Source organism: Metabacillus sp. YM-086 (genome assembly GCF_048059995.1).
Taxonomy (GTDB): domain Bacteria; phylum Bacillota; class Bacilli; order Bacillales; family Bacillaceae; genus Metabacillus; species Metabacillus litoralis_B.
In genome coordinates this window covers 1-49,607 of record NZ_JBLUOI010000038.1, presented here as the reverse complement: position 1 = coordinate 49,607, position 49,607 = coordinate 1, and the positions used below count along the sequence as shown (strand labels likewise).

41 protein-coding genes and 1 riboswitch are annotated in these 49,607 nt (G+C 36.1%); of the genes, 7 read left to right on the top strand and 34 right to left on the bottom strand.

The window, feature by feature from the left end; genetic code table 11:
* From ACEWK1_RS16275 to ppc, 14 genes are all read right to left on the bottom strand, one after another.
* A partial coding sequence (locus ACEWK1_RS16275; RefSeq protein ID WP_416636472.1) for an ABC transporter ATP-binding protein occupies positions 1-759 on the bottom strand: 759 nt, incomplete at its 3' end.
* A gap of 1 nt (position 760) precedes the next feature.
* Positions 761-1,579, bottom strand: coding sequence for an ABC transporter permease (locus ACEWK1_RS16270; protein ID WP_416636471.1), 819 nt, complete (start codon positions 1,577-1,579; stop codon positions 761-763).
* Positions 1,580-1,600: 21 nt separating this feature from the next.
* The gene (locus ACEWK1_RS16265) at positions 1,601-2,605 is read right to left on the bottom strand and encodes an ABC transporter substrate-binding protein (RefSeq protein ID WP_416636470.1); all 1,005 of its coding nucleotides are present in this window, start codon (positions 2,603-2,605) and stop codon (positions 1,601-1,603) included.
* Between the two features lie 130 nt (positions 2,606-2,735).
* Positions 2,736-2,840: riboswitch (guanidine-I (ykkC/yxkD leader) on the bottom strand.
* A gap of 255 nt (positions 2,841-3,095) precedes the next feature.
* A complete protein-coding gene (locus tag ACEWK1_RS16260; protein WP_121660934.1) occupies positions 3,096-4,457 on the bottom strand; it encodes an aspartate aminotransferase family protein in 1,362 nt (453 codons plus the stop codon).
* Between the two features lie 116 nt (positions 4,458-4,573).
* Positions 4,574-6,037 carry a CoA-acylating methylmalonate-semialdehyde dehydrogenase gene (locus tag ACEWK1_RS16255; RefSeq protein WP_121660933.1) on the bottom strand — a complete coding sequence of 488 codons (1,464 nt, stop codon included), beginning with the start codon at positions 6,035-6,037 and terminating at the stop codon, positions 4,574-4,576.
* Positions 6,038-6,221: 184 nt separating this feature from the next.
* Positions 6,222-6,857, bottom strand: a complete 636-nt coding sequence (locus ACEWK1_RS16250) for an FMN-dependent NADH-azoreductase (RefSeq protein WP_121660932.1) — start codon at positions 6,855-6,857, stop codon at positions 6,222-6,224.
* Positions 6,858-7,013: 156 nt separating this feature from the next.
* A complete protein-coding gene (locus ACEWK1_RS16245; RefSeq protein WP_162987264.1) occupies positions 7,014-7,163 on the bottom strand; it encodes a hypothetical protein in 150 nt (49 codons plus the stop codon).
* Between the two features lie 94 nt (positions 7,164-7,257).
* Positions 7,258-8,874, bottom strand: coding sequence for a PucR family transcriptional regulator (locus tag ACEWK1_RS16240; RefSeq protein ID WP_212137251.1), 1,617 nt, complete (start codon positions 8,872-8,874; stop codon positions 7,258-7,260).
* Between the two features lie 129 nt (positions 8,875-9,003).
* The gene (locus ACEWK1_RS16235; protein WP_212137249.1) at positions 9,004-9,222 is read right to left on the bottom strand and encodes a hypothetical protein; all 219 of its coding nucleotides are present in this window, start codon (positions 9,220-9,222) and stop codon (positions 9,004-9,006) included.
* Between the two features lie 19 nt (positions 9,223-9,241).
* Positions 9,242-10,720 carry an NCS1 family transporter gene (locus tag ACEWK1_RS16230; RefSeq protein WP_121660929.1) on the bottom strand — a complete coding sequence of 493 codons (1,479 nt, stop codon included), beginning with the start codon at positions 10,718-10,720 and terminating at the stop codon, positions 9,242-9,244.
* Positions 10,721-10,853: 133 nt separating this feature from the next.
* Positions 10,854-12,272 (bottom strand): dihydropyrimidinase, encoded by a 1,419-nt coding sequence (gene hydA, locus ACEWK1_RS16225; RefSeq protein WP_212137247.1) that lies wholly within the window; start codon positions 12,270-12,272, stop codon positions 10,854-10,856.
* Positions 12,273-12,286: 14 nt separating this feature from the next.
* On the bottom strand, positions 12,287-13,573 hold the full coding sequence (gene preA, locus ACEWK1_RS16220) for an NAD-dependent dihydropyrimidine dehydrogenase subunit PreA (protein WP_212137245.1): 1,287 nt from the start codon (positions 13,571-13,573) through the stop codon (positions 12,287-12,289).
* A 34-nt stretch (positions 13,574-13,607) separates the two neighbouring features.
* Positions 13,608-14,978, bottom strand: a complete 1,371-nt coding sequence (locus tag ACEWK1_RS16215) for an NAD(P)-dependent oxidoreductase (protein WP_232273565.1) — start codon at positions 14,976-14,978, stop codon at positions 13,608-13,610.
* Between the two features lie 388 nt (positions 14,979-15,366).
* Entirely contained in the window at positions 15,367-18,129 is a 2,763-nt protein-coding gene (gene ppc, locus ACEWK1_RS16210; RefSeq protein WP_121660926.1) for a phosphoenolpyruvate carboxylase, read from the bottom strand.
* 297 nt (positions 18,130-18,426) lie between these two features.
* Between ppc and ACEWK1_RS16205 the strand changes: the two genes are divergently transcribed.
* Positions 18,427-20,148, top strand: a complete 1,722-nt coding sequence (locus ACEWK1_RS16205) for a methyl-accepting chemotaxis protein (RefSeq protein WP_121660925.1) — start codon at positions 18,427-18,429, stop codon at positions 20,146-20,148.
* A 24-nt stretch (positions 20,149-20,172) separates the two neighbouring features.
* Here the strand turns inward: ACEWK1_RS16205 and ACEWK1_RS16200 are convergent, their stop codons facing one another.
* From ACEWK1_RS16200 to ACEWK1_RS16160, 9 genes are all read right to left on the bottom strand, one after another.
* Positions 20,173-20,949 (bottom strand): alpha/beta fold hydrolase, encoded by a 777-nt coding sequence (locus ACEWK1_RS16200; RefSeq protein ID WP_121660924.1) that lies wholly within the window; start codon positions 20,947-20,949, stop codon positions 20,173-20,175.
* A gap of 135 nt (positions 20,950-21,084) precedes the next feature.
* Positions 21,085-23,289 carry a sensor histidine kinase gene (locus tag ACEWK1_RS16195; protein WP_416636469.1) on the bottom strand — a complete coding sequence of 735 codons (2,205 nt, stop codon included), beginning with the start codon at positions 23,287-23,289 and terminating at the stop codon, positions 21,085-21,087.
* A complete protein-coding gene (locus tag ACEWK1_RS16190; protein ID WP_121660922.1) occupies positions 23,267-23,959 on the bottom strand; it encodes a response regulator transcription factor in 693 nt (230 codons plus the stop codon). Before ACEWK1_RS16190 ends, ACEWK1_RS16195 begins: the two co-directional genes overlap by 23 nt.
* 205 nt (positions 23,960-24,164) lie before the next feature.
* On the bottom strand, positions 24,165-25,205 hold the full coding sequence (locus ACEWK1_RS16185; protein ID WP_212137241.1) for a Gfo/Idh/MocA family protein: 1,041 nt from the start codon (positions 25,203-25,205) through the stop codon (positions 24,165-24,167).
* 26 nt (positions 25,206-25,231) lie between these two features.
* Complete coding sequence (locus ACEWK1_RS16180; protein WP_121660920.1) at positions 25,232-26,053, bottom strand: carbohydrate ABC transporter permease; 822 nt, start codon at positions 26,051-26,053, stop codon at positions 25,232-25,234.
* A complete protein-coding gene (locus ACEWK1_RS16175) occupies positions 26,050-26,994 on the bottom strand; it encodes a carbohydrate ABC transporter permease (protein ID WP_121660919.1) in 945 nt (314 codons plus the stop codon). The genes ACEWK1_RS16180 and ACEWK1_RS16175 overlap by 4 nt, the downstream gene beginning before the upstream one ends.
* A 49-nt stretch (positions 26,995-27,043) precedes the next feature.
* Positions 27,044-28,345, bottom strand: coding sequence for an ABC transporter substrate-binding protein (locus ACEWK1_RS16170; protein ID WP_121660918.1), 1,302 nt, complete (start codon positions 28,343-28,345; stop codon positions 27,044-27,046).
* A 31-nt stretch (positions 28,346-28,376) separates the two neighbouring features.
* Positions 28,377-29,141: a sugar phosphate isomerase/epimerase family protein gene (locus tag ACEWK1_RS16165; protein ID WP_121660917.1), complete on the bottom strand. Its 765-nt coding sequence runs from the start codon at positions 29,139-29,141 to the stop codon at positions 28,377-28,379.
* Between the two features lie 107 nt (positions 29,142-29,248).
* Complete coding sequence (locus ACEWK1_RS16160) at positions 29,249-30,280, bottom strand: LacI family DNA-binding transcriptional regulator (RefSeq protein WP_121660916.1); 1,032 nt, start codon at positions 30,278-30,280, stop codon at positions 29,249-29,251.
* A 345-nt stretch (positions 30,281-30,625) separates the two neighbouring features.
* Between ACEWK1_RS16160 and ACEWK1_RS16155 the strand changes: the two genes are divergently transcribed.
* The 4 genes from ACEWK1_RS16155 to ACEWK1_RS16140 all read left to right on the top strand — a co-directional run bounded on the left by ACEWK1_RS16155 (position 30,626) and on the right by ACEWK1_RS16140 (position 34,778).
* Positions 30,626-31,648, top strand: a complete 1,023-nt coding sequence (locus ACEWK1_RS16155; protein WP_121660915.1) for a LacI family DNA-binding transcriptional regulator — start codon at positions 30,626-30,628, stop codon at positions 31,646-31,648.
* A 107-nt stretch (positions 31,649-31,755) separates the two neighbouring features.
* Complete coding sequence (locus ACEWK1_RS16150) at positions 31,756-32,916, top strand: Gfo/Idh/MocA family protein (RefSeq protein ID WP_121660914.1); 1,161 nt, start codon at positions 31,756-31,758, stop codon at positions 32,914-32,916.
* An 18-nt stretch (positions 32,917-32,934) separates the two neighbouring features.
* Positions 32,935-33,672 carry a ThuA domain-containing protein gene (locus tag ACEWK1_RS16145; protein ID WP_212137237.1) on the top strand — a complete coding sequence of 246 codons (738 nt, stop codon included), beginning with the start codon at positions 32,935-32,937 and terminating at the stop codon, positions 33,670-33,672.
* A 26-nt stretch (positions 33,673-33,698) separates the two neighbouring features.
* On the top strand, positions 33,699-34,778 hold the full coding sequence (locus tag ACEWK1_RS16140; RefSeq protein WP_251393664.1) for a Gfo/Idh/MocA family protein: 1,080 nt from the start codon (positions 33,699-33,701) through the stop codon (positions 34,776-34,778).
* 1,054 nt (positions 34,779-35,832) lie between these two features.
* Here the strand turns inward: ACEWK1_RS16140 and ACEWK1_RS16135 are convergent.
* The 5 genes from ACEWK1_RS16135 to ACEWK1_RS16115 all read right to left on the bottom strand — a co-directional run bounded on the left by ACEWK1_RS16135 (position 35,833) and on the right by ACEWK1_RS16115 (position 42,177).
* Positions 35,833-36,867, bottom strand: a complete 1,035-nt coding sequence (locus tag ACEWK1_RS16135; RefSeq protein WP_251393663.1) for a SepM family pheromone-processing serine protease — start codon at positions 36,865-36,867, stop codon at positions 35,833-35,835.
* 190 nt (positions 36,868-37,057) lie between these two features.
* Positions 37,058-39,802 (bottom strand): GTPase domain-containing protein, encoded by a 2,745-nt coding sequence (locus tag ACEWK1_RS16130; protein ID WP_416636468.1) that lies wholly within the window; start codon positions 39,800-39,802, stop codon positions 37,058-37,060.
* Between the two features lie 374 nt (positions 39,803-40,176).
* Positions 40,177-40,581 carry a DUF350 domain-containing protein gene (locus ACEWK1_RS16125; RefSeq protein WP_121660909.1) on the bottom strand — a complete coding sequence of 135 codons (405 nt, stop codon included), beginning with the start codon at positions 40,579-40,581 and terminating at the stop codon, positions 40,177-40,179.
* A gap of 4 nt (positions 40,582-40,585) precedes the next feature.
* Complete coding sequence (locus ACEWK1_RS16120) at positions 40,586-41,848, bottom strand: glutathionylspermidine synthase family protein (RefSeq protein WP_416636467.1); 1,263 nt, start codon at positions 41,846-41,848, stop codon at positions 40,586-40,588.
* The gene (locus ACEWK1_RS16115) at positions 41,848-42,177 is read right to left on the bottom strand and encodes an aminotransferase yhxA (RefSeq protein WP_121660907.1); all 330 of its coding nucleotides are present in this window, start codon (positions 42,175-42,177) and stop codon (positions 41,848-41,850) included. The genes ACEWK1_RS16120 and ACEWK1_RS16115 overlap by 1 nt, the downstream gene beginning before the upstream one ends.
* A 127-nt stretch (positions 42,178-42,304) precedes the next feature.
* Here ACEWK1_RS16115 and ACEWK1_RS16110 point away from each other — a divergent pair, with 127 nt between their 5' ends.
* The gene (locus tag ACEWK1_RS16110; protein WP_212137225.1) at positions 42,305-42,748 is read left to right on the top strand and encodes a hypothetical protein; all 444 of its coding nucleotides are present in this window, start codon (positions 42,305-42,307) and stop codon (positions 42,746-42,748) included.
* A 66-nt stretch (positions 42,749-42,814) separates the two neighbouring features.
* Here the strand turns inward: ACEWK1_RS16110 and ACEWK1_RS16105 are convergent, their stop codons facing one another.
* The 5 genes from ACEWK1_RS16105 to ACEWK1_RS16085 all read right to left on the bottom strand — a co-directional run bounded on the left by ACEWK1_RS16105 (position 42,815) and on the right by ACEWK1_RS16085 (position 47,106).
* A complete protein-coding gene (locus tag ACEWK1_RS16105; protein WP_212137223.1) occupies positions 42,815-44,173 on the bottom strand; it encodes a cadherin-like beta sandwich domain-containing protein in 1,359 nt (452 codons plus the stop codon).
* Positions 44,174-44,255: 82 nt separating this feature from the next.
* The gene (locus ACEWK1_RS16100; protein WP_306821524.1) at positions 44,256-45,434 is read right to left on the bottom strand and encodes an ABC transporter permease; all 1,179 of its coding nucleotides are present in this window, start codon (positions 45,432-45,434) and stop codon (positions 44,256-44,258) included.
* Positions 45,373-46,113: an ABC transporter ATP-binding protein gene (locus ACEWK1_RS16095; RefSeq protein WP_212137221.1), complete on the bottom strand. Its 741-nt coding sequence runs from the start codon at positions 46,111-46,113 to the stop codon at positions 45,373-45,375. The genes ACEWK1_RS16100 and ACEWK1_RS16095 overlap by 62 nt, the downstream gene beginning before the upstream one ends.
* The gene (locus ACEWK1_RS16090; RefSeq protein ID WP_416636466.1) at positions 46,113-46,829 is read right to left on the bottom strand and encodes an efflux RND transporter periplasmic adaptor subunit; all 717 of its coding nucleotides are present in this window, start codon (positions 46,827-46,829) and stop codon (positions 46,113-46,115) included. The genes ACEWK1_RS16095 and ACEWK1_RS16090 overlap by 1 nt, the downstream gene beginning before the upstream one ends.
* Positions 46,765-47,106: a hypothetical protein gene (locus tag ACEWK1_RS16085; RefSeq protein ID WP_232273570.1), complete on the bottom strand. Its 342-nt coding sequence runs from the start codon at positions 47,104-47,106 to the stop codon at positions 46,765-46,767. The genes ACEWK1_RS16090 and ACEWK1_RS16085 overlap by 65 nt, the downstream gene beginning before the upstream one ends.
* 332 nt (positions 47,107-47,438) lie before the next feature.
* On the opposite strand from ACEWK1_RS16085, the gene guaC reads away from it, so the two are divergent.
* Positions 47,439-48,422: a GMP reductase gene (gene guaC, locus ACEWK1_RS16080; RefSeq protein ID WP_121660901.1), complete on the top strand. Its 984-nt coding sequence runs from the start codon at positions 47,439-47,441 to the stop codon at positions 48,420-48,422.
* Between the two features lie 146 nt (positions 48,423-48,568).
* On the opposite strand, the gene ACEWK1_RS16075 is transcribed toward guaC, so the two are convergent.
* On the bottom strand, positions 48,569-49,396 hold the full coding sequence (locus ACEWK1_RS16075) for a DUF2935 domain-containing protein (protein WP_162987263.1): 828 nt from the start codon (positions 49,394-49,396) through the stop codon (positions 48,569-48,571).
* Positions 49,397-49,607: the final 211 nt, after the last annotated feature.

Genomic DNA, 49,607 nt, shown 5'->3' with positions numbered 1-49,607 from the left:
CTTCATAAATTGATCAACTTCCACCAAGTCACCATCTTGAAACAGGTGAAGGTCTGCGTCAATTTCCTCGATAATTTTCCCTGGTCTTGCTTGCATTACGTAAATTCGTTGCGATAAGAAAATAGCTTCATCAATATCATGTGTAATAAAAACAATTGTGGTCTTTTCCTTTTTCCAAATATCAAGCAATAACTGCTGCATCGATTGCTTTGTTTGTGCGTCGAGTGCACCAAACGGCTCATCCATTAACAAAACCTCTGGATTATTAGCTAATGATCTAGCAATTGCCACCCTTTGCTTCATACCTCCCGAAAGTTCTTTTCCATATGATTCAGCAAACCGCTCAAGACCTACTAATTCCAAATACCGATCAGAAATTTCCTTTCGTTCTTTTGAACCCATTCCCTTTAGTTTTAGACCAAATTCAATATTGTCACGAACATTTAACCATGGAAATAGTGTGTAAGATTGAAACACCATACCCCTGTTTACACTAGGTCCTACTACTTCTTGATCTGAAACCTTTACACTTCCACTCGTAGAATCTTCTAATCCTGCTAATATCCGTAGAATTGTAGATTTACCACAACCAGAAGGACCTAGTATGGAAACAAACTCCTCATTTTTCACATACATTGACACATCTTCTAGTGCTTGAAAGCTTCCTGCTTTTGTTTGATACACCTTTGATAGTCCGTTTATACTAATCTCTAATTCCGATTGTAGAAGTGGCTCTGCTTGTTTTACTGCATTTAACATTCTATTGTCCTCCTTCTGCCCAAGGGAATAATTTTTTCGTTAAAAGTGCAAAGCAACGATCAATAACTAAACCTAATAATCCAATAACAATAATTCCAACAAAAATTAACTCTGTATCTAAAAAACGCTGTGCCTTCATAATCGTATATCCAAGGCCACTGTTTGCTGCTACAAGCTCTGCTACAACTAAGTACGTCCAAGCCCATCCCATAATAAGACGCATTGTTACCATTAACTTTGGTAAAATCACTGGTATGATCACTTTCGAAATGACCTGACCTCGTTTTGCTCCTAATGTGTAAGATGCGGATAACAAATCTTTATTCACTCTGCTAGTGTCTTCGGCTACCATTAGCAACAATTGGAAGAAACATCCTATAAAAATAACAAGAATTTTTGCAGTTTCACCGATCCCAGCCCATACCATAATAAGTGGAATAAATGCTGCTGCCGGCATATACCGGATAAATTCAGACATAGGTACAACAATCGATTCTGCGATTTTAAACGTCCCAGCAAAAATTCCTAGTGGAATACCTATGATACAAGCTAATAAAAATCCCATAAAAACACGGTAAACACTAATGCCTATTTGATTCCAAAAATCAGAATCAGCAAGGGACGTAAAGAGTGATTCAATCACGACAAATGGTGAAGGTAAAAACACTTCCTTTACAACCCCCATTATGCTCAATAGATACCAAATTAGAAAAAGTCCTATAAATGCGGATCCTATTCCGACTAAATACCAAGACTTCGGAATTTCCTCATGAATTTGAAATAATGTTCTCAAGTAACCTTTCTTTTTTGCAGCCTCCATGTTTGTCACCTCTTTCCGGTTCTACTCATGACTATTTTCAATAAAACTAGAGTCAAGTAATAATGTCATATCTGGAATCTCTTTTATAAACTCTAATTTTTGAAGAAATTTTGCATTTTCCTCGGCCGTATATTCAATAGATTTATAGCTATCTGACTTTTCAAAAGCAGCAACGTTTTGCTCAGGTGTGAATAATTCAAACCCTTCCATTCCAATAGCAAGTTCATCAACCGTAATACCGGCGGCTTCAGCAATAATTTCAAGTGATTCTTCTTCATTTTCTGAATAATAGTTTACTGCTTCAAACCAAGCAGCAGTTATTTTTTCAAGATCTTCTTGACGGTTTTCTGCGATTTCCTTGCGAACTACAAAGAGATCTGCAATAAGACCCGGGAATTCTGCTGAGGTAATTAATTTATGTCCATTTCCTTCTGATTCAGCAGTACTAAGGAATGGCTCCCATAATCCAGCTGCATCTAAATTTCCAGCAATAAATGTTGTCCCTGCATCTTGAACAGTAAGGTTAGTAAAATTCACATCAGATTCCTTTAAGCCAGCCATTTCAAGTGCTGTTAACATAAAGAAATGCTCAATCGTACCAATTTCTGTTCCAACTTTCTTACCTTTTAAATCTTCAACAGATTGAATATCCTTTGTTGCTACTAGGCCATCTCCACCGTTTGAGTTATCTGTTATAAAAACTGATTTAAGTTCAATACCGTTTTCAAGTGGGGCAATAGTGTCAATAAGCGCTTGGCTGTTTCCATCAATTTCTCCAGTGTTTAAGGCAGATAAGGAATCAGCATAAACCGGAAAATAAACTAATTCAACCTCAACTCCATGTTTTTCAAAGAATCCTTTTTCTTCGACTAGATGCCATAAGTACCAGCTAGGTAATGCACTGAACCCAATTTTTATTGGTTCACTTTTAGAGCTACTTCCACTTGCCTCTTCACTTGAATTTCCGCAAGCTGCTAATAAAAAGACAAACAATACTGACAAAAGTATGTTAAATTGTTTTTTCATGCTTCTCACTCCTGTTCTTTTTATTTTGGTAGAGCTATAAATACTTCAGATCTCCTTTCCTATTAATTTATTAAATATTGGGAATTTTCAAATTATAATAAGAGGAAAAATAAAAAGCCTTGGAGAGGTCGTCTCCCAGGCTTTTGTCCTTCCGTGTATATAGAAACAGGTTATTTCTATACGCTCCCTCTCGGACCAGCTTGGTAAATCCAACGGAACCCTAGGCAGCTTTTTCGTTCTCAAATTCATAGAGAACCTTTATGGAGTTGAAAAATTGAATGCTTTTGTTATAACAAAGTATAAATGGGATAAAAGGTTCATGCAATGACCGTGTTATATAATCTAACACGGTTTCTTCGCCTAAAACGATCTGTAAAATTTCTGATAAGGTCTAGTTTTTTACTAATAGCAATAACCTAATCTTGCAAATCATTTATCTTAAAATAAAAAAAGACAGACTACTATTACCGAGTCTGTCCTCCTTCATATTTTATACGTGCAATTTATTTATTTCCTCAACAATTGTTTCAATCATAAATTGAACATCCTCTAATTCTATACTTAGTGGTGGAGACAAGGTTAGAACATTATTATAGCCAGCTACGGTTGCTCCATTTTTACCTACGATAAGTCCTTTTTCTTTACATCCTGAGATTACCTGATTCACATAAGAAACTTCAAGCGGTGTTTTAGTGCTTTTATCAGAAATAAGCTCTATCCCAATTAATAATCCTTTCCCTCTTATATCTCCTACTAGTGGATGGTGTTGCAGTTTTGTCTTCAAAGCGCTTAACGTATTTGTTCCTATTTCCTTTGAACGGGAAAAAAGCTTTTCTCTTTCCATAATTTCGAGATTTTTTAATGCTAATGCGCAAGCGGCTGGGTTCCCCCCAAATGTATTTACGTGCCGAAGATAATCATATTCATCCGTTCCTCTAAATGCTTCGTAAATCTCTTTTTTAACAGCCGTTGCAGATAAAGGTAGATAAGCACTGGTGATTCCCTTTGCCATGGTGATGATATCAGGCTGTACACCATAGTTCTGAAATCCAAAAGCCTCACCCGTTCGGCCAAAACCACAAATAACTTCATCAACAATTAAGAGGGCACCACTTTCTTCACATACCTCTTTTACACCTCTCATGTACTGTTCAGGAGGCATTAAAATGCCACCTCCAGTAATAACTGGTTCCATAATGACCGCTGCAACCGTTTCATTCAATTCCCATGTCATCACCTGTTCAATGGTTTGTACGGAAGGTAACTCCCGAGGGGGACACGATGGGTCCTCTGGTTTTCTATAGGAATCAGGTGGTGGAACATGAATAAAACCAGGGGCCAATGGTTCGTATCGATACTTACGTTGTGCCTGACCAGTTGCAGCTAATGCCCCCGCAGTGTTTCCATGATATGCTCGATATCTTGAAATGATCTTGAAACGATTATGTTCTCCTGTTTGTTGATGATATTGTCGAGCAATTTTGAAGGCTACTTCATTTGCTTCAGATCCACTATTCGAAAAGAAGATAACATAATCCCCGCCAAGCAATGAATTTAATTTTTCAGAAAGTTCAATAGCTGGAGTATGACTATGCGTTAGCGGAAAATATGCTAATTTTTTTAATTGCTCATATGCAGCTTCTGCTAATTCCTCTCTCCCATGACCGATATTTACACACCATAAGCCTGCCATTGCATCTAAATATTTTTTTCCATTGATATCTGTAATCCACGCACCATTTGCTTCTTTTACAATCATTGTTGCATCAGGCTGATATGGCTTCATTGAGTGCCAAACATATTTTTCATCTTTTGATTTAAGATCATCTTTTGCCATGTTAATGGAATTCATATACACTCCTCCTACTATTCTTGAAGGCTATCTTTTCTGTTGGCCTTCATTTACGCGACCCTTAATATGCTTAGCCTTAACTAAATGGCTAACAGCATCACTTGAGTTAAGTAGCTTTAAAAATCAAATCGCGATGTTATCATCTTTTTTCGTGTATAAAAATTTACTCCATCCTTCCCATTAACATGAAGGTCACCATAAAAAGAATCTTTCCAACCAGAAAAAGGAAAGAATGCCATTGTTGCCGGAACACCAACATTAATTCCTAACATACCTGCGTCAGCTTCCTCTCGAAATTGCCGAATTGCCTTTGCATCCTTTGTATAAATCGTTGCGCCATTACCATATCTCGATTGCCGTAAGTACTCTAAGGCTTCATCTAAGCTTTCCGCATGAAGTAAACTTAATACAGGTGCAAAAATTTCTTCTTTTGCGATGGTCATATCAGGTGTCACCCCATCAAAAATAGTAGCACCTAAGAAATAGCCTTCTTTTTTGTTATCTATTTCCGTTCTTCCATCTCGTATTAATTTCGCTCCCTCTTCAATGCTTAATTCAATATACGAAAGAACCTTTTCACGATGCGAAGCTCTAATAATTGGTGTTAAAAGAACTTCTTCATCCAGTCCATTACCAAGGATTAATTCATCAGCCTTTTGTTTTAGTTTTGATACAAACTCTTGCCCTTCTCCAATAATGACAACTGCACTACATGCCATACAACGTTGTCCCGCACTTCCGAAGGCGGATCCAATAATGTGTTGTACTGCTTTGTCTATGTTTGCATCACTCATAACAATATGATGATTTTTCGCACCAGATAAGGCTTGAACTCTTTTCCCATTCATAGCAGCTTGTTCGTAAACATATTTCGCAACAGGCTGTGACCCTACAAATGATATAGCCGAAATATCTGGATGTTGTAGCATTCCATTTACGACCTCATGAGAACCATGAACGATATTTAATACTCCAGGAGGAGCACCAGCTTCTGTAAACAGCTCTACTAACCTATTTGCTAACAAAGGTGTTCTCTCTGAAGGTTTTAAAACAAAAGTGTTTCCACATGCTATCGCTAGAGGAAACATCCAAAGTGGGACCATCATCGGAAAGTTAAATGGTGAAATTCCTCCAACAACTCCAAGAGGATACCGAAACATCTCTGAGTCTATTTCTTCTGCTATGTTAGAAAGTGATTCCCCCATTATAAGACTTGGAGCACCTGTTGCGAATTCAACACATTCAATTCCACGTTGCACCTCACCATATGCTTCATTAAATGCTTTTCCGTTCTCTAAAACAATTAATTTTGCTAATTCCTTATGATTTTCCATTAACAGATGGTGGTATTTAAATAAAAGCCTGGCACGTTTAGGTACAGGAACATTTTTCCATGTTTGAAATGCTACCTTTGCAGACTTCACTGCTTGATCAACATCTTCTTTTGTCGAAAGAGGCACAGTCGCAATTTTTTCGCTATTTGCTGGGTTATGTACCTCGGCTACATTTTTCCCTTTAGCAGAAACCCATTTACCATTAACAAAATTTTTTATAGGTGATGTTGCATTTACAATTGTCATTGTATACTCCTCCCTTTAGACTCATGTTATAAACCTATTATCAATCATTAAAAAGACTCGTTCATTAGACATTTTGTAAAGCAACACGTCTCCATTATGCTACATTTTGGTGGATACAAAAAAGAAGATACCTCAAATGGTATCCTCTTAAATCATTGGGCCCTTTTCAACTTAAAAGGTTTAATTAAAATGTTTTCGCTAAATCCTTTGCACGGGCAATCCCATTCTGTTTAATTTCTTCCGCTTTATCTGGCATTGCTGCATGACCTTCAATAAATAACCCATCAAAAGAAGGTACGCCAAAGAAATTCATAATAACGGTAAGGTAACGATGTCCCATTTCAACTTCTGCTGCCGGACCTTCTGAATAAATGCCACCTCTTGCTTGAATGTGAAGAGCTTTTTTATCTGTTAGTAACCCAACAGGTCCTTGCTCCGTATATTTAAAAGTTTTTCCTGCTACTGCAACAGAATCAATATATGCTTTCATTACAGGAGGAAATGAGAAATTCCAAAATGGTGTGACAAATACATATTTATCTCCATTTATAAATTGCTCACATAATTCATTAAGACGACTGACTTTTGCTTTTTCATCCTCAGATAATTCTTCAAATCCTTTACCTGTTTGAAGTTTTCCCCAACCACTAAATACATCAACATCAATGTGAGGTATATGCTCTTTGTATAAATCAATATGCACGATCTCATCATTTGGATTTGATTCTTTATAAGAATCAATAAATGCCTTACCTGCTGCCATACTGAATGAGACTTTATCATCATGAGGATGAGCAGTAATATACAATACTTTTGCCATATTTAATCTACCTTTCTTTATGTAGTCATTTTAGTTTGAACGAAATCATAAAAAATAATCCAAGATTGTCCTAATTTTTAAAAAGTCTCGTTGTAAGGCGAAAAAAAAAGCAATTTAAAAGGATTTGTTTCAGTTAGAAAACAAATCCTTTCAAGTTTATTCCGTTTCGTTAAACGTATAAGGATTTGCTCCAATGTTTTTTCTTACTTCATCTGTCATTTCATAAGCTTCTGTTAAGTTTGTTTCATTTGTTGTTTCATAGGTAAAAGGAATACTACCATCGTAATGTAAAGGCTTTTGATTCATGTTAACACCTCCATATTTTAGTTGAAAATTTCATTTTACAAATATTAGTATTTACACTATGATACAATTTATTTATATTAATCAATTGTTAAAACTATAATCTTACCGGAGATTTCAAATGCATTTCTTTTTTATGAGTTGTTAAGTAATCATATGCAACTAACATAAACTCAAGTTCAAGTCTCTTCTTTGAATTCATAAAGTTTCCACCTAGGATTGCCTCTAATTTTTCAATACGATGATAAAGTGTTTGTCTTACAATAAATAATCGTTTTGATGTTTCTTGCTTTGATCCATTACATTCCATATATACCTTTAAAGTCGATAATAGTTCACAATTATACTTTCTATCATATTCAATAACTGGTTCCAAATACTCGTAAACAGTTTCTTCTAAATTCCCCTGATTTTTAAGAAGTGTTAACATCCGATATAAATGTAGATCCTGATAAAACATGCTTTTGTTTTCAACAGCTACAAACTCTTGAAGTTCAAGAGTTTCTTTAGCTGAATGATAGCTTTTGGTTATATTCATGAGGTTTTTCTTTACGTATTGCCCTACACCGACTGGAATTTCCTGTATAGTATTTTTATTATATGAGTCATGTTGCTGAATTCTTTGAAAAGCTTTTATCATCCTTTGCTTCCAGCTATCTGATTTACGTTTATCCAATGAAATAACAACAATATGTTGTTTTGTTTCAACGAAATACAGATGAAAACCGAATTGTTCAAACACTGTTCTTGTCATTAATTTAAAATAGGTGAATTCCTTGTTAACAGTTCTTACTGTTAAATCTTTTACTTTACAAACCCAAACAACGGCACCTGTAAACGGAGTAGATCGTTCTGTCTTCGATAATTGCTCGACTAATACATCTTCCCTTAGCTCCCCTTCTATCCAATCTGTCAGCCAATCTTTTTCACTATCCATTCTTTTTTCATTCACATATAAATCTCTTAACCAAAATTGCCCTAGAACAGTTGTTGTTCGATCTAAGATTAATGAATCGAAATCATTAAGTCTGCGACCAGTAGAAACAATCGTGATCTCTGCATATGTATCACCAAGTATTTGGACAGGTTTAGTTATTGATCTTTCATTATTCTCAGCCTTTTTTCTATTCAACACCTGTTGCTTTAGTTTTTCTGTCATGTTAGGAAAACTTTCAATTTTTCCAGAATGGAATACTGCAAAAACCTGCACTTCTAAATATTTCTGAAGAAATGATAAAACATCTCTGTGTTGGTCTATTTCTATAATCATTTTATTTAATATTTGAGAATATTGCTCTAAATCAGAGAGGAGTTGATATTGATTATTGATAATGAGGGAATGAATATCGTGAGTAATTTCTACAAATAGCACTTCTTTATGGAATAATATAATTGGAAATTGATAAGAATCTGCCAATTCTATTACGTTTTGTGGAATATCTTTAATATAAGTATTCATTTCTATACATAGACCTGCAGCATGACAATCAATTAATTGTTTGACAAAAGAAAAAAGTTGCTCAGGCTTTTCTTTCCAACCAAGGCCAGTAGATAAAATAAGTTCGCTTCCCTTTAATAAATTATTTATTTGGATAGACTCTACAACATGAACCCATTTTATTTGATGCCCTAATCCTTTTTCACCAGCAACAATTTCAGCTTCTTCAAAGTGCTTTCTCTCTAATATATTTTTAATTGAGATGTATGATTTCATTGGCCAACCACCTTTTCTATCATAATAACAAGTATTATAAATAGAAATATATGGAACAACCATGAAGTTGTAATATTTACTTACAATAGAAAAACAGGACCTTGATTTATCGTCCTGTTTCCTAAAAGATTATGTTGATTCTTTTATCCATAAAAGAGTTGAAAAATATTTTCTTGCCTCTGCCATTTTAAGTTGAATTTGTCTTACTTCCTTTTCACCGTCATCTCCTTTTTCAAAAGTAACAAACGCTCCACTCACATTTTCTATAACACCTACAATCTGAAACCCTTGATCTAATAAGCTATCTATTTTTTCTTTTTCCAGTAGAAATTCCTTATACTCAGACATAATTCTCTATTCCTCCTGTCTACACTTTCTCTGCAGTTGGATTTGGTGAGATAGCAACATCAATTTCAACCTCTTGCTCGACTTCAATTTTCCAATTTCTGCCGACAGAGATTCCTAAATATTTCTCATCGCTAGGATCTGTTAACTCTGCTTGTTTATATTTCTCAAACCACCAATACTTCCCTAAAAGAAAATAACTAATTGCTCCAACTGCAAATCCCACAATAAACGAGTAATTTGCGAAGATGACGGCAGCTCCTCCTCCAAGAATCCATGAAATTAAACCTGCCCAGTTTATTCCGTTTGCATAATGGTATTGTCCATCACTTTCATATAAATCAGGTACATTTACCCGACGCTTACGAATCAAATAATAATCAGCAATTAAGATTCCTACAATTGCTGAAAGTACTCCCCCAACAATTAATAAAATTTGTGTAATGATTCCAAACAAACTCCAAGGTTGAACGATGACACCTACAATTCCTGCAACGACAACACCTGCCCAAAATGGAATTTTCGGTCCTCCAACATTTGAAAATATTGTTGCTGCAGGTATTAAGTTAGCTGTTATATTTGTTGACCATTGAGCAAACACAATCATTAATAAAAGAATACCTAAAATAAGTCCGCTAGCTGATTGCTGTAAAGCTACAACAGGATCATAGTTTGACACAGCCACATAAGAAACGGCACCAATCATTACCATAAATGTTTGAACGATAGGATAAGCAATTAAATTTCCTGCAATTTGTGCTTTATTACGCTTAAACCAATTCCTCTCATGTAAGGGTGCCTTTACAAAACGAGATAATGAAGGCATATCGGCTGTTAGTGTTCCCCAAAACCCCATATTAGACATAATAACAACGATAAATGCAGTAACTGCAGCCCCTCCTGTTACAGGACTTTCAATCCAAGACCATACTTCACGGCCCTGTTGTAATGCTTGATCTGATAAGGTGAAATACATCCATCCTGAAATAATAATGATGATAGGTGCTGCTAAGTCAGCAAAACGTTCAACAGCTTTTATCCCTAACGCTGTATTAGCCACTTGGAGAGCACCAAAAATAATGAAGCATACAAACCAATTATCAAATCCAACCATTGTTGCCAAGATCGCGTTCATAGCAGTTGATCCAAAATATGTGTTAACTCCAAACCAGCAAGATGCCACAAAACCACGAACGATCGACGGTATATGTGTTCCCACTGTCCCAAAAGGTGCCCTCATATAAACTGGAAACGATAAACCATGTTCAACCCCAATGTCACCTGTCATTGTCATTAGAAAACCAAGTGCCAAAGAGGCAATAATAGTAGCAATAACAACCCAGCCTAAGGATAAACTTTGTACACCCGCTCCACCAATGGCGAAAGCTGCTAATACAACAGCCATCCCAACCCAGATAAATGAAAAGCCAACGGCTCCGATTTTCTTTTTATCATGAGATATCGGTAATAGATCTGGAGACTTCAAATAATTTTTTGCCATATTAATAACCTCCTAGATTTATACTTTCTTCTTGAAATACAGTTGATAGACATTAAGGAAAAGAAACAAGAGGTGAAATGTAGATTGAAAGCAATCAGCAAGAAAACCGATTGCCTTCTGAGTAAGATGTTTTTTACAATGGTACCTTTATTTCCTGATCTCGGATGGAGTATTGTCCATACTTAGCTCTCTTTATAAACTTACCTTTTCCAGCTTTACCTACAAAAAATTTGTCACGAACAACAAATTCCCCTTTAGATAAAACAGAAACAGGTTCCCCCGTTACTTTCATACCTTCAAAAGCATTATAATCAACGGCCATATGATGGGTTTCTACAGAAATTGTCCTTTCTACATTCGGATCAAAAATAACAATGTCAGCATCTGAACCTACTGCTATTGTTCCCTTTTGTGGAAATAAGCCAAATAACTTTGCAGCTCGTGTTGAGGTAATATCAACGAATTGATTCAAGGTAATTCGATCTTTTTTCACCCCTTCAGAGAATAGAATACTCATTCGATCCTCAATCATTGGACCTCCATTTGGAATCTTTGTAAAATCATTTTTCCCTAAGGATTTTTGCCCATTAAAGTCAAACGAACATTGATCTGAACCTAATGTTTGAAGTTCACCGCTTTTTAAAGCATTCCAAAGAACATCTTGATGATGTTTCTCCCTAAGTGGTGGTGACCATACATATTTTGCCCCTTCAAAATTTGGTTTTTCTAAGTACGTTTTATCGAGAACTAAATACTGTGGACATGTTTCCCCCCACACATCTATCCCTTTACTTCTTGCTTCGGCAATTTTTTCTACGGCATCCTGACAAGAAACATGGACCACATATAGTTGTGAATTCGTTAACTCTGTTAATTTTGCTGCCCTGCCTGTTGCTTCACCTTCTATTTCTGGTGGTCTTGTCAGTGCATGATAGATTGGTTCAGTCTTTCCTTCCGCCAATGCCTTCTTCGTCAAATAATCGATTACATCACCATTTTCAGCATGGACCATAACTAGCGCACCAAGCTCTTTTGCTGCTTCTAATGTACGGTATAATGTTCCATCATCAGCTTGAAACACATCTTTGTATGCCATAAACACTTTGAATGACGTAATTCCTTCATCGTTTATTACACTAGTAAGTTCCCCTAGCACTTCTTCATTAATTTCTCCAATCATTAGATGAAAGCTATAATCAATAACGGCTTTATCTTCTGATTTATCATGCCATGTTTTGATTGCCTTTTTTAATGGTTCTCCTTTGTTTGTTAAACAAAAATCAATAACAGTCGTAGTTCCACCAAATGCCGCTGCAATCGTGCCTGTCTCAAAATCATCCTTCGTCACTGTACCTCCAAAAGGCATGTCAAGATGTGTGTGGGGGTCTATTCCTCCAGGAAATAGATATGTCCCTTTTGCGTCAATGACTTCATCTACTTCTATATGAAGATTACTTCCAATTGCGATAATCTTCTCGTTTTCTATTACTATATCTGCCTGGTACGTGTCTACTGCAGTTACAATCGTTCCATTTGTAATTAACTTTTTCAAGAGAAACACCCCGTTTATTTTACTAGGTTAACGCTACTATTAGTCATAGTCGCTAATACAGATTGTCGCTCATTCCAGCTCATTGGCGGAAGCTCACTTTTCACCTCTACCATATTGATCGCCCCGTCTACAGGACATACAATAGAACATAAATTACAACCTACACAATCTTCTTCTCTTACCTTTAATGAAGTCTTTCCTATTGGATCTCTTAGCAAGTCAATACATTGGTGTGATGTATCTTCACACGCAATATGGCACTTATTACAATTAATGCAAACATCATTGTTAATTCGAGCAACTACTTTATAGTTTAAATCCAAATTTCCCCATTCAGAATAATTGGTTACAGACTTTCCGACAATCTCCATGATAGAATTAAGCCCTTTATCATCTAGATAGTTTGATAGACCCTCAATCATATCTTCAACAATTCTAAAGCCATGGTGCATAGCAGCTGTACATACTTGAACTCCAGTTGCACCCATTAATAAAAATTCAACTGCATCCTGCCAGCTGGAAATGCCACCTATCCCAGAAATAGGTACATTAACTTTTGAATTTCTTGCACATTCTGCTACCATGTTGAGTGCAATTGGTTTTACTGCTGGCCCACAGTAGCCACCGTGCGCTCCTTTCCCACCAACATGTGGAATTGTTTTCCATGAATGAATATCCACCCCCGCTAAACTATTTATTGTGTTAATCATACTAATGGCGTCCGCTCCCCCCTGTACAGCCGCTTCAGCAGTTACAGTTATATCTGTAATATTAGGAGTGAGCTTTACAATAACTGGGGATGTGGCAACCTCCTTTACCCAAGATGTTTGCTTTTCTACTAATTCAGGGACCTGACCTGAAGCTGCCCCCATCCCCCGTTCAGCCATACCATGGGGACATCCAAAGTTTAGTTCAAATCCATCTACACCAACATCCTCTACCCTTTTAATAATTTCATGCCATTTTTCCTGTTTCGGTTCAACCATTACTGAAGCAATAATTGCATGATGGGGAAATTTCTTCTTTGTTTCGTATATTTCTTTTAAGTTGACCTCAAGTGGTCGATCAGTAATAAGCTCAATATTATTAAAACCTGCTACTCTTTGGCCATTAAAACTAACTGCTGCAAAGCGTGAAGAAGTATTAATTATCGGTTCACCTAAAGTCTTCCAAACAGCACCACCCCAACCAGCTTCAAACGCTCGTTGTACTTGGTATCCGGAATTTGTGGGAGGAGCAGAGGCCAACCAAAACGGATTGGGTGATTTTATTCCGGCAAGATCAATATGTAAATCAGCCATACTTAAACCTCCTTATTATCGAATTCATACTTTACTATGCTGTTTCAACAGCTTCACTACCTAGCTTTTGATGAAGTTCATAGGCAGCTAATTTTCCTTGTTGTGCTGCCGACACAACCATGGCCTCACCTTGACCTTTCCCAAAAATAACATCACCACAAGCGAACACTTTTGGATTAGATGTTTGCTGTGAACCATTTGCAAGAATAACTACTCCAGCCTGATGTTCAACTTCTAGCTTTTCCAGCAATTGATTATGCCTCGATTGTCCGATTGCACGTATTACTGCGTCTACTTCCATAACATACTCAGACCCTTTAATCTCAACTGGATGTCTTCTGCCATCCTCACCTTTTTCAGATAACTCCATTTTGATACACTCTAGACCAATGACTTTTCCTGTTTCATCAGAAATAATTTTTTTTGGAGCAGTTAACCAACTAAATTCAACTCCATCCTGTTTAGCAAATTCAAACTCAAAATCATAGGCTGTCATTTCCTTTAAGGTACGACGATAAATAATTTTGACGTTTGCTGCACCTAACCTTACAGAACAGGTCGCTGCATCAATGGCCGTGTTACCAGCCCCAATAACTGCGACCTTCTTTCCAATCAGGTTCGTCGGTATCTCTGTTGATTTTGTTTCTTTCACAAAATTAATCGCATCGTAAACTCCAGTAGCCTCTTCTCCTTCTATATTTAATTTCGGAACCTGTGCCATTCCTGCTGCTAGAATGATAGAATCGTAAGTCCTGAGAAGCGCTTCTACAGAAACATCCGTACCGACCCTAGTGTTTGTTTTGATTTCTACATTCAGCTTTTTCACCTGATCAACTTCCCAATACGTAACATTTTGAGGTAGACGAAATGATACAATGCCATACGTGTTTAACCCTCCAGCCTTTTCCTCTGCCTCAAAAATGGTGACTTCATAGCCTAATCGAGCTAGCTCTCTAGCTGCTGATAGCCCTGCTGGACCACTTCCTATAATCGCTACACGTTTGCCATTTTTCTCCCCTTCTTGGAAAAGAATCTGTTCATTATGAATGGCCCAATCTGTTGCATACCTTTGTAGATTCCCTATCATGATTGGCTTAGTAGAATAATTCAGGACACATGCTCCCTCACATAGTTCCTCTGTTGGGCATACCCGAGCACAACTAGCGCCAACTGGATTTGATTGCATAATTGTCTTGGCAGAGCCTTTTAGATTCCCACTTGAGATTTTTTTAATAAAGGAAGGAATATCAATTTCCGTAGGACATGCCTTGATACAAGGAGCGTCATAACAGTATAAACATCGATTCGCTTCTTCCAAGGCTTCTCGATTTGAAAGTCCTTTTTCCACTTCTTCGAAATTTTGTTTTAGGTCAGTTAGCGAAATTTCTTTCCTTTCTCGATTCACCTATAGTCCCCCTTATCCACCACTTTTTCTATTATTAAGGAAACTTTTCTTTACACCATATTTAACGTAAAAAATATTAGTTACTCCTCACTCCTTTCTCTTTTCGTATTCATCATATATTGATTGTACTTTCTTAAATTTCGTTCGCCATCTTACAAAATGTTAAAACGTCCTATCTGTTTCTTTTGCATTTTGTAAGATTATTTTTCTTATCATCTTACTAGGTAACTAGAAACCATCAGTTTTTTGTAAGATTTTATAACAACTTAATATTTTTTTACGAAAATTGGCTTTATAGTATATATAGAATAAGAAGTTTTCAATAAAATTCTCCACAAAAAAAGACCGCCGATCTAATAAAGATCGACAGCCTTTTTTTAACAGTAAATCAACCTGTATTACGTAATCCAGCTGCAATTCCGCTGATTGTTAATAATACTTCTGTTAATAACTCTTCATTTGGTTGTTCTTGTTTACGAAGTTCCTTAATAAGCTCTACTTGTAAGAAGTTCAAAGGATCTACATATGGATTTCTGCGGTGTACAGATTCTTTAATATTTGGTGTATGATCTAATAACTCATCATCACCTGTAATTTGAAGAAGAATCGTTTTCGTTTTTTCATATTCTTCCACGATATTACCGAAAATACGATCAGCAATTTCCTGATCATTAACTAAAGATGTATATTCTTTAGCTGTTGTGATATCTGCTTTCATTAGAGCCATTTGCAGATTATCAATTGTAGAACGGAAGAAAGTCCATTCCTTGTACATACGTTGCAGAAGCTTTAAGTTATCTTCACTTTCTGAAGCAAAGCTTTCTAAACCTGTACCTGCCGCATACCATGCTGGTAGTAATTGACGACTTTGTGTCCATGCAAAAACCCATGGAATTGCACGTAAGTCTTCAAAACGATTACGGTCTTTACGCTTCATAGGACGTGAACCTATATTCAATTCAGCTAATTCGTTTAATGGTGTTGCTTCAATAAAATACGTTAGGAAATCTGGATCTTGGAACACAAGTGATTGATACTTTTTAAGAGAAACATTTGAAATCTCTTCCATTGCATCTTCCCAAACCTTTTCACGTAAATGTTGTTGCTCTGAATTCTTTGAAAGATTAACAGATGCTTCAAGCAATGTAGATGTTGCTTGTTCTAAGCTTCGGTAAGCAATATCCTCAATAAGATAGCGAGAAGAAAGCACTTCACCTTGTTCAGTTATCTTTACACCATCTCCTAATGTTTCAGCAGGCTGAGAAAGAATGCTTCGATTTAACGGACCGCCGCCACGACCTAGTGATCCACCACGTCCATGGAAGAATTTTAAACCAATATTATAAGTCTTTGCCATATCATGAATTTCTAGCTGAGCTTTGTAAAGCTTCCAGTTTGCTGTTACCGTTCCACCATCTTTACTTCCATCGGAATAACCAAGCATGATTTCTTGGGAATCTCCATGAATTTTCAGATGATTACGGTAAACATCCATGTTAAATAATGTTTCCATGATCTTCGGACCCGCAATTAAGTCATCTACTGTTTCAAGAAGTGGAGCAACATTTAAATGACTTTCCACTGACCCATCAGCATGAAGACGATATATACCTGCTTCTTTTGCAAGCACCAACACTTCAAGCAAATCACTTGCAGATTGAGTCATACTAATAAGATAAACAAGAATTGATTTTTTCCCAAATGTATCATGTGCCTTCTTGATCATTGTGAAAACTTTGATCATTTCTTGCGTTTCTTTTGAGTAATCTTCATTTAATAATAAAACAGGACGAGGATCTTTTAAAACACTCTCTAATGTTTTGATTTTTTCTTCCTCACTAAGAGCCGAATAATCCTCTGTTACTTTTACTTTACGCAATATTTCTGTAATGGCTGCTTCGTGCTCTCCACTATGGTTACGAATATCAAGTGTAGCTAAATGGAAGCCAAACAGTTGTACTTGACGAATAAACTTTTTCAACATCTTTAACTCACGTTTTGCAGGCTGATGTGTATCTACACTACGTTGAATAAGATATAAATCCTCTAGAAGTTCTTCAGATGCTTTGTATCCGATATCTGATTTTCCTACTTCTTCAAGGCGCGCTAATATAATAGCAATTTTTCGACGATATACTTCTGTTTCAACAGGCCACTTTTTATCATTTGTTAAGTATGTTTGTTCTTCTTTCTCTACATTTGATAGAAGTTCTTCACTAACTTGAACGCGTGTACTTGAGTGACTAAAGCGCTTCATTACTTCTACTAATGATTCTTTATATTTCTTTAGAACTAATTCACGATGACTTTCTAATGTTTCCCACGTTACTTCAGGTGTTACATTCGGGTTACCATCACGGTCTCCACCGATCCATGATCCAAAGCGAAGGAAGTTCGGTACATCCCAGTTATGTCCTGGGAATTGTTCAGACAGACCTTCTTCTAAGTCTTGATGAATCTCAGGAAGTACATCAAAAAATGTTTGTTCAAAATAATATAGGCCGTTGCGTACTTCATCCATTACTGTTGGTTTACGATGACGAAGTTCGTCTGTTTGCCATAGAATCGTTACTTCATTTAATAAGCTATCCTCAAGCTGTTTACGTTCTTTATTAGTCAGCATATTATTATCTAAGCTTTTCAATATATTACCGATTCGCTTTTGAATTTCGATAACTGAGCGCTTTGTTGCTTCTGTTGGATGCGCTGTAATGATTAACTCTAATGATAACGTGTTCAATACATTTTGAATGGTATTCTCATCAATTTCATTATCCTTTAATGATAGGATGGCACTTTCAATTGATGCTGGTTGAACAACATGATCATCTTGGAGCTGATATTCACGACGGCGACGAATTCGGTGATTAGATTCTGCGGCATTAATTAGATGGAAATAAATTGAAAAGGCGCGAATAACTTGTTTTCGCATTGGTGTATCTAGGTTTAAAATTTCTTCTTTTAGTTCCTTATATGTTTGCTCGTCAAAGTTATTTCGAAGTGATTTCGCCATCATCCTTAGCTTTTCAACTTTATCAAGTAGCTCCGTTCCTCCATGATGAACGATAATTTCTCCCAGAATATGTCCTAATGATTTCACATCACGACGCAACGGAAGACTGCTGTCATTTATTTCAGTTCTTGCTGTCATTATGTCACCTTCCCTTAGAATTTATTATTCTATTAAATTTTAAGATAATTCTATCATATCATCTTTCGCATGAAATTTCATTAAAAATGTTCGGAATCGATATCTATATGAGATTAATCATATGATTTTAATCTTATTTACATATCATTTTTAGAAAGAAAGCGCCTTCTATTAGTATATGTCATTTTTTGTCGATTGATAAGGATGTTTTTTTTTTCCAAAAAACGGTATGATCCTTTTGTTAGGTCTTTTTTCCTGATAGCTATTGAATAATATACTATTTTGCGAGGTTCAAACATGTTGAAAAGTATAAAAATCAAAATATTACTTATTTTTTCACTAATCTTAATTTTATCATCGGTTTTAATTGGCTTTATCACCTTTAGTTCTACTTCCGAAATTGTGTCTGAGGTCATTACAAGTCAAGCATCTGGTATCGCAAACCAAGCTGTTGAAATAATTGATCTAAATAAATACGAGCAATTAGTAAGTAGTAACAAAGAAACAGATTATTATTATGAGCTTAGAGAGCAATTAAATGAAATCCGCGAAGCAAATGGAGTTGAATACTTATATACGATTAATCGTGTAAAAAACGATAAAGGGTATGACTATGTATACATTGCTGATGGCATGCCAGTTGGTCATGAAGATGAGTCACAATTTTTAGAAGTTGAAGAAGACATAAGTGAGTTTCCAAGTACAATGAAAGTGTTTGAATCAGGTAAGACCGAAATAGAAATGGGTGTATCAGAAGAATACGGCGCACTTGCAACAGCCTATATCCCAATTAAAAACAGTAATGGAGAAATAATCAGTGTGTTAGGTGTAGATCTTGATGTTTCGAACTTTTATGATTCTCTTGCAACTGAAAAAAGAAACACATTAATGATCTCAGCTATTATCTTATTCATTAGTTTAGCTATACTGTATTTTTTTACATCTTCTATAACAAAGCCTATAAAAAAATTAACATTACAAGTTAAGCAAATGGGAAATGGAGATTTTTCAAACCGTTTTGTTAGTAAACGAAAGGATGAAATCGGTATTCTTTCTAGTGCTCTTCAGCAAATGTCTGAGGACATTCGAAGTGTAATTGAGAGTATCCATCGAAATTCTGTTCAGCTAGCAAAATCAAGTACGACTCTTCAATCAATAACGAATGAAACAAAACAAGCTAGTGACCAAATTGCCTTAACGATGGAAACTGTATCTGATAAGTCTACATCTCAATTTCATAGTTTAAATGAAAGTGCAAAGGTTATTGAAGAATTAGCTGTTGGTGTGACACAAATTGCTGAAGCTGCATCAAAGACTTCAGACCTATCTTATAAAACAGTAAATGATGTTGAGAACGGAAAGAATTCAATTAATAGCTTAACTACACAAATGAATACAATCGAGAAATCGGTTCATCATTCGGCTGGTTTAATCGAAACCTTAAAAAATCACTCTGATGAAATTACTTCTATTATTACTCTTATAAAAGAAATTTCTGCACAAACGAATTTGCTTGCTTTAAATGCAGCAATTGAAGCTGCAAGAGCAGGTGAAGCAGGAAAAGGGTTTGCTGTTGTTGCAAATGAGGTACGAAAATTAGCTGAACAAACAGAGCACTCTACAAGTGGAATTCAACAGATTTTAGATAAAATTGATAAAGATACAACAGAAACAGTTGTAGCCATGGACACCGTTATCCATGATGTAAAAAACGGATTACAGTCTGTAGACATAGCAAGCAATGTTTTCTCCGACATTCTTTCTTCTGTTAATGGAATGTCTCAGCAGGTGATTGAAGTCACAACAACTGCTGAACAAATGACCGCATCAACTGAAGAAGTGAGTGCATCAGCGTTAGAAGCCTCAAACATAGCTGAAGGAACGGCAGTTAGCACACAAGAAACAGTACAGCTAACGACCAAACAACAAGAGCTTATGACAGATGTTTCTGCAACAATTGAAAGTATTAGCTCTATGTCTAATGAATTAAACAATTTAGTTACTAAATTTAAACTTTAATAAAAACAAAAATGCTTAACATGTTCATACGATGTTAAGCATTTTTTGTTGCCTCATTTTTTCCATTGTATGATGAACTAAAAAGTTCTCGTATATATCCCTAAAACAATTTGGCCTGAACAAGTTTGCAGCATGACCAGCATGCTTTATTTCCTTATAAATTACGTGAGGAATAATACTTTTCAGGTCAGTTAACGTGGATTTATACAAGCTATCATACTCACCCATCACCCATAACACCGGAGTCGTTACTCTCTCTAAATGGCTTCTCAAATCATAATTCAGCCGATGCCAGATAGCATTCTTTAAAATTTGTTCATCAAGCTTTAACCCGAACTTATAGTAGATTCTTTTAGAAATAGCCGAATAAAGATCGAGTATGCTTTCTGTAGGATAAATATCATTAGAATATTTTTTCAGCCATGTATCGTAATCTTCATCACGAGTATCCCAATAAAATCTAAGAACATCTAATAGCTTGGAAGGTGCATTATAATGTCCGCCTATGAAGCACAAGCTTTTCACTCGCTCTTTCCATTTGTTTGCGAATATAGCACTTGGATAACAACTATAGCTCAAGGAACAAATATGGGCTTCCTTTATGCCATTTGCATCATAAAACGCTTCTAATTGCTTTACTAAATTATCCAGAGTAAAGTGAACATGTTTACCTATATGTTCTCCATGACCAAGTAAATCATATGTATATGTATGATAATCCTGATTGAAGTACTCTATTTGTTTCTTAAAAGCGCGCTTTGAGCCAGTTAAGCCATGTATAAAGATGATACTTTCCTTCATATAGCACCTCCAAAACACATTTAGAAAAAAGTGGGTACTTAAATTTTAATATGTGAATGTAAAGAAAATGTAAGTGACCAGTTAAAGTATTGTAAGGAAAAATAATAGTCAGCCCCCTTTGGAGCTGACTTTTCACTATTCTATGTTTTCTAAAACAATGGTAACTTTAAACAAATCACCATCAACGTCAATATCTAAATGTCCTTCATGTAAATCAATAATCGATTTGGCAATCGCAAGTCCTAATCCTGATCCATCTGTATGACGTGAAGTATCTCCTCGCTTAAAACGTTCAAATAACTCATCCACATCATCACTAAGCTCATATTTTGAGATGTTTTTAAAGCTAATAATGATTTGACTATTGTCCACTTTAATAGCTATATAAGCACGAGTATGCTCTAATGAATATTTAATAATGTTACCAATTAAATTATCAAATACCCTCCAAAGCTTTTGTCCGTCGATTAAAGCATAAACAGGTGAATCTGGATTTGTAATTCGAAATTGGATTGTAGAAGCTTGAATCGTTTCATTATATTCTGCCAGTGATTGTTGAAGAAGTTGAACAATATCCACCTTCGTTTTTGATAGTTCAATATTGCCGCTTGCCATTTTCGATGCTTCAAATAAATCGTCAATTAACACTTTTAATCTTTTAGATTTTCGATCAATGATTTCAATATATGTGCTGCGTTCATCTTCAGTTAACTCAGGGTTTTTCAACAACTCTGAATACGTAATAATGGAAGTTAAAGGTGTTCTTAAATCATGACTAACATTTGTAATGAGTTCAGTTTTTAGCCTCTCACTTTTCGCTTGCGCTTTTTGTGAGGTTTTTACTCCATGCTTCATTGTATTAATATCTTCCGCTAGTTTTGCAAGTACGGATTTCCCAACTACTTTTAAATCAGGTTCAAATTGACCAGAGGCGAGAGCATGTGCATTGCGGGTAATTTTATTAAAGTATCCAACTTTTCTTACGATCAATATAAAAACAGGAATACCAATAATGAAAAATGCAGGAACATATGCAATCATAAATTCAGGTTCAATAAAGATTGGACCTGCTCCAAGACCAAACAGATAAACAAACCCTAAAATGAGTAATACTTGAGTTCCAACGCGACGGTTATAAAAAGCTTCTCTTATGATTTTTAAGAATCGCGCAGTCATTGTTTTTCTTAGGATTTCTCTGTTTTTAGATAAATCTTTTACAATTGGATATAAGAAAATCAATTGAATTATTGTTAATCCAAGAAATACACTCATGATAAAGAGTTGATTTAATACATCTCTAAACGTGTAATAATTGTATAAATTAGGAAAGTCCGTAATGAATACTAGAGAGATTAATAATGTAATTCCAGTGAGAGTAACTGCTAGATCAAGTGGAAGTTTATTATAAATTTCCCGTGATTTATGAGAGCTTATTTTATTTAAAATTTGAATTTTTCTACCTATGAATAAACTAGCAAAAAGTGCCACAATTGCCCCAATTGTATAGATCCAAAATAACTTTCTTTGCTGATCATACTGCTTATATGAAACCATTATGGCATTAGAACTTGAAACTCCTTCTCGCAGACCAATTTTCCCTTCATATAAAGAATTTGCTTGATCATGAGAGATAAGATCTTCGTATCCATATATAAAGGAAAGCTCAGCTATATCTAAATAGCCGTTATTCTTTGAAGGATATTGATCAATATGAAGCATTTTATCTGATGAAATGTACTTATCTACTTCTGCTTGATCCTTTGTAGGTAGATTTGTAAAAACCTCACCAGTGGATGTGTTTACTAGAAAATAAGAAAAAGCCTCATCATAAACGCGAAAATCCTGCCGGTATGTAGCCAGCTCTTTATAGTACTCATCTACTCTTTGTTCTTTTTCTTTTCTAATTTTTTCTTCAACGTACTCATCACTTTCAAAATTTTTCGTAATGTCCGCTATTTTTGCATCTCTTTCTTTAATATACAAATTTGCTTGATCTTGATTATTATTAGCCTGTGCTTCTTGAATCCTTGATACATATTGTTCCTCTATGCTACTAATCTGTTCGGACAATTCACCATACATGAAACGATACTCATCTATCTCTTCCTTTGATACGGTAATAGCCTCTTTCATATCTTCTTTTGATTGATAATCCATTTCAAACGCATGTAGATAGCTGGCATAAGCGCCCACCGTATCTCTATATTGCGAGGTTTTAAAATAGCTTGTTTTCATATAGTCTTGATCATTTAATAGTGCTGTTAAAACACCACTTACTCCAAAAGTAAATAAAACAAGCCATAAGATTAGAATGATCCTATTTTTCCATTTTGTATCCAATGCCCCATACCACCTTTAAATATCTAGGATTTTTAGGGTCGATTTCAATTTTTTCTCTAATTTTACGAATATGCACAGCCACGGTATTTTCCGCATTATAGCAAGGCTCCTGCCATACCTTTTCATAAATTTCAGAAATAGAAAACACTCGACCAGCGTTTACCATTAATAGTTCGACAATTTTATATTCAATTGGAGTCAGTTTTACCGCTTCTCCATTTACAGTCACTTCTTTTGCTTCTTGATCGATCATTAAACCATTAAGATCAATTAATTGATTTCTTCCTTCAAAATGACCTAGTTTTACATATCTTCTAAGCTGTGACTTCACTCTTGCGATAAGCTCGAGAGGGTTAAACGGCTTTGTTACATAGTCGTCAGCCCCTACCTGTAATCCTAAGATTTTGTCAGTGTCCTCACTTTTAGCACTTAAAATAATAATCGGGATATTTTTCTTTTCACGAATTTTAAACGTTGCAGAAATTCCGTCCATTCTTGGCATCATAATGTCTAAAACAATTAAATGAACTTCGTTTTCCTCTAAACACTCAATCGCCTCAACGCCATCCTTTGCCAATAACACAGTCATGCCTTCATTTCTCAAATATATTTCAATTGCCTCACGTATTTCTTTATCATCATCTACTACTAAAACGGTATAATTATTCATCCTTCTATCCTCCTTTCCAAAGTATACCATGTGTTATCTGCTAGGGATGTACTCAGTATAAGCAAAAGTTCTTAACATTAAGGTGGGGAAAATATGAAGAAATTCTTAAGAATTAGATATAGTTAATTTTAGGTAGCTTTTTACGAAGGGCTCTAAACAAAAAATAAGTGAGTCATATAGAATAGACTCACTTAACAACGGCTGCTTATACTACAGGTATTTTATTTATCATCACTACTTTTTTTGTTTCATTAGCTTCAAGTGCTGCTAAAATTACCTCAAGTGACTTTTTCCCTTCTTCCCCATTTATAAGGGGGGCTTTTTTATTCAGGATAGAGTCTATAAAGTGATCAATAACATGTGTATTCGTTTGACCACCTTCATCATTCGTTTGTATTTTATCTAGTTGATGCTTCACAACTTCACCATTATTATATTGAACAATTAGTGAATGATCTGGATCATCCTCTAATCTTAAAACAGCATTTTCAGCGTAAATGACTGTAGAATTGTCTCCACCAGCTACATATGACCAGCTAGCTGTTAATGTTCCAATAACACCAGATTCCATTTTCAAAATAGCTATCGCATTATCATCTACCAGTGTATCTTCTTTTGCAGATGTTTCAACAAATGCACTTACCTCCGCAACATCTCCTAATAAATAGCGAATTAAATCTGATTTATGGACACCCAAATCTCCTAGTGCACCAATGAATGCCCGTTCTTTATCAAAAAACCAACTATTCCTTCCATCAATACTCCATCTCTCCGGTCCCGGATGTCCAAAAGTTGTTCGAAAACTATAAATTTTTCCAAGCTCACCACTTTCTATTATTTGTCTTGCTTTTTGGTGAGAAGATACAAAGCGTTGATTATGTGCAATCATTAATGTTTTGTTATTCTTCTCTGCAGCTTCTATCATTTCTTCTGCTTCTTTTCTGGACGTTGCCATAGGTTTTTCACAAAGAACATTTTTTCCAGCATTTAAAGCAGCAATTGAAACAGGAGCGTGTAGATCATTTGGTAAACAAACACTTATCACATCTACCTCCGCAAGTTGAACGACTTTCTCATATTGTGTAAAAGCCTGTGCTTCATATTTTTCAGCCATCTCTACTGCTCGCGATTCCACAATGTCACACACTGCTATGATTTCGACATTATCATTATTTGCATACTCAACTAAATGACGTCTTCTTGCAATACTTCCACAACCAATTACAGCTACTTTTATCTTTGACATGGTTTTTCATCCCCCAATAATTTGTTTTATCCTTTCACTGCCCCACCTGCTAATCCTTTTACAACTTTCTCTTGTGAGAAAAGGTAAACAACAAGAATTGGTAAGCTTGCTAGTGTTAAGGCGGCCATAAGACCAGGTATATTTACTGAGAATTCTCCTCTAAAGTCTTGTAAGCCTAATGGTAATGTCATGTTTTCTGGGCTTGAAATTAGAACGAGGGCAAAAATAAACTCATTCCATAAGTGGATAAAGTTATAGATTAACACTGTCATTAACGCAGGTGTTAACATCGGCAAGATTACTCTCCAGAAGATTCCAAAATGGTTACAGCCATCCATCTTCGCAGCTTCCTCTAATGACTTGGGAATTTCTTGCATAAACTGAGTCAAAATGAAAATTGAGATTGGGAGACTAAAAGCGATATATGGTCCTAATAAAGCCCATACTGTATCAAAAACCCCCATGCTTTGTGTGAGCTTAAAAATTGGAATAAGAGTAGCATGAATAGGCAGCATCATACCTGATATAAATAGTAGGAATAATACTTTGTTCAACTTAAATTTCATTCTACTTAAAGGATAACTCGCTAACGCTGCTACTAGCATTACCACAAAAACAGCTACTACAGACACCAAAATACTATTTAAAAAATATCGTGTTAACCCCATTTCAAAAACGGATCGAAAGTTTTCAAAATTAAATGATGAAAATAGCGCAAATGGCTCCTCAAAGAATTGACTTCGTGACTTGAGTGAAGTTGAAATCATATAGATGAAAGGAAAACCAGTGAAGACTAACAACATAATGGCAATGATATAGAGAGGTACTTTTTTTAATCCCATTGTCATATTCCGTAGGCTCCTTTCTTTTTACGTAAATGATCCATTACCTGAATAATAATCGTAACGAATAAGGCTAAGAAGAACATAATAAAGGCAATAGCACTAGCATAGCCCATATTGAAGTTGATAAAAGCCTGTTTAAACATATACGTTCCTAATAGTTCCGTTCCGTGGTTAGGCCCTCCACCTGTCATAATATAGAAGATATCAAATGCTTTTAACGAACCTACAATTGCTAGAATTGAAGAGCTTACAATTGTTGGCATCAGGAGAGGTAATGTAATCTGAAAAAACTTTTGGAAAGAACTTGCACCATCAATTTCAGCAGCTTCATATAATTCATCCGGTATTCCAACAATGGCTGCTTTAAAAAGAATCATATAAAACGGAGAGAATTGCCAAACAATAACCAATAATACAGCAAATAATGCTGTATTTGTTTCACTTAGCCATGAAACATTTTCAAATCCAAATACATTAATGATACTATTGATTATCCCATTTATTGGATCAAACATTAAAACCCATAACAAACCGATTGCTACTGTTGACATAAGAAATGGAAAGAAATAAACACTGCTAAAGAATTTAATTCCTTTTATTGGTGCAAATAACATAAGTGCCATAATTAACCCAAGAGGAATTTGAGCAAATACCGAGGTTAACACTACCCATGTATTATTTGTGAGGGCTCTCCAAAAAATTGCGTCTTTAAAAAGGTCAACATAATTTTGTAATCCTATAAATACTCCTACTCCCATTCCGTCCCATTTATAAAAACTGTACATGAGGGTAGACATAATAGGGAACAAAACATAGACTGCATAAATAATAATGGCAGGGGCGACAAACGCACTAATAGTTAAGGCGCTTTTTATTTTCTTTTGTGTACGTGATACTTTTTTGACTACCGTCCTATTTTCAGCCACTTTTATATGTGTATCCATTTCAGCCACTCCTTTTTTACAATAAGAGGGGAAATCCCCCCTTACCGCACTACTCTAAAAGCTCTTTTGCTTTTTCTTCCATTTTCTTTGCAGCATCTTCAGGTGTCATATCTAGCCCAAATACAGCTTGAGTCGTGTCTTTGTGTAATTCTGCTAATTCAGGTGGAAGAGTTTGATCATACGGCATTTGTAAATGAGTTGCTTGTTCTACCACTTCATAAAAACGTTTTGTAAATTCATCAGCTGGAACAACATCTTTCACACCTGTTAATGAGCCAGTGCGATCTGTGTAATTTTGCGCTGTTTCTTTGCTTGTTAGTTCATTAACTAACTCAGCAGCTAAGTCAGGGTTTTCACTGTTTTGTGCAACTGACCAAACAGGTCCGGTTGCTGCCCCAACATGTGTTTCGTTCCCTTTACCTCCAGGAATAGTTGGGAATAAGAAAAAGTCTAACTTTTCCTCGAATTCAGGAGCCTCTTGTCTTACGTTATTTAAGAATGAGATTGTCATATCCATCATCGCTGCTTGACCAGTATACATTAACTGACGCCCTTGACCTTCATCATACGGTACACCGTTAAATCCTGGATTAAACGCGTCTCTTTCTACCAATTCTTGAATATACTTTCCTGCCTCAACATAAGCTGGGTCATCAAAGCCTCTACCCTCTCTATTAAAAGCACTCTCAAACAGTTCAGGCCCAGCAATTCTACTTGCAAAGTTCATTAAATAATAAGCTCCGGGCCATTTTGTTTGGTTTGTTAATGCAATAGGAATAATTTCGTTTTCTTTTAGTGTATCGATCACATTTAACCATTCATCATAAGTTTTTGGTGCTTTTAGACCGTACTTATCAAATAACTCTTTATTATAGAAAACAACATCAATTGAAAGACTTAATGGCTGACCGTAAACCTTGCCGTCAAATGTAGCATTGTTCAAAGCCAGTTCATTAAAGTGAGATTTATCTGTTGTTTCTGTGATATCATATACCTTCCCCTGGTCCACAAAGTTCTTCAGCCATCCTCCACCCCAACTATGGAATACATCTGGTGCGTCATTTCCAGACATAGCAACAGATAACTTTTGCTTGTATGCATCATTTGGAATTTGAAGAACCTTTACATCTACGTCAGGATGCTTTTCCTTGAATCGTTCAACTGCTTCTTCATAAACTGCCTCTTTTTCCCCTGTATCAATATGCCAGAATTCAAGTGTCTTTTTCCCTCCGTTAGACTTACTCTCACCAGAATCAGATGTTGCCTGTTCTGTAGAGCCACCACCATTAAGTCCACATGCAGTTAGAAACAAAACAGTCATTATCGTTAAAACAGAAAGTAATTTTTTCATTCTTCCATCCCCTTTGTTTTCGTTTTCAACTTTAAACTGTTATTAATTGTTTTTCTTTCAAAAAATCCATACTGATTTCGATGCTCTCAAAAGGTGTTCTTCTTGATCTGTCCTGCTCAACAACAAACCACTCCACACCTGAACTCATCCCCTGATTAAGTACCCCTTCTACATTAACCCCACCAGTTCCTAATTCCGCAAAAAACTTCTCCCCATCTGTCGTCATGTCCTTAAGATGAACAAGTGGTGTTCTTCCTTCATAACGTTTTAACCAATGAACTGGGTCTTCACCAGCTTTTGTTAACCAGTAGACATCAAACTCAGCCTTTACCCATTCAGGATTTGTTTCATCTAGAAGTATTTCTAAAGGCTTTTTACCATTATCTAGGTCAACTAATTCAAAATCATGATTATGATAAGAAAGTGTAATTCCTTCCTCGTGACATTTTCGACCAATTTCATTTAAAATTGGAATAAGTTCATAGTAAGCTTCTTTTGTTCTTCTTTCAGCTGGAAGGACAGGGCACGCTACGTGTCGACTACCTATTGTTTGTTGAAATTCAATGACCCTAGCTAATTCATTTTCTAGAACAGATAATTGAACATGACTAGAACTTGCTTTTAACCCTAAGCGATCAAGTTCCTGTCTCAATTGCTTTGACGTTAATCCTCCATATCCAGCAAACTCTACCCCTTGATATCCAAGCTTTGCAACTTTCTCTAATGTTCCAATAAAATCTTTTTCAGTTTCTTCACGCAGTGTGAATAATTGTAAGCTAAATAGAGTATTTGACATAGAAAAGTCCTCCTTTTTCAACCACAAATGTAACCGGTTACAAATATCCATTCAATCTTCATGTAACTTAAGCTATTCACCTCCCTTAATTTGTAATCGGTTACATTTTATGTGCTGATTTTTTCATTTATTACCTTTTCTTTACCTTTTCCACCACAAGAATCTCTCACAATTAATTCACAATCTAATATATATTGTGACTTAATAATCGGCTTTCCTTGAATTTGCTGTAATAGTAATTTCATAGACTTTTGTCCCATTTCAAAAAGGGGTTGTGCAACTGTCGTTATAGCTGGATCAAATTTTGATGAAAATGCTATATTATCGAATCCCACAATAGCGATATCTCTAGGAACATTAAGTCCAAATTCTTTTACTGCTTTTACTGCCCCCATAGCCATTTCATCATTTGCAGCAAAAATAGCTGTAGGTGTTTTCTCAATTGCCATGAACTTCAACATTTGATTATAGCCAGATTCAAAAGTGAAATCTCCCTCTTGAACTAGCATATTCCGAACTTCTAAATTATTTTGCATCAGCGCTTGTTTATAACCTTTATATCGACCTTTAGAAATTCCAAATTGCAAGGGCCCTGTTATATGAGCAATTTCTTTATGACCTAGTCTAATGAGATGTTCAACAGCTTCGCGACTACTACTAACATTGTCGATTGATACAGATGGTACCTTTAACCCCTCAATATATGCTGTAGCTAGAACAAGAGGATATTCTTCACTCAAAGACTTTATATCGTTTGAATCCATCCTTTCTGATAATAAAATCATACCGTCTGTTTGCCTTTTCTTTAGTAGTTCAACTAAGTCATATTCGTTTTCAACTTTTCTATTTGTATTCCCTAGTAAAACCCGATATCCATGTCTTGAGGCTTCGTATTCTATTCCCTCAATAATACCTGAAAAAACAGTATTCATAATACTTGGTACAACTACTAGAATAATATTTGTTTCATTTCTACGAAACTGGCGAGCTAGCATATTTGGTTTATAATTTAACTCATCAATTACACTCAGTACTTTCTTTCTCGTTGCTTCTTTTACAGTTTCTGGATTATGCAGGACCCTAGAAACTGTTGCGACTGACACATTTGCTAATTTTGCTACATCACGCATTTTTACCATGTACCATTCTCCCTGGAGATGACTTTTCATGTTCGATCGGCATTTTTTGTAACCGATTACATTTCCAAGTATAAAACCTACCGCTCTATATTTCAACACCAATTACCAAAATAGGTAATAAAACCCATAAACGAAGAAAAAACCTCCATACAAAGTATGAAGGCTCCTCAAGTTTTTCATATAGAAAGTATCAGGGGGGATACTGTCTTTTGCTATTTACCCCAATTAAAACATGTTAAACCTAATATTCAAATTTTTTTCATTTTATTTTTTATCTCTTGGTTTTCATTGACATTTTCCTTAAAAACAGAGAAAATGAACGCGTGTACATAATATTTACGGGGGGTGAATAAATTAGCTAATAGAAAAGATGTTGCAAGATTAGCAGGTGTTTCTGAAGCCACTGTTTCACGGGTCTTTAACAACATAGCTCCATTGAAAGAAGAAACGAAGAAAAAAGTGCTGAAAGCTGCAAAAGAGCTTCACTACCACCCTAATGTTATTGCACAAAATTTTGCAAAAGGAAAAAGCAACAATATAGGAGTAATTGTTCCTTATTTACCTAAGGTTAACTTAATGTCCACCCACTATTTTTCAGAGTTAGTTAGTGGAATTGGGGCAAAACTAGGAGAATCTGGTTATGGCTTACTCTTATTATTTCAAACTCCTGAACAACCAAAAGATTACATTCAGCTTTTTCAATCTCAACGAGTAGACGGCTGCATTATTCTAGGGGCTAAAAATACTCCAAATGATATTACAGCTCTTAATAATCTACATGAACATCATTTGCCATATTGTTTAATTAATCAAACTTTTTCAGAACAACCCTTTCACTTTATTGATGGAGATCATGTAGATGGAAGTTATCAAGCAACAACTTCTTTACTCAACAAAGGATTTGAAAGAGTTATCTTTTTAAATGGTTCAAAAGAGTTTTCAAATAGTCTTGATCGACTTGAAGGCTATAGGAAAGCATTACGAGATAAAGACATACCATTTAATAAGGACCTTATTTTTGAAGGAAATTATAGTCGTAAAAGTGGCTATAAGCTTGCTGAGCAAATTTACCCTATCCTGCAAACATCAAAGGCAATCTTTGCAGCAAATGATCGTATGGCTATTGGACTAATGCAGGGCTTGAATGAACGAGGTTTACTAGCTTCAAAGGATTATTTTATTATCGGCTACGATAACTCAGAAATTTCGAGAATGACCTCTCCCCCATTAAGTACCGTAAATGTACCTTTATATGAAATGGGGCAACTGGCTGCAGAAAAGGTACTAAACTGTATTTTGCATGGTGACAATGAAAAAACAAGTTTGAAGCTGCCTGTCACTTTAATTGAAAGAGAATCCTCACTATAACACTAGTGTCATATAAACATATTCTCCTCCATTCACCACGGAAATGACACTAATCGTGATCAACGTAATAACTTGTTTTCTACCAAACTTTGAAAAGGGGAAATGTTATGAAGACAGTAAAAGTTGGGATGATTGGTTACAAGTTTATGGGGAAGGCACATAGTCATGCTTATCGTGATCTTCCTCTTTTCTTTCCAAATAGAATCCAGCCAGAAATGAAGGTAATCTGTGGACGCAATCCTGAAGGTATCGCTCAAGCAGCAAAACAATTCGGCTGGGAGGAATATACAACAGACTGGAAAACACTAATTGAACGAAGCGATCTTGATTTAATAGATATTAATGCACCTAGTGATGTACATAAAGAAATAACCATTGCTGCAGCTAAAGCAGGAAAACATGTTTTCTGCGAAAAACCGTTAGCGCTTACATTAAAAGATTCTCGTGAAATGCTTGAGGTTGTTGAAGCAGAAGGTGTTAAGCATATGGTCGGCTTTAACTATCGTTTTGCTCCAGCTGTTATGCTTGCAAAAAAATTAATAGATGAAGGCAAATTAGGTGATATCTATCATTATCGTGCTTGGTTTTTACAAGATTGGCTGGTTGATCCTACCTTCCCTCTTGCCTGGAGACTTCAAAAAGATATAGCCGGCTCAGGTTCACATGGAGATTTAGGAGCACACTTAATTGATTTAGCTCACTACCTAATTGGTGACATGACAGAAGTAATCGGAATGAGTGAAACATTTATTAAAGAAAGACCTCTCCCGACAAATACATCTGGCCTATCCTCAAAAGGTGAAACTCAGACTGAAAAAGGAAAGGTCACGGTTGATGATGCAACCTTGTTTATGACACGTTTTGCAAATGGGGCATTAGGCAGCTTTGAAGCGACTCGTTACGGCACAGGTCATCGTTGTACAAATTCCTTTGAAATCAACGGAAGCAAAGGCAGTGTTATCTTTGATTTTGAACGAATGAATGAATTACAAGTCTACTTCACTGAAGACAGAGATGATGTACAGGGGTTCCGACGTGTGTTAGCAACAGATCCTCCCCATGCTTATGCAGAGAACTGGTGGCCACCTGGACATACAATTGGTTATGAACATACATTTATCCATGAAATAGTAGAGCTAATGGATGCAATTAAGGAAGACCGTCAGCCTGTTCCAAATTTTCATGACGGTGTGAAATGTCAACAAGTTCTAGAGGCTGTTGATTTATCAATTGAAAAACGACAATGGATAACCGTTTCGGAAGTTTAATAGAGAGGAGAAAAAAGAATGAGTGAAAAAAACGCTTTAATTGTTTGGGGAGGCTGGGATGGACATGAACCTGAGCAAGTTGCTCAAATTTTTAAAACCATTCTCGAAGAAGAAAACTTCTCGGTAGAAGTATCTTCCTCCCTTGAATCTTACGCAGATCCAGAAAAATTAAAATCCTTCGACTTAATTGTTCCACACTGGACAATGGGTGAAATAGATAAGAAATATGTTCTCAATATTTCAGATGCTGTTATTAGCGGTGTTGGCTTAGCCGGTTGTCATGGTGGAATGTGTGATTCTTTTCGCAATAATGTTGACTGGCAGTTTATGACAGGTGGAAATTGGGTTGCACACCCAGGTAATGATGGTGTTGAATATATGGTCAACATTAAGCATTCAACAAGTCCTCTTTTAGAAGGCCTTTCTGATTTTAAAGTAGTAAGTGAACAGTATTATCTTCATGTAGACCCTGCTGTTGAAGTACTAGCTACAACACGTTTTCCAGTTGTTGATGGTCCCCACGCAACAAACAAAGCAGTAGATATGCCAGTTGTTTGGACAAAACGTTGGGGACAAGGAAATGTGTTTTATAATTCATTAGGCCATAAAGCTAATATAGTCTCCATGCCAGAGGTTACTCATATCATGAGAAAAGGTTTCTTATGGGCTGCTGATGGTAAACAACGTGCTGAAGAGTTGGTTTTGTCTAGCAATGGAATTAGTCGTAAATACACTGGAATGGGTGACAGTCAATAGTCTTAATAACTCTGGAGGGTGTCTATATGAAAAAGCTAAAAATCGGAATAATCGGCTGTGGTAATATCAGCTCCATTTATCTGGAAAACTGTCAAAAGTTTGAGCATCTTGACCTTATCGCTTGTGCAGATTTAGATCAGGAGCGTGCCAAATCACAAGCAGCAAAATTCGGGATTCCTCATGCTTATTCTGTTGAAGAGTTACTGAATGACCCTGAGATCCAATTAGTGATAAATTTAACGATCCCGAAAGCTCATGCCTCAGTCTGTATGAAAGTACTCGAGGCTGGTAAGCATGTGTATACAGAAAAACCACTTAGCATAACTCGTGAAGAAGGTAAGCAAATTTTAGAAACAGCAAAGAAAAACAATCTCTTAGTTGGAAGTGCTCCTGATACCTTTTTAGGAGGAGGCATTCAAACAAGCATCTCTCTTATTGAAAAAGGAGAAATCGGCACTCCGATTGGAGCCTCTGCCTTTATGATTAGCCGTGGCCACGAACATTGGCATCCAGATCCTGGATTTTACTATGATGTTGGAGGTGGCCCAATGTTTGACATGGGGCCGTACTATTTAACTACACTAGTATCTCTGTTGGGACCGATTAAGCGAATTTCTGGATCAGCCCGAATTAGCTATTCCGAACGAATCATAACAAGTGAACCAAAATCTGGTGAAAAGCTGACAGTTAAAACACCAACTCATATTTCCGGTGTTTTAGATTTTGCATCTGGTGCTGTTGCAACTCTTACGACAAGTTTCGATGCGATGGGTGGCACCTCCCTTCCCCCAATTGAAATATACGGGAGTGAAGGTACCCTGCTTGTTCCTGATCCAAATACATTTGGCGGGCCAGTGCGCATTAGAAAACGTGGTGAAAAAGAATTCGTTGATATACCTGTAACATCTGATTATATCGATAACAGCCGAGGGTTAGGTGTAGCTGACATGGCAAAAGCCATTTTACATGGAGGTAAGTTCCGCGCCAATGGAGATTTAGCTTATCATGTGTTAGAAGCTATGCATGGATTCCACGATTCATCTAGCAACAGTACTCATTATATAATGGAAAGCACTTGTGAGCGGCCTGAATTGTTGCATCTTTAGTGTTATAGTTGTAAGTTGTACTGAACGAGGACGCTCTGACAATAGTTAGAGCGTTTTCTTCTGTTTATAGGCAGAGGATTTGACGAACCTACTCGTAAGCGACGCGACCTTCACGCATTTTGACTTGACCTCTGGTCTTTTTGACGTGACTTTTTGCGCTTTTGACTTAACCAAACGTATTTTTGACGTGACAATTCGTAAGTGACGTGACTAACAAGCATTTTGACGCGACAACTAGTCTTTTTGACGGGACTTGTTGCGATTTTGACTTAACCACATGTATTTTTGACGCGACAACTCGAACGTGACGTGATTAACACGCAATTTGACTTGACTTCTGGTCTTTTTGACGGGACTTGTTGAGGTTTTGACTTAACCACAGGCATTTTTGACGCGACCACTCGTAAGCGACGCGACCTTCACGCATTTTGACTTGACCTCTGGTCTTTTTGACGTGACTTGTTGCGGTTTTGACTTAACCAAATGTATTTTTGACGCTACAACTCGTACGTGACGTGATCAACACGCAATTTGACTTGACTTCCGGTCTTTTTGACGTGACTTTTTGCGGTTTTGACTTAACCAAACGTATTTTTGACGCGACCACTCGTAAGCGACGCGACCGACACGCATTTTGACTTGACCTCTGGTCTTTTTGACGTGACTTTTTACGGATTTGACTTAACCATACGTATTTTTGACGCGACTACTCGTAAGCGACGCGACCGACACGCATTTTGACTTGACCTCTGGTCTTTTTGACATGACTTTTTGCAATTTTGACTTAACCTCTTGTCTTTTCGACGGGACTTTTTACGGATTTGACTTAACCATACGTATTTTTGACGCGACAACTCGTAACTGACGCGACCTTCACGCAATTTGACTTAACCTCTAGTCTTTTTGACATGACTTTTTGCGGTTTTGACTTAACCAAATCCCTTTTTGACGCGACAACTCGTAACTGACGCGACCAACACGCAATTCGACTTGTACTCTAATTTTAAAAACTAAAAGAAAGAAGCCCAAACCAGGCTTCTTCCACAAAACATATTTAACTCTTCTCCTCTAGTCCCTCTAAATATTCAACAGCTTCAGACAAGGTTGCTACTGGCACAACTTCTACCTCATAGTCATTCTTCTCGACTTCTGCTATAACCTCTTTTTCATTTTGATCATAAGAAGTGATGTCTTTCGGTGCAAAGAAGATGTCAGCTCCGTCTTCATAGGCTGCTGTAATTTTATGAGAAATCCCGCCTATTTGTCCTACGTTTCCGTTATGATCAATTGTCCCAGTTCCGGCAATTTTATAACCTTTAGTTAAGTCTTCAGCTATTAGCTGATTGAGGATTTCCAAGGAAAACATTAGACCTGCTGAAGGACCGCCAATATCATCACTTTCAATTTTAACCTCTCTAGGGACGGTTGCTGTAAAATCTTCCTCTGGGGCAATACCAATTCCCACTTTATTAGTTGATGGGTCCAGTTTCACCATTTCTACTGTTTTCTTTATTTCTTCTCCTCCGCGAGTGATTGTTAGTGTAGCTTGATCACCCTCTTTTTTATTTTGTTCTATATACGAAATAAATTCAGTTGCCTCATACATTTTTTTACCATCGATACTTGTGATGACATCTCCTACTTGAAGAACATTTTTTGCTGGAGAGTCTGCCAAAATTGCACTAACAAAAATTCCATGATAATCAATCTCAACCTCTTCTCCAGCTTGTTTAAAACCAGCAACTAGCGCATTTTGCTTAGAATTCTTCATCATAAATTCGAGTAATCTATTATACTCCTGATCTGTTAAATCCCCTTTAACATCCTCTTCCTTTACAATATCAGTATGCGGAGCTACTAGCCCATAAGCCAATATGTATGGATTCATTGCCTTGATCGACAAAATTGTCGTTAAATGAAAGCTTCCATCTTCCTTAGTGTACCCATCCTCTACCTTAATTTTTGGCTGCAACGCTTCGATCGAACCTGGTTGGTAAAGGTAGTAAGGCGTTGGAATAAAAGCCACAATAATTAATAAAAGCATAAGTAGAAGGGGGATTTTTAAATTAAACTTTTTATGTTTTACCATATATGTACTCTCCTCAGGTAGTTATGACTTACGTGCCTTGTTGGTTATGAATTCATGTTACCTTCATTATATTCTTTTCTCAATTAACTTGCATAAAAAAGAGACCTTTCCTAATGATGTGCACCCAAAAGTTAGGCGAACCAATTCTAACTTTTAGGGTTCAGCACATAAGGAATAGTCTCTTCTACTTTCAACCTGTTCGACTGTAATCTTTCTTAGCTTGTAGGCTAAATTCCTGCTGAAGTAGGTTTACCTCAAATAATTTTAAAGGATCATAAAAGACCTCAGGATTTGTTCTCATGTTATCCAAGCTTTCTTTTCCATCCTGGATAATGGTTTCTGTTTCAGCAATCGTTTCCTTCACCTCTTGAATGGCACCTTGGAAAAAGGATGTAACATCTTGACTTAAGCCCTTTTCAAATAATTCAAATGGCAAAAATAGTTTATTCGCAATAGAGGCTGTTACTTCTTCATATGTTTCATTTTCAACATATTTCTTGTATTGATTATAGAGCATATTGTTGCTTTGATTCATTGTACCCAATAGCCTACCAGCACCTTTTAATAATAACTGAGCAGGTTTTTTCTTTAACATAATGTTTTCTTTTTCATATTGAATTCGACCTGTCATTCTGTCTAAATCTCGGCGCCAATCATCTAAAAGCGCAAAATCACATTGTAAAGAAAGCTTTTTCTCTTGATAAATATCATTGAACGTTTCACTCATCTCCACTAAGAAAGATTGACTTTCAAGGAATTCATCGTGAGAAGCTGATACCCAGGTATCCAGCTGATGATAAACGGTAGGAAGTAGTGTTTCTTCAATATACGATTGTATTTTTTCATTCATCTTCTCATTTAAGTTTAAGTGAATTTCTTTAAAATCACTATCTTCCTTAATATATTCTGAGCTTTCTTTTAACAGCCTTGGAATGGTTTCCATTAACTCTGTTTTACTTTCTTTTAGTAAGGTTCTGTATGCAGCAATAATAGTCTCCACTTTTTCATGTTGAAGATCTTTTAATTTTAGACTCAAGCCTTTTAATCTTCCTAAAATGTCTTCATTCCATTGAATGGAATAGATAAAGCCTTTCTCCATTTCTTCTCTTTTATGAAGCAAATCAGTTAGAACATGTCGAATTAACGTTAGCACATTAGCTGTTCTTTTGTTTGGCTTTTCTTTCATATCAAAAGGATAATGTGTGTTTACAAACGTGTTAAGCTTGCTCGATTGCTGACTAAATGGATGTAAAGAAGAATATGGCAGAATATCTGCCTCTGGATAAATATTTACAACTTTTCTTTTTATATCATTAATGGTTGCTTGTGTATTTACGTCACTCGCAATTAAATCTACCTTATTTAAAATAAAATGAACATTTATATCTGGAGCAAATTTTTTCATTTGACATAATACATTATACTCTTCATCTGAAAGAGGATCAGCTCCGTCCAAAACAAAAAATACTCCATCTGCTAACAATAATGTGTCAAAAAATTCATTTCTAAAACTACCGTTTAAGGAAGGTGTGTCAATAATGGCACATTGATTTTCATGTAAAAAGATACATGGTTGCTTTACTTGGAATAAAGAAGTTTCCTCCATATGCTCAAGCATTTCACGTTGGTTTTCAAGAAAACGATGTCCCGTACTTGTGATCTGACTGAATGACAGTTCATCATCATCGTGGAAAATGACCATAGAAGCTGTTGTACCTTTATACGGTTTTTCACCTAGGAGTGAGTGCATAAATGTTGTTTTTCCACTACCTTCGAATCCTGCAAGTAAGAAATGCTGCTTAATATTCGAATTAAGTAATTCCTCCAACCACCATACCGTTTTATAATCAACAGCAAGAGAATGTCCTTCCGCCCACTTTTTCACTGTTTTAAATAATTGTAGAGCCTGCTGCAATCCACTTTGGTTGTTCTCCACTTCAAAAATAATTGCTTCTGCACGATATATACTATCGTGAATAATGTGACCAGAAAAAATTTCATTCCAGGCTAAAACAGTGGCAGCTGGCGTTAACCCATTTTCTCTTGTTGAGAGCTTTAACCAGCAAGATAATAGATTAGGCATCACTACTTGAAGGTCTTGTAGAAAGTAGCGTCCATCTGTTAATTCAATAAATGTTTCTTCATAAAGTTGAACGATTTGATTCCACTCAAACTCCTCTTCATGTTGAACAATCATAAACAACTCGTTAATCGTATTGATCCATTGAAGATATGACTCTTCATTTCTATAACTATTCCATAATGCATGAGTAAAAGAGATGAAGGATTGTTTATTAACGTCATGAATGGTAAGTAAAGCATCTGCAAAAAAGTCTGGTAAAAAGCTTTTGGTGTTGCCTGCTTTTACATATGAGGTAATAACTGAAAACCATTCTTCTTTTTCAGTACGAATAAGCTCATCAACAGCCAGTTTAACAGCATTCTCATCATCTTCATTTTCTTCGTAAAAATCGCGTGCAACTCGTGTTACATTTGGATAATCCGGATCCAATAAAACCGCTTTTTTTATTGTTTCATAAGCATGTTCCATTTTTCCTCTTTCCTTATAAAGAAAAAAGAGCTTTAAAGCAACCTCACTTTTTAATGTATCCTCACTTGTCTCAATTGAATTATACATATCCTCTGCTGCAGATAACAATCCAAGCTGAGAGTAGGCATCACCTATATTCATCTTCGCCCAAGGCTCCAACTCATTTTTAATATTTTCCCATTTAAAAATAGCAGCCTCATAATCCAAATCATGAAAATAGATTTCTCCTTGAGCAAAGCGAATATATGACAAATCAAAGCTTTCTTCTCGATTTTGTTCCTCAAAATAGGCCTGACCAAGGATCCGTGATGGACGCCTGTTATCACCATCAGATAAAAATGTTTCATAAAATGATTTTTCAATTAGTTGATCTTCTCTTGTCATATTTTCCTCCTGCAATCCTTTTAAATTTAAACTGAAGTAAAATTCGTATAAATTCGAAAAGATTAGAAAAATGTATACGAGTAATAACCTCATTATGTAAGAGGCTTATTGGTTTATTTTAACAGAAAATGTTGTAAAAGAGCGAAACGACTGTTGTACCTTTCCCTCAATTTTTTATAGTAAAACACTTACCCTAACTCGCTTCCTAGTACTAATACGAATAAAAAAACCAATCCCTTCACATAACAATACGCTTAGGAGCTTGGTTTTATTAGGGTATTTTTTTGACAATAAAGTGTCAGTTTAAGACAATTTTAAAATACTAGCTAAATGACAAAAAAGCGGTAAAACCTTAGTTCCCCCGCTTTTTTCTATTAATATGTTAATGATGCAGCAATGATAAGTCCGATTGATATCGACAAAAATAATAAAAATAATCCAACAGCTTGGTTATCATCGTCGATTGCTTTTGTAATATTAAACTTTGGTGTTAAAAGCTCTGCTAAATAGAAAATAATAATCTGCATCACAATCGCAATGCTTCCCCAAATCACCATATCAAAGATATTAACAGAATTAGAGATTGATGAATAAAGAACAATAGCAAGCCCTAAAATTCTACCACCAAACGCATAAACAGCTGCTTTATTCCCGTTTTTGATTAGTTCAAATTCTTTGTTCTTTGTTGTTATTTCAAACAAAATAATCCCAATGATCAACAAAACAATAGCCAATCCAATATAAGAAACCGTTGATAAAAATAAGTCTAAAAATGTCATCTTCTCATTCCCTTCCTTTTTGTATTCCTAAAGGTAAAAAGTAGGCATTATTGTCTGTAATTTGCTTGCCTGCTCTTAGTCCTATTCCACTTGCTTTTCCGTTAATAAGGAAACTTCCTATTAATACTTTTCCTTCAAGAATACCATTCATCGTTTTGATCTGTTGAGAGGGAAGGTCCACATATTTTTGATAAACTGGTAGAGATTTCTCATACGTTTTATGTTTGTCCTCAAATAGTTTTTCAGTCCCTTGAAACACAGAAACTGTATCTCCTTCTCTACCAAAACTTGGTTTTTTCACATACTTCATTCCATTTTTAATAAAAATATCTTCCTCAAGGTATGTTGGTAAAAAATATTGATAAATCCATTGTTTTTCTGTTTCCGTAAAATAAGGCGAATCAAGCTCCTTCATCCCCCAAATTGCTGCCTGAACAGCTTTTGATTGAAGGAGAAATGCTGAAATTGGGTTTAACATAATCAACTTATTGGAACAAACAAGTTGAAGTAATTGCTCACCAATCGGATCTCCGGACTCTTCACTCACATCTTCAATTAAATGCTCCAACGGATAGGTCTGACGATACAATACATCAATTCTGTTTCCTTCATCATCATATAGCCCTTCACCCTTTTGAATCCTTAATTTATGTAAGGGAACATAATTAGCTCCTACATTTGCCAGATCTTTTAGAAAGATCGTTGTGAACTTATCTTCCTCATGTTCTTCATGGGAGGTAAAAACAATATACGGAGGTTCATTATGTTTGCTGCGATGTAGGGCTTCAGCTATCGCTTTTCTCATTTCACTTCCAAGCTTTTCGGATAGCCCCTCATTTGGGTCATCAACTCCAAATTCTTGGCATAAAAAGCGGTTCACATCAAAGACTTCTTTTTCAAATGTGGGTGTATCGCTATTTAACTCAAGTACCTTTAGCCCTTCACTTGTTTTAACTAAATCAACCCTTGATATGACTGTATCAATTGGTAGAGCACGGTGTCGGATGAACGGAAGCATATTCTTTGGAATATCAAGCTGAAGCAAAGATTCATCAGGAGAGCTTCTAAGTAAATTCCCCATTTTCAAAAAAATATGGCCAATGCGATTTGTGGCTAGGCGTATTTCCTCGATTTCTTCACTAGTCATTAGGGCTATATCATATAATGCATATTCACTTTCATAAAGGTCGTGCCAGAAGGAATCGAGTTTTTGATACATTCTTTTTCGGTTGTGTTGATGTTCTGTTAGGTTAAATGGTTGAGACATTACCCACCAAATCCTCCACTAGATCCCTTTCCAAAGCCCGAACTAGAGCCCCCTCCTTTAAAAGAACTGCTAGACTGATAGCTTTTATAAGCAGAGCTCGATTTAAGGCTGCTTTTCGTCGAATAATATTTTCCCCCATAATAATAGTGGCCGTAATGTGATGAATAGTCGTCATCACATTCCCAAACGCCTTCATCCGCTTCCCACTCCCAATCGCCACATTCTGAATCTTCTGGGACGGGCGGTAATGATTGATTATTCCCACAACCTGCTGCCGTAATCATCGAAGCTGAAATAATGCCAGTTAATAGCTTACTTGTTTTACTCAAGAAAACACCCCTCCTTAAAAAGCATAAGAATTGTATCAATAAATTTTGACAAGTTTTTGGAAAATTCCCCCGTCATGAACTACCCTTTTATAGTATAGTAAAAACAATCACAAATTTGGAGGTAAATATGAAAAAAAGTTATAAATTGGAATATCGGCTAAATGATGAACGCAATGGATATCCAGCTTTATATCATTACGAGTTTGCTGATCCATACGAAATTTACTGTCGTCGTTTATGTGATTTTTTTATTAAAGGAAAAAAGGTTTATCAAAAAACCTCCTCAAGTCTTGAAGAAGAATATTATGTCATTTATGTCGAAGAAGACACTGATGAATATGTTTTTGATCAAGCCGATCGCTATTCACATGTTACACTTGAAGTCAGGGACTTCAAAGAGTTCAGTGAGTCACCCCTCATCTTTACATATGATTTATATTCACATGAAGAAGCATTATCACTTCTTGGAAATGATTATTTATGGATTCAAAATGAAGAGTACGAAAAGATTTCTGCGGAGATAGATGAAGATCGATCTACGTATGTGATGTATATGAGTAAGACAACTTAATAGTAATTCTGAAGCCAACAAAAACCTCACAAACCTAAGATTTCGTTTGTGAGGTTTTATGATTTATTAAAAAGTAAAGAAAGATTTAATCCAGTTCCAGAACGATTTCGATGATTCTGAAGTTGTTTGATTCGTTACTGCCATTTCTTTGTTGGCTCGATCACTTCCGTTATTCGAAGGTGGCTCAAGACCAGTCGGTGCCTCAGATAGCTCAACTTCTGAAGTTGTTTCAGTTGCAGTTATTGTATCTGACGTTGTATCTTCTTCTACATCCTTATCAAACACCAATACATATGTTTTTCGGTCAGTATCGTTACTCACTTTTATGGAAATGGCTGTTGTTGCTTGGTCCGGAAGGCTAATTGTCGTGCTTGTTCCACCTTCGATTTCAATTTCTGCACCACTATATTCTGCAGTTGGCGAAATTGTCACACTGCTAACATCTGCTGCTACAGCAATATGATAGGTATAAGTATCCGGATCAAACGATTTATTCCACGTACCTGATGTGATGTTTAATGCGGATAAATTTGCAGTTGTTGATGTTTCCTCTAAAGTACTATCCCCTTTTGACGAAGCACTTGTGCTCCCTGTAATTGTTGAACCTGTCATATTTGCTAGGTCAGAGGAAGAACGTGAAGGATTGGTTCCTGAGGTCGGAACGGCATTAGATCCAGTTTGTTGTTTCTTTGATGTTGACGAAGAAGTATTTTCTGTTGTAACCGTATCGTTGTTCGTGTCTTCTATTCTCGTAATTGCAACAAAATAAGTTGTCTGGCTACCATCTTCTGCTGTGACAACAATAGAAACTTTTGTTTCACCTACTGGGAGATTGATAGAAACTCCCTTATTAGGGTCCACTTTTGTTCCATTCACATGAACTGTTGATGTATCCACAGCTGTAGTTGGTGTAACAATTAAGGAACGAACTGCATTTCCGACATCAACAGAGTAGTGTTTAACAGTTGATGAAAAGTTTACTTTTCCTTCAGATAAAGTTAGATTAGATAAACTGCTATTTTCATTTTGTTCACGCACAACTATTAAACTGTAGGTTGATACTTCACTGTCTTTCGTTACAGAAATTGCAAACATATTTTTACCTGTTTCAAGAGAATAAGCTAGTTGCTTGTTACTATCGACTTCCTCTCCGTTTATCGCGATTACCGCACCTTCTGTTTCGGTGTTTAATAGAATATTCATGGTTTTCATTTCATTTGAAACCGTTGCGGTGTATTCACCTATATTGCTAGAAAAGGTTTGATCTAACTCGAATTCAGCGATTTCTAGAGCAGATAGTCTGGTAGAGTTTGCTATTGTTACATTTTCTTCGGCTTTCACTTGTTCTATAGGAAAAGAAGAAAGTGTTGTGAAGGTGATCATTGATCCCATTACTATTACATTCATTCCTTTTTTTACTTGCATCGTCTCGCACCTCTTTTTTTATCCCTTTTTTTAAAAGTTCACCTAATACCCTAAAACTTGATTTAAGTAATTTGGGTTAACGTTATTCCTGACGCAATGCTTGAATTGGATTTAGTTTTGACGCTTTATTTGCTGGAAAGACTCCAAATACAACTCCGATTAATAAAGAAAACAAAAACGCAAGTGATGTAACTGACAGAGAGTATGAGATGGTGATGCTTGAAAATAACTCCATCAGCTTTGAAACACCTAATCCTAAAAAAACACCGATTAAACCACCAAGGGTACTAAGGACGATGGCTTCAATTAAAAACTGCAGTAAGATCGATTGACGATTTGCACCAATAGCTTTCCGGATACCGATTTCCTTGGTTCTTTCAGAAACAGAAACTAACATAATGTTCATAATTCCAATTCCCCCGACAAGCAAGGAAATACTAGCAATTCCTCCAAGCATAAGTGACATTGTATTTGAAACGGAGCTCATCGTCTTCATTAAATCTTCCTGTGTTGATACAGAATAGTAGTCACTTGAATTAGGGAAAAGTGTAGTCATTAAGCCTTGTACTTGAAATTTGGCAAGATTAATACGATCTTCACTTTCAGCTTGAAAATAAATTGTACCTATTGTTGTATTCTTTACTACTCTCTGAGTTGTTGAAAGAGGAGCAACAATCACACTATCCCCACTCATTCCAAGCGAAGTTCCGACAGATTCAAGAACCCCAACTACTTTGAATGATACTCCTTCAACCTGTATACTCTGCCCTACTGGGTTTTGATTTGGAAAAAGAGTGCTAGCAGTATCTGAACCAAGTACAACTACTTTTTGTCGCAATTCATTGTCCATATCTGAGATAAATCGACCTTGACTGAGCGTTAAGCTTCTAACAGATAAATAAGTAGAATTGGTACCTGTAATCGAAACTTGAGTAGAATTTTCTCCATTCTTGCTACTGACTCTACCAGTTACAACAGGGGCTACTTTTGAAATCCCCCTTAATTCTTCAAATTGTGTAAGTTGGTCTTCCTTCAGCTGTACTGATGTTGTATCATTAACACTCAAGGTAAGAAGGTTTGTTCCTAAGCTACCAATATCTTCCGTTACCGATTGTGAGGAGCCCTGACCTACGCCGACTAGTGTAATAACCGAGGCAACTCCGATAATAATACCAAGCATTGTTAAAAGTGCTCTTATTTTATTGTTCTTGATACTCTTGAATGCCATCTTGATAGACTCGACTAGGTTCAAACCAATCACCTCCATTTTCAAACAATTGTCCATCCTGAATTCGAACGATCCTGCTTGCTTCTCTCGCAACTTCTAAATCATGGGTAATAATAACAATTGTTTGTCCTCGTCCATTTAATTCCTTTAACATGCTTAACAACTCTTTACTTGTTTTGCTGTCGAGTGCTCCAGTTGGTTCATCCGCCAGCAAAACAGGAGGATCCCCTGCTAAGGCTCTGGCAATCGCAACTCTTTGTTGCTGTCCTCCTGATAACTGTGTTGGTAGGTGATGGATTCGTTCACCAAGACCAACTCCTTTTAAGCTTTCAATCGCTTTTTCTCTTCGTTCCTTAACGCCTATTCCTCTATATACGAGTGGTAGTTCTACATTTTCAAGTGCCGAAAGCTTATTTAGCAAATTAAAGTGTTGAAAAATAAAACCAATTTTGTTATTTCTTATTGCGGCAAGCTCCTTGTCCTTCATACTGCTAACTACCTTTCCATCTAGTAAATATTCACCTGAATCTGGTTTATCTAAGCAGCCGATCATATTCATAAATGTTGATTTTCCTGAGCCAGACGGTCCTATTATTGAAAGGAAGTCCCCTGCATCTATTTGAAGGGACACCTCTCGCAAAGCCTTAACTGTTTCACCACCAAGTTCATAGGATTTGGACATTTTTTGTATTTCAATAACTGGTTTTCCCATTATTCTCCGCCTCTTCCCATACCATTAGGACGTGTACCAGTCTCACCTGTACCTCTTGGGAACTCACCTGCGCCACCGGTTGGAATTCCGGCTGCACCATTACCTGGGAACCCTCCTGTTTCTTCAGTTGATGAGCTGCTTTCAGCAGAAATTGTAATCGCCAGTTGAATAATTTGTCCTTCTTCTAAACCAGAAACAATTTCAATATTTTGATCATCATTAATTCCTGTTTCAACAACTTGCCTTGTTGTTTCCGCATCTTCTTCGGTTGCCGATTCAGAATTTTGAACTGTCACATATTTCTCGTTCCCTTGCATTTTCACTGCTTCAATTGGAACATATATAACTCCTTGTTTACTTTCTGTTGTAATACTTACCTCGGTTGACATACCAATTAATAGATTTTTTGAATCATCAAATTGCACAGCTACTTCAAAGCTTGATACACCATTCTCAGAGGTTCCTTCTTTTGAAACACTCGTCACCGTTCCTGTGAACGTATCATCAGGAAATGCACTAGCCGTTATTTCAGCTGTTTGTCCTTCTTTAATACTGGCAATATCAAGCTCATCTACAGAAATAACTGTTTGAAGTGTTTCATAATCAGTTATGTGTGCCACCACTTGTCCATTTTGTACATTGCTTCCACTTTCAACTTTCAACATCCAAGGTCGTAACAGTTCCAGCATGTGGAGCTGTAATTGGATCACTTCCATCTGTGAATGTAATAAGCTCTGTTCCCTCTTCCACCACATCGTTTTCACTTACAAGAACCTCGTCTACCTCTCCACCATAAGAAGATGTAACATCGTTGCTGTTAATAGAGGAAACAGAACCAGAACCAGTTACTTGCACCTCAATATCACCTTTTACTACTGTTGTCGTCATCACTTGCGCACTAGCAGTAGTTACTGTTTTATTTCCTTTATACAACCAAAAGCCCCCACCTGCTAAAATAAGCACGACAACACCAATTGAAATCCACTTTTTCAATGCTTTTTCCTCCTTAAATGAAATGATCATTTGATAGGGTAATTATTACGACTCAACCTTAAAAAAACCTTAAAGAAAATCTTATAAAATCATTTTTCTTAGGAGTCGGGAACTTACAAATGAATTGATAGGGATAACAATCATCATAATAAAGGTAGAGATTGAGAATATTTCCATTTAGCGATCAACAATTTCATATAAAATCACCCGCATTTTAATGAAATTGCTTTAAAAAAGTTTTGACATCCCTTCAAAAATGATGTAAATTACCTAAGGGACGAACAATTATATTAGTAAAAACTTTTAATATTCGTATTTAGGGGTGTTATACAATGGAAAATGTATTTGACTATGAAGATATACAACTAATTCCTGCAAAATGTGTGGTTAATAGCCGTTCTGAGTGTGATACGACTGTATCATTAGGGGGACATAAATTTAAATTACCTGTTGTTCCAGCAAATATGCAAACAATTATCGATGAGAAAATTGCCACTTATTTAGCTGAAAATGGATATTTTTATGTGATGCACCGCTTCGAGCCAGAGAAACGTCAAGATTTTATTAAAGATATGCAATCGCGTGGATTAATCGCATCAATTAGTGTTGGAGTGAAAGATGAAGAATATGATTTCGTTCAACAATTAGCTGAAGAAAAGCTTGTACCAGAATTTATTACAATTGATATCGCCCACGGTCATTCTAACGCGGTAATCAAAATGATCAAACATATTAAGGAATATTTACCACAAAGCTTTGTCATTGCTGGTAATGTTGGTACTCCTGAAGCAGTAAGAGAACTAGAGAATGCAGGTGCTGACGCAACTAAAGTTGGGATTGGGCCAGGAAAAGTTTGTATCACAAAAATCAAAACAGGATTTGGAACTGGTGGCTGGCAATTAGCAGCACTTCGCTGGTGTGCAAAAGCAGCAAGTAAACCAATAATTGCTGACGGTGGTATTCGTACACATGGTGACATCGCAAAATCTGTTAGATTCGGTGCGACTATGGTTATGATTGGTTCCCTATTTGCTGGTCATGAAGAATCTCCAGGTCAAACAATAGAAAAAGACGGAAAACTTTTCAAAGAGTATTTTGGTTCAGCTTCTGAATTTCAAAAAGGTGAAAAGAAAAATGTTGAAGGTAAAAAAATGTATGTAGAGCACAAAGGTGCGCTACAGGATACATTAACTGAAATGGAGCAAGACCTTCAATCTTCTATCTCATATGCTGGTGGCACTAGCTTAGACGCTATTCGTCACGTGGATTATGTTGTTGTGAAGAACTCTATTTTTAACGGTGATAAAGTTTATTAAAATAAAGGGGAGCTAGTACGAATTTGTACTAGCTCTTTTGAATTGGCTATTGGTTAAAAATATCATCCTATACTATAACTACACTTTAGTTTCCACTAGTACATTAAAAAAGGTACGTTGTCATTAACGTACCTTTTTTTGCCCTTTTATGAATAAGATGGTCTCCTAAGAGAGCATTTACTAGCTTCTTCACTTAAACTAGGTGCATAATAGCTTAGCTTTTTAATAAAATAACAGGTTTCTGGGAAATGATGTTCAAGAAAGCGAAGTGTTGATTTATTCAAAAGTTTGTTTTCCTTATATCTAATCACCATACTATAAATAAACTGACTCATTTCAATCGTGGTCTTGCCTACATCATTGGCAAATTCTTTTTGTCGTGCAAAATTTGGTTCCTTAAATCGTAAGTAACCTTTTAAATGCCGATTTTGTACAATAAATGCTTGGTACCTGTTAATATAGGTTTCCGCCTGCTTAGTTGCAATTAATTCTATCGGATCTAGTAAGTCCTCAAATAGAAGAACGTGTCCTAATTGATCTTCCAACCATAAATCCATTAAATCTGCAAGTGGAAGAGGTAGGGGTTTCTTTCCTTGAACTAAGAAAGTCAAAATACGTAAATATTCCTGATTTTCAGCAAGTGTACCATTCAAATACGTCGGAGATAAATTTAAATTCACTTTATTATCAATTCTAAGTGATTGTAAGTTCCCCTCAAACTCAAAATAGCCTTTTACCACCGGCCATGCTTTTTTAGCAAAAGAAATCATTCCTTCATCATTATAGTAAACTTTCCGTGGAATCGAGTTTAATAAAGAAATAAGTTCTTCAAAAAGATAAATATACTGCTGAGATACACGAACATAGTCAACTTCGCTCACAGAGAGATGATCTCTAACAAAATAAGCATGATCTTGCAGAACCTCTAACCAAAACAAATGTTCATCCCACACGGGTATCAAATTATCATTCATACTACTCCCTCCCCTATTATGTATATATTTACGATAAAATAGGGAAAGAAATGATTTGATCTTCAAATATTTACATATTTCAATTTAAATTTGGAAAAATAATGATATACGAATAAGAAAAAAAGGGTGTTTATAAATGCGGCACACTAGACTATACATCACCTTAATGACTATATTACCTTGGCTTTCATTACCTTTATTAAATAAAAAA

Excerpts from the sequence above, each read along its gene's own strand:
- ACEWK1_RS16175 (WP_121660919.1), bottom strand. The coding sequence starts at position 26,994 with ATGGATACACATATAAAAGTGGCTGAAAATAGGACGGTAGTCAAAAAA.
- ACEWK1_RS16170 (WP_121660918.1), bottom strand. The coding sequence starts at position 28,345 with ATGAAAAAATTACTTTCTGTTTTAACGATAATGACTGTTTTGTTTCTA.
- ACEWK1_RS16105 (WP_212137223.1), bottom strand. The coding sequence starts at position 44,173 with ATGCAAGTAAAAAAAGGAATGAATGTAATAGTAATGGGATCAATGATC.
- ACEWK1_RS16255 (WP_121660933.1), bottom strand. The coding sequence starts at position 6,037 with ATGACAATTGTAAATGCAACATCACCTATAAAAAATTTTGTTAATGGT.
- ACEWK1_RS16250 (WP_121660932.1), bottom strand. The coding sequence starts at position 6,857 with ATGGCAAAAGTATTGTATATTACTGCTCATCCTCATGATGATAAAGTC.
- ACEWK1_RS16075 (WP_162987263.1), bottom strand. The coding sequence starts at position 49,396 with ATGAATGATAATTTGATACCCGTGTGGGATGAACATTTGTTTTGGTTA.
- ACEWK1_RS16125 (WP_121660909.1), bottom strand. The coding sequence starts at position 40,581 with ATGACATTTTTAGACTTATTTTTATCAACGGTTTCTTATATTGGATTG.
- ACEWK1_RS16160 (WP_121660916.1), bottom strand. The coding sequence starts at position 30,280 with ATGGTAAAAATGCGTGATGTAGCAAAATTAGCAAATGTGTCAGTCGCA.
- ACEWK1_RS16240 (WP_212137251.1), bottom strand. The coding sequence starts at position 8,874 with ATGAAATCATACATCTCAATTAAAAATATATTAGAGAGAAAGCACTTT.
- preA (WP_212137245.1), bottom strand. The coding sequence starts at position 13,573 with ATGGCTGATTTACATATTGATCTTGCCGGAATAAAATCACCCAATCCG.
- ACEWK1_RS16235 (WP_212137249.1), bottom strand. The coding sequence starts at position 9,222 with ATGTCTGAGTATAAGGAATTTCTACTGGAAAAAGAAAAAATAGATAGC.
- ACEWK1_RS16265 (WP_416636470.1), bottom strand. The coding sequence starts at position 2,605 with ATGAAAAAACAATTTAACATACTTTTGTCAGTATTGTTTGTCTTTTTA.
- ACEWK1_RS16135 (WP_251393663.1), bottom strand. The coding sequence starts at position 36,867 with ATGGTAAAACATAAAAAGTTTAATTTAAAAATCCCCCTTCTACTTATG.
- ACEWK1_RS16185 (WP_212137241.1), bottom strand. The coding sequence starts at position 25,205 with ATGTCAAAGATAAAAGTAGCTGTAATTGGTTGTGGAAGTATTGCAAGA.
- guaC (WP_121660901.1), top strand. The coding sequence starts at position 47,439 with ATGGAAAATGTATTTGACTATGAAGATATACAACTAATTCCTGCAAAA.
- ACEWK1_RS16270 (WP_416636471.1), bottom strand. The coding sequence starts at position 1,579 with ATGGAGGCTGCAAAAAAGAAAGGTTACTTGAGAACATTATTTCAAATT.
- ACEWK1_RS16130 (WP_416636468.1), bottom strand. The coding sequence starts at position 39,802 with ATGACAAGAGAAGATCAACTAATTGAAAAATCATTTTATGAAACATTT.
- ACEWK1_RS16200 (WP_121660924.1), bottom strand. The coding sequence starts at position 20,949 with ATGAAGGAAAGTATCATCTTTATACATGGCTTAACTGGCTCAAAGCGC.
- ACEWK1_RS16120 (WP_416636467.1), bottom strand. The coding sequence starts at position 41,848 with ATGTCTCAACCATTTAACCTAACAGAACATCAACACAACCGAAAAAGA.
- ACEWK1_RS16090 (WP_416636466.1), bottom strand. The coding sequence starts at position 46,829 with ATGGAAGTGATCCAATTACAGCTCCACATGCTGGAACTGTTACGACCT.
- ACEWK1_RS16110 (WP_212137225.1), top strand. The coding sequence starts at position 42,305 with ATGAAAAAAAGTTATAAATTGGAATATCGGCTAAATGATGAACGCAAT.
- ACEWK1_RS16140 (WP_251393664.1), top strand. The coding sequence starts at position 33,699 with ATGAAAAAGCTAAAAATCGGAATAATCGGCTGTGGTAATATCAGCTCC.
- ACEWK1_RS16205 (WP_121660925.1), top strand. The coding sequence starts at position 18,427 with ATGTTGAAAAGTATAAAAATCAAAATATTACTTATTTTTTCACTAATC.
- ACEWK1_RS16095 (WP_212137221.1), bottom strand. The coding sequence starts at position 46,113 with ATGGGAAAACCAGTTATTGAAATACAAAAAATGTCCAAATCCTATGAA.
- ACEWK1_RS16150 (WP_121660914.1), top strand. The coding sequence starts at position 31,756 with ATGAAGACAGTAAAAGTTGGGATGATTGGTTACAAGTTTATGGGGAAG.
- ACEWK1_RS16260 (WP_121660934.1), bottom strand. The coding sequence starts at position 4,457 with ATGAATTCCATTAACATGGCAAAAGATGATCTTAAATCAAAAGATGAA.
- ACEWK1_RS16165 (WP_121660917.1), bottom strand. The coding sequence starts at position 29,141 with ATGTCAAATACTCTATTTAGCTTACAATTATTCACACTGCGTGAAGAA.
- ACEWK1_RS16145 (WP_212137237.1), top strand. The coding sequence starts at position 32,935 with ATGAGTGAAAAAAACGCTTTAATTGTTTGGGGAGGCTGGGATGGACAT.
- ACEWK1_RS16230 (WP_121660929.1), bottom strand. The coding sequence starts at position 10,720 with ATGGCAAAAAATTATTTGAAGTCTCCAGATCTATTACCGATATCTCAT.
- ACEWK1_RS16180 (WP_121660920.1), bottom strand. The coding sequence starts at position 26,053 with ATGACAATGGGATTAAAAAAAGTACCTCTCTATATCATTGCCATTATG.
- ppc (WP_121660926.1), bottom strand. The coding sequence starts at position 18,129 with ATGACAGCAAGAACTGAAATAAATGACAGCAGTCTTCCGTTGCGTCGT.
- ACEWK1_RS16190 (WP_121660922.1), bottom strand. The coding sequence starts at position 23,959 with ATGAATAATTATACCGTTTTAGTAGTAGATGATGATAAAGAAATACGT.
- ACEWK1_RS16245 (WP_162987264.1), bottom strand. The coding sequence starts at position 7,163 with ATGAATCAAAAGCCTTTACATTACGATGGTAGTATTCCTTTTACCTAT.